Origin of the sequence: Aeromonas sp. 601039 (assembly GCF_049174415.1) — a bacterium.
Classification (GTDB): Bacteria; Pseudomonadota; Gammaproteobacteria; order Enterobacterales; family Aeromonadaceae; genus Aeromonas; species Aeromonas veronii_A.
Genome location: NZ_JAAKTL010000021.1, coordinates 1 through 57671 on the forward strand (window position 1 = coordinate 1; position 57671 = coordinate 57671).

At 59.1% G+C, this 57671-nt stretch carries 50 protein-coding genes and 1 pseudogene (1 of these 51 running past the window's edge); 24 read left to right on the forward strand and 27 right to left on the reverse strand.

Features of this window, described 5'->3' with window-relative positions; translation table 11 throughout:
• Positions 1-255: 255 nt before the first annotated feature.
• Together G5195_RS15950 and G5195_RS15955 are read right to left on the reverse strand one after the other, a co-directional pair.
• Complete coding sequence (locus tag G5195_RS15950) at positions 256-690, reverse strand: YcgN family cysteine cluster protein (protein WP_005361134.1); 435 nt, start codon at positions 688-690, stop codon at positions 256-258.
• 412 nt (positions 691-1102) lie between these two features.
• The gene (locus G5195_RS15955; protein WP_421223185.1) at positions 1103-1588 is read right to left on the reverse strand and encodes a cell division inhibitor; all 486 of its coding nucleotides are present in this window, start codon (positions 1586-1588) and stop codon (positions 1103-1105) included.
• 230 nt (positions 1589-1818) lie between these two features.
• Between G5195_RS15955 and G5195_RS15960 the strand changes: the two genes are divergently transcribed.
• Together G5195_RS15960 and G5195_RS15965 are read left to right on the forward strand one after the other, a co-directional pair.
• Positions 1819-2016 (forward strand): DUF4250 domain-containing protein, encoded by a 198-nt coding sequence (locus G5195_RS15960; RefSeq protein ID WP_005333612.1) that lies wholly within the window; start codon positions 1819-1821, stop codon positions 2014-2016.
• Between the two features lie 375 nt (positions 2017-2391).
• Complete coding sequence (locus G5195_RS15965) at positions 2392-4866, forward strand: glycogen/starch/alpha-glucan phosphorylase (RefSeq protein WP_421223187.1); 2475 nt, start codon at positions 2392-2394, stop codon at positions 4864-4866.
• A gap of 366 nt (positions 4867-5232) precedes the next feature.
• Here G5195_RS15965 and G5195_RS15970 read toward each other — a convergent pair whose 3' ends face one another.
• Together G5195_RS15970 and trxC are read right to left on the reverse strand one after the other, a co-directional pair.
• The gene (locus G5195_RS15970) at positions 5233-6618 is read right to left on the reverse strand and encodes an SLC13 family permease (protein ID WP_266134832.1); all 1386 of its coding nucleotides are present in this window, start codon (positions 6616-6618) and stop codon (positions 5233-5235) included.
• A 161-nt stretch (positions 6619-6779) separates the two neighbouring features.
• Positions 6780-7214 (reverse strand): thioredoxin TrxC, encoded by a 435-nt coding sequence (gene trxC, locus G5195_RS15975; protein WP_216978913.1) that lies wholly within the window; start codon positions 7212-7214, stop codon positions 6780-6782.
• Between the two features lie 167 nt (positions 7215-7381).
• On the opposite strand from trxC, the gene G5195_RS15980 reads away from it, so the two are divergent.
• The 4 genes from G5195_RS15980 (at position 7382) to G5195_RS15995 (ending at position 14478) form a co-directional block, all read left to right on the forward strand.
• Positions 7382-10186 (forward strand): response regulator, encoded by a 2805-nt coding sequence (locus tag G5195_RS15980; protein ID WP_421236300.1) that lies wholly within the window; start codon positions 7382-7384, stop codon positions 10184-10186.
• 166 nt (positions 10187-10352) lie between these two features.
• Positions 10353-12089 (forward strand): ABC transporter transmembrane domain-containing protein, encoded by a 1737-nt coding sequence (locus G5195_RS15985; RefSeq protein ID WP_266134834.1) that lies wholly within the window; start codon positions 10353-10355, stop codon positions 12087-12089.
• On the forward strand, positions 12086-13837 hold the full coding sequence (locus G5195_RS15990) for an ABC transporter transmembrane domain-containing protein (RefSeq protein ID WP_421223191.1): 1752 nt from the start codon (positions 12086-12088) through the stop codon (positions 13835-13837). Before G5195_RS15985 ends, G5195_RS15990 begins: the two co-directional genes overlap by 4 nt.
• 167 nt (positions 13838-14004) lie before the next feature.
• On the forward strand, positions 14005-14478 hold the full coding sequence (locus G5195_RS15995) for a DUF4442 domain-containing protein (protein ID WP_019446113.1): 474 nt from the start codon (positions 14005-14007) through the stop codon (positions 14476-14478).
• Positions 14479-14511: 33 nt separating this feature from the next.
• Here G5195_RS15995 and ybcJ read toward each other — a convergent pair whose 3' ends face one another.
• Positions 14512-14745 (reverse strand): ribosome-associated protein YbcJ, encoded by a 234-nt coding sequence (gene ybcJ / locus G5195_RS16000; protein WP_005361116.1) that lies wholly within the window; start codon positions 14743-14745, stop codon positions 14512-14514.
• 260 nt (positions 14746-15005) lie between these two features.
• On the opposite strand from ybcJ, the gene G5195_RS16005 reads away from it, so the two are divergent.
• From G5195_RS16005 to pdxY, 3 genes are all read left to right on the forward strand, one after another.
• Positions 15006-15569, forward strand: a complete 564-nt coding sequence (locus G5195_RS16005) for a VC2662 family protein (RefSeq protein ID WP_005352548.1) — start codon at positions 15006-15008, stop codon at positions 15567-15569.
• A gap of 84 nt (positions 15570-15653) precedes the next feature.
• Positions 15654-16430, forward strand: coding sequence for a DUF429 domain-containing protein (locus G5195_RS16010; protein WP_421212087.1), 777 nt, complete (start codon positions 15654-15656; stop codon positions 16428-16430).
• Between the two features lie 168 nt (positions 16431-16598).
• Complete coding sequence (pdxY, locus tag G5195_RS16015) at positions 16599-17462, forward strand: pyridoxal kinase PdxY (protein ID WP_040066333.1); 864 nt, start codon at positions 16599-16601, stop codon at positions 17460-17462.
• 107 nt (positions 17463-17569) lie between these two features.
• Here pdxY and G5195_RS16020 read toward each other — a convergent pair whose 3' ends face one another.
• The 3 genes and pseudogenes from G5195_RS16020 to G5195_RS16030 all read right to left on the reverse strand — a co-directional run bounded on the left by G5195_RS16020 (position 17570) and on the right by G5195_RS16030 (position 19976).
• Entirely contained in the window at positions 17570-18688 is a 1119-nt protein-coding gene (locus tag G5195_RS16020; RefSeq protein WP_263083876.1) for a glycerol dehydrogenase, read from the reverse strand.
• A 298-nt stretch (positions 18689-18986) separates the two neighbouring features.
• Positions 18987-19493: pseudogene (locus tag G5195_RS16025) on the reverse strand (GNAT family N-acetyltransferase).
• Positions 19494-19583: 90 nt separating this feature from the next.
• Positions 19584-19976, reverse strand: a complete 393-nt coding sequence (locus tag G5195_RS16030) for an NUDIX hydrolase (RefSeq protein WP_139459282.1) — start codon at positions 19974-19976, stop codon at positions 19584-19586.
• Positions 19977-20314: 338 nt separating this feature from the next.
• Here G5195_RS16030 and G5195_RS16035 point away from each other — a divergent pair, with 338 nt between their 5' ends.
• Both G5195_RS16035 and G5195_RS16040 read left to right on the forward strand, forming a co-directional pair.
• Positions 20315-21160: a DUF5718 family protein gene (locus G5195_RS16035; protein ID WP_421223196.1), complete on the forward strand. Its 846-nt coding sequence runs from the start codon at positions 20315-20317 to the stop codon at positions 21158-21160.
• 58 nt (positions 21161-21218) lie between these two features.
• Positions 21219-21659, forward strand: a complete 441-nt coding sequence (locus G5195_RS16040) for an acetyltransferase (protein ID WP_421223197.1) — start codon at positions 21219-21221, stop codon at positions 21657-21659.
• A gap of 62 nt (positions 21660-21721) precedes the next feature.
• Here the strand turns inward: G5195_RS16040 and G5195_RS16045 are convergent, their stop codons facing one another.
• The 3 genes from G5195_RS16045 to G5195_RS16055 form a co-directional block, all read right to left on the reverse strand.
• On the reverse strand, positions 21722-22039 hold the full coding sequence (locus tag G5195_RS16045; RefSeq protein WP_421223199.1) for a DUF4377 domain-containing protein: 318 nt from the start codon (positions 22037-22039) through the stop codon (positions 21722-21724).
• Between the two features lie 92 nt (positions 22040-22131).
• Positions 22132-23418 carry a citrate synthase gene (locus G5195_RS16050; RefSeq protein WP_421207145.1) on the reverse strand — a complete coding sequence of 429 codons (1287 nt, stop codon included), beginning with the start codon at positions 23416-23418 and terminating at the stop codon, positions 22132-22134.
• Positions 23419-23607: 189 nt separating this feature from the next.
• Positions 23608-23796, reverse strand: coding sequence for a hypothetical protein (locus tag G5195_RS16055; RefSeq protein WP_421223201.1), 189 nt, complete (start codon positions 23794-23796; stop codon positions 23608-23610).
• A gap of 64 nt (positions 23797-23860) precedes the next feature.
• On the opposite strand from G5195_RS16055, the gene sdhC reads away from it, so the two are divergent.
• From sdhC to G5195_RS16100, 9 genes are all read left to right on the forward strand, one after another.
• Positions 23861-24238, forward strand: a complete 378-nt coding sequence (gene sdhC / locus G5195_RS16060; protein WP_005333571.1) for a succinate dehydrogenase cytochrome b556 subunit — start codon at positions 23861-23863, stop codon at positions 24236-24238.
• Complete coding sequence (sdhD, locus tag G5195_RS16065) at positions 24232-24576, forward strand: succinate dehydrogenase, hydrophobic membrane anchor protein (RefSeq protein WP_005333558.1); 345 nt, start codon at positions 24232-24234, stop codon at positions 24574-24576. Before sdhC ends, sdhD begins: the two co-directional genes overlap by 7 nt.
• A 1-nt stretch (position 24577) precedes the next feature.
• On the forward strand, positions 24578-26344 hold the full coding sequence (gene sdhA / locus G5195_RS16070; RefSeq protein WP_040066317.1) for a succinate dehydrogenase flavoprotein subunit: 1767 nt from the start codon (positions 24578-24580) through the stop codon (positions 26342-26344).
• 16 nt (positions 26345-26360) lie between these two features.
• A complete protein-coding gene (locus G5195_RS16075) occupies positions 26361-27077 on the forward strand; it encodes a succinate dehydrogenase iron-sulfur subunit (RefSeq protein ID WP_421223204.1) in 717 nt (238 codons plus the stop codon).
• Between the two features lie 115 nt (positions 27078-27192).
• The gene (gene sucA, locus G5195_RS16080) at positions 27193-30003 is read left to right on the forward strand and encodes a 2-oxoglutarate dehydrogenase E1 component (RefSeq protein WP_421236301.1); all 2811 of its coding nucleotides are present in this window, start codon (positions 27193-27195) and stop codon (positions 30001-30003) included.
• Positions 30004-30036: 33 nt separating this feature from the next.
• Positions 30037-31224, forward strand: coding sequence for a 2-oxoglutarate dehydrogenase complex dihydrolipoyllysine-residue succinyltransferase (gene odhB / locus G5195_RS16085; RefSeq protein WP_033116131.1), 1188 nt, complete (start codon positions 30037-30039; stop codon positions 31222-31224).
• A gap of 104 nt (positions 31225-31328) precedes the next feature.
• Entirely contained in the window at positions 31329-32495 is a 1167-nt protein-coding gene (gene sucC / locus G5195_RS16090) for an ADP-forming succinate--CoA ligase subunit beta (protein WP_005346090.1), read from the forward strand.
• Complete coding sequence (gene sucD / locus G5195_RS16095) at positions 32495-33367, forward strand: succinate--CoA ligase subunit alpha (protein ID WP_005346088.1); 873 nt, start codon at positions 32495-32497, stop codon at positions 33365-33367. The genes sucC and sucD overlap by 1 nt, the downstream gene beginning before the upstream one ends.
• Positions 33368-33481: 114 nt before the next feature.
• Positions 33482-34701, forward strand: a protein-coding gene (locus G5195_RS16100; RefSeq protein ID WP_216978836.1) for an IS3 family transposase whose coding sequence is annotated in 2 segments (ribosomal slippage) — positions 33482-33830 and positions 33830-34701 — 1221 coding nt in all. Because the reading frame shifts where the segments join, the coding sequence is not laid out codon by codon here.
• 86 nt (positions 34702-34787) lie between these two features.
• On the opposite strand, the gene G5195_RS16105 is transcribed toward G5195_RS16100, so the two are convergent.
• Together G5195_RS16105 and G5195_RS16110 are read right to left on the reverse strand one after the other, a co-directional pair.
• Positions 34788-35432 carry a hypothetical protein gene (locus G5195_RS16105; protein WP_421236302.1) on the reverse strand — a complete coding sequence of 215 codons (645 nt, stop codon included), beginning with the start codon at positions 35430-35432 and terminating at the stop codon, positions 34788-34790.
• Between the two features lie 721 nt (positions 35433-36153).
• Positions 36154-38085 carry an amidohydrolase gene (locus tag G5195_RS16110; RefSeq protein WP_421236303.1) on the reverse strand — a complete coding sequence of 644 codons (1932 nt, stop codon included), beginning with the start codon at positions 38083-38085 and terminating at the stop codon, positions 36154-36156.
• A gap of 196 nt (positions 38086-38281) precedes the next feature.
• Between G5195_RS16110 and G5195_RS16115 the strand changes: the two genes are divergently transcribed.
• A complete protein-coding gene (locus G5195_RS16115; protein ID WP_421236304.1) occupies positions 38282-38980 on the forward strand; it encodes a TetR/AcrR family transcriptional regulator in 699 nt (232 codons plus the stop codon).
• Between the two features lie 83 nt (positions 38981-39063).
• Here the strand turns inward: G5195_RS16115 and G5195_RS16120 are convergent, their stop codons facing one another.
• The 5 genes from G5195_RS16120 to phnR form a co-directional block, all read right to left on the reverse strand.
• Positions 39064-40470: an FAD-dependent oxidoreductase gene (locus tag G5195_RS16120; RefSeq protein ID WP_421236305.1), complete on the reverse strand. Its 1407-nt coding sequence runs from the start codon at positions 40468-40470 to the stop codon at positions 39064-39066.
• 18 nt (positions 40471-40488) lie between these two features.
• Entirely contained in the window at positions 40489-42225 is a 1737-nt protein-coding gene (locus G5195_RS16125; protein WP_421236306.1) for a putative 2-aminoethylphosphonate ABC transporter permease subunit, read from the reverse strand.
• The gene (locus G5195_RS16130) at positions 42222-43316 is read right to left on the reverse strand and encodes a putative 2-aminoethylphosphonate ABC transporter ATP-binding protein (RefSeq protein ID WP_421236307.1); all 1095 of its coding nucleotides are present in this window, start codon (positions 43314-43316) and stop codon (positions 42222-42224) included. The genes G5195_RS16125 and G5195_RS16130 overlap by 4 nt, the downstream gene beginning before the upstream one ends.
• Before the next feature lie 272 nt (positions 43317-43588).
• Entirely contained in the window at positions 43589-44608 is a 1020-nt protein-coding gene (locus tag G5195_RS16135) for a putative 2-aminoethylphosphonate ABC transporter substrate-binding protein (protein ID WP_005352506.1), read from the reverse strand.
• A gap of 120 nt (positions 44609-44728) precedes the next feature.
• Positions 44729-45436 carry a phosphonate utilization transcriptional regulator PhnR gene (gene phnR / locus G5195_RS16140; protein ID WP_047438836.1) on the reverse strand — a complete coding sequence of 236 codons (708 nt, stop codon included), beginning with the start codon at positions 45434-45436 and terminating at the stop codon, positions 44729-44731.
• Positions 45437-45701: 265 nt separating this feature from the next.
• On the opposite strand from phnR, the gene phnW reads away from it, so the two are divergent.
• The 3 genes from phnW to phnX are packed head-to-tail and all read left to right on the forward strand — an operon-like array spanning position 45702 to position 49097.
• Positions 45702-46841 carry a 2-aminoethylphosphonate--pyruvate transaminase gene (gene phnW / locus G5195_RS16145; protein WP_421236308.1) on the forward strand — a complete coding sequence of 380 codons (1140 nt, stop codon included), beginning with the start codon at positions 45702-45704 and terminating at the stop codon, positions 46839-46841.
• Positions 46841-48265, forward strand: a complete 1425-nt coding sequence (locus G5195_RS16150) for an aspartate aminotransferase family protein (RefSeq protein ID WP_421209291.1) — start codon at positions 46841-46843, stop codon at positions 48263-48265. The genes phnW and G5195_RS16150 overlap by 1 nt, the downstream gene beginning before the upstream one ends.
• Positions 48258-49097 (forward strand): phosphonoacetaldehyde hydrolase, encoded by an 840-nt coding sequence (gene phnX / locus G5195_RS16155; protein WP_421223215.1) that lies wholly within the window; start codon positions 48258-48260, stop codon positions 49095-49097. The genes G5195_RS16150 and phnX overlap by 8 nt, the downstream gene beginning before the upstream one ends.
• Before the next feature lie 98 nt (positions 49098-49195).
• Here phnX and G5195_RS16160 read toward each other — a convergent pair whose 3' ends face one another.
• The 9 genes from G5195_RS16160 to nrfA all read right to left on the reverse strand — a co-directional run.
• Positions 49196-49648 (reverse strand): NUDIX pyrophosphatase, encoded by a 453-nt coding sequence (locus G5195_RS16160; protein WP_368171360.1) that lies wholly within the window; start codon positions 49646-49648, stop codon positions 49196-49198.
• Between the two features lie 54 nt (positions 49649-49702).
• On the reverse strand, positions 49703-50332 hold the full coding sequence (locus tag G5195_RS16165) for a DUF2268 domain-containing putative Zn-dependent protease (RefSeq protein WP_139493857.1): 630 nt from the start codon (positions 50330-50332) through the stop codon (positions 49703-49705).
• A gap of 91 nt (positions 50333-50423) precedes the next feature.
• On the reverse strand, positions 50424-51629 hold the full coding sequence (gene nrfF, locus G5195_RS16170; RefSeq protein WP_421223217.1) for a heme lyase NrfEFG subunit NrfF: 1206 nt from the start codon (positions 51627-51629) through the stop codon (positions 50424-50426).
• A complete protein-coding gene (locus G5195_RS16175; protein ID WP_236322411.1) occupies positions 51626-52216 on the reverse strand; it encodes a DsbE family thiol:disulfide interchange protein in 591 nt (196 codons plus the stop codon). The genes nrfF and G5195_RS16175 overlap by 4 nt, the downstream gene beginning before the upstream one ends.
• Entirely contained in the window at positions 52213-54162 is a 1950-nt protein-coding gene (gene nrfE, locus G5195_RS16180; protein WP_421236313.1) for a heme lyase NrfEFG subunit NrfE, read from the reverse strand. The genes G5195_RS16175 and nrfE overlap by 4 nt, the downstream gene beginning before the upstream one ends.
• Positions 54163-54311: 149 nt before the next feature.
• Positions 54312-55265 carry a cytochrome c nitrite reductase subunit NrfD gene (nrfD, locus tag G5195_RS16185; RefSeq protein WP_421236309.1) on the reverse strand — a complete coding sequence of 318 codons (954 nt, stop codon included), beginning with the start codon at positions 55263-55265 and terminating at the stop codon, positions 54312-54314.
• An 87-nt stretch (positions 55266-55352) separates the two neighbouring features.
• Positions 55353-56045 carry a cytochrome c nitrite reductase Fe-S protein gene (gene nrfC, locus G5195_RS16190; RefSeq protein WP_421236310.1) on the reverse strand — a complete coding sequence of 231 codons (693 nt, stop codon included), beginning with the start codon at positions 56043-56045 and terminating at the stop codon, positions 55353-55355.
• The gene (nrfB, locus tag G5195_RS16195; RefSeq protein ID WP_236767988.1) at positions 56042-56641 is read right to left on the reverse strand and encodes a cytochrome c nitrite reductase pentaheme subunit; all 600 of its coding nucleotides are present in this window, start codon (positions 56639-56641) and stop codon (positions 56042-56044) included. Before nrfB ends, nrfC begins: the two co-directional genes overlap by 4 nt.
• A gap of 53 nt (positions 56642-56694) precedes the next feature.
• A protein-coding gene (nrfA, locus tag G5195_RS16200; RefSeq protein WP_421236311.1) for an ammonia-forming nitrite reductase cytochrome c552 subunit crosses the window boundary here: on the reverse strand, positions 56695-57671 show its 3' portion. It continues 469 nt past the right edge of the window; the window shows 977 of its 1446 coding nt (coding positions 470-1446); its start codon lies off the right edge, out of view; it ends in the stop codon at positions 56695-56697.

Below are 57671 nucleotides of genomic sequence, written 5' to 3' on the forward strand. Positions count from 1 at the left end.
TCTGCCTCTGCCTCTGCCTCTGCCTCTGCCTCTGCCTCTGCCTCTGCCTCTGCCTCTGCCTCTGCCTCTGCCTCTGCTTCTGCTTCTGCCTCTGCTTCTGCCTCTGCCTCTGCCTCTATCTCTCTCAATGCGCAGCTTGGAGGTGGTCTGGTTTAGCCAGCCAGATATGTGTGAAGCTACAAACCCTGCTTGCAGAAACAACAAGGGCTGCACATTGTGCAGCCCTTGTCTCTGGAGAATAGCGGGTTGAGCGTGTCAGCTGGCCCAGGTGATGATGTGATCGATCCATTCACCCGCCTGATCCTCGTGAATGACTTTGCCACGGACGGATTGACCAGCCTGATGCATCGCGGAACGACTGCCGGTCAGCAGAGGATGCCATTCTGGAAGAGCGTCACCTTCAGACAGCAGGCGATATGCGCAGGTTGAGGGGAGCCAGTCATATTCGGTGATCTTGTCATGGGTGATCTGCAGACAGTCAGGCTCTTTTTTGAAACGATTGGCGTAATCAGAGCACTGACAGGTCTTGGTGTTAAGCAAATTGCAGGCGACATTGGTGAAAACCAGTTCGTCGGTATCTTCATCGATCAGCTTGTTGAGGCAGCATTTTCCGCAACCATCGCAGAGGGATTCCCATTCGGATTCAGTCATCTGCTGCAGACTCTTGGTCTGCCAAAAGGGGGCTTGCATCATACCGCTCACTTATTACACCTGATAAAACGCGTGGTTATACCCCTTGTTACCCGGTATTTCAAGGAGAGGGTCACTCCGGTGGGCAAATTGTCGTGATCAGCTCAAATGAATGCAATGACTTTCAGCCTCATCATATTGCTCAAACGGGTTCGCTGGTGGGCAGGAAGTCCCGCAGGTTTGAATACTTGGGCTGCATGATTGTCCAGTTCAGGTTTTATTTTCTGCTTCTTTATCCGTTACATCTTTTGATGTTTGTCTGCTTGCAGCAAGCAGGGTCAAATGATCTCCGATGCCTACCGTCAGGCTGTTGCAAGCTTGTCTTTCAAATAAAGCAGCTGGTCACATATTGTTTGCGCCCTTCTGTCACAGCGACCCGCGGGAGAGCCTGCGTAGGCGTTCGTTTTTTGTCTTAATGATTGAGATAGATATCTTGCTCTGAATAAGCCAGCAGAGGTGTGCCGAGGTTAGTCCGTTTCGCGCCAAAGAAGCGGGTGAGTACGCCAGATTGCTGTCCCAGTTGCTGCAGCTTGACGTGATCCAGCTCGATCTGCTCGGGTAGCCAGGTAAATACGGCGGCGCAGTGACCATTGCCCAGACTGCGCTCCAGGGTTTGCTGCCAGTTCTTGATTTTGGGGCTATGTACCACCAGCACTCTCTTGGGATCGATACCTCGCTCTTCCAGACGGCTGACTGTGGGGCGTCCCGGCGGGGCGATCAACAAGATCCAGCCGGTATGAGCCTCCCCAAGCTTGGTCAGCTCGCTCAGAAACTGATCATCAGACTGGATAGTCACACCATAATGAGCCAACTCCGCTTTGCAGGCGGTTCTGGTTGGCCAGGGCTTGCTCATGACACGATTCATCGCAAAGGGCAGTGAGTGCAGGGGCTGGTTCATATATGGGGTTCCTGTATGAATATCCAAGCTGTATGCGTATACAGTAGTTCTATCCTGTGGCAGTGACAAGGTGTTTTTGCTGAAAAATGTGATGGTGTTGGCATGTGTCGTTAGTAAGGTTATGTTTTTAAACACTATTTAATATAAAGCTGGTTGGGTGTTTTTCGTACTATGGACAAACCTTGCGTAACCGCCCATGGTTATACAGGTCATTTACAGGAGGTGCCGCCATGGATATCAGTACCTTGCAACGTCTTGATGCCAACATCTTGCTGGGCATCATCAATGAGAAGCTAAGGCTTGAGTGTGACGGGTTGGAGGAGCTGCTGGCCTATTACGATATGAGTGAAGAGCAGTTGGCAGGACGTCTGGATCAGATTGGGTACCATTACGATCCATTGAGCAATCAGTTCAAAGCACATCTTTAAGGATGCAATGATTGCTTCATATTTATACGGTAATTTTTCAGGCACATTGAAACCGGTTTCAATGTGCCGTCTTGCTGCCTATTTTCAGGGATTTTCAAGGCTTGGCAATCTCTGAAAACCTATTCATGCCAGAATATTTTTATTTTTTCATTAAGCTTATGATAATAAAGGGAATGTTTGTTTTTGTGCGATCAATTTAAGGAAAGGGTTTTCAAGCTTTTCAGGCTGTTTTTATCGGTTAAAGTGTGACTTGCGTTAACTTTTAATTCTGCCGCTTTAGTTAGTATTCTCACGCCGGTACATATTTTGAGATAACAACAGCGCCGGTCCCGCAAGCGGGATAACAATTTTATTTGTAACGAAGGAATATGGTTTATGGCTACCAAGAAGAAGACAGACCAGGATCTCCAACTGGATAAAGATCAGCTCAAGGCGAGTATCGTGCGTCACCTGCGTTCTACCTTGGGAACAAGCGAACAGAAAGCCTCTCCCGAAGCGTGGTGGAAAGCCACTGCGGCGGCCGTCAATGAACAGGTGTACGAGCGCCTGACCCGCACTCAGCAGACTCATTTCAAGAAAGATACTCGTGCGATTCACTACCTCTCTGCTGAATTCCTGATGGGAAGATTGACCTCCAACAACCTGCACAACCTCTCCCTCTACAAGACTTGCGAAGAGGCGCTGGGCGAACTCGGCCTGGAACTGACCGACCTGTGCGAACAAGAGCCGGATATGGCACTTGGCAACGGCGGCCTGGGTCGTCTGGCTGCCTGCTTTATCGACTCGCTGGCCACCCTGAACTATCCGGCGGTTGGTTACGGTATCCACTACGAACACGGTCTGTTCCGTCAGGAAATTCAGGATGGTCGCCAGATTGAGCGCCCAGACTCCTGGCGTGAATATGGCAACCCCTGGGAGATCTGCCGTCCCGAGTCGGTGCAAGAAGTGCCGCTCTATGGCTACGTCGAGACCGTGTTTGGTGACAATGGCGGCCTGAAGAAGGTGTGGCACGCCGGTCGCAAGATTAAAGGGGTGCCTTGGGATATTCCGGTGGTCGGTTTTGGCGGTCACACCGTCAACATCCTGCGTTTGTGGGAATCCCGCGCCTCCGAGTTTTTCGACTGGGACGTATTCAACGCCGGTGGTTACATCGACTCCCAGGCTGAGAAAGCCCAGGCCGAGACCATATCCAAGGTACTCTATCCGAACGATGAGACCGATGCCGGTAAAGAGCTGCGTCTGATCCAGCAGTACTTCTTCTGTGCTTGCTCCATCAAGGACATCATGCGCCGCTACAAGCGGGTGCATGGCGCCGACTTCAGCAACTTTGCCGCGCAAATTGCCATTCAGCTCAACGATACTCACCCGACTGTCGCCATCCCGGAACTGATGCGGGTACTGGTTGACGAGGAAGATCTGAACTGGGATGCCGCTTGGGCCATCTGCTATCAGGTCTTCTCTTATACCAACCACACTCTGCTGCCGGAAGCGCTGGAGAAGTGGTCGGTCAGCCTGTTCGAGAAAGTACTGCCTCGCCATCTGGAGGTGATTTACGAGATCAACGCCCGCTTCCTGAACGAGTTGGTGGAGCCCAAGTGGCCGGGCAACGACGCCATCAAGGCCAAGCTCTCCATCATCGAAGAGGGGGCCGTGCGCAAGGTTCGCATGGGCAACCTGTGCGTGATCGGTTCGTCCAAGGTGAACGGTGTGGCCGAGATCCACTCCAAGCTGGTGAAGGAAGATCTCTTCCCCGAGTATGCCGAGCTGTGGCCGGAAAAAATGTGCAACGTGACCAACGGGGTAACCCCGCGTCGCTGGCTGCTGGCCTGCAACCCGGAGCTGGCGGGTCTCTACAACGAAGTGGTGGGCAAGGAGTGGCCGCTGCAACTGGACAAACTGCGTGGCGTGGTGAAATTTGCCGACGACAAGGCGTTCCAGCAGCAGTTCATGACCATCAAACGTCATAACAAAGAGAAGCTGGTCAAGGTCATCAAAGACGAAACCGGTATCGATGTCAGTGCCGAGGCGATCTTTGACGTTCAGATCAAGCGTCTGCACGAGTACAAGCGCCAGCAACTGAACCTTATTCACATCATGGCACTCTATCGTCGTCTGCTGGCCAACCCGGACTATGACATGCATCCGCGTGTGTTTATCTTCGGCTCCAAAGCGGCGCCCGGTTACAAGCTGGCCAAAGACATCATCTATGCCATCAACAAGCTGGCGGATCGGGTCAACAACGATGCTCGTATCCAGGGCAAGCTGAAAGTGGTGTTCATGCCGAACTACCGCGTGAGTCTGGCCGAGAAGTTGATCCCGGCGGCAGATGTCTCCGAGCAGATCTCTACTGCTGGTTACGAAGCATCCGGTACCGGCAACATGAAGATGGCACTCAACGGTGCAATCACCATCGGGACGCTGGATGGAGCCAACATCGAGATCGCCGAAGAGGCGGGGGCCGAAAACTGTGCCATCTTCGGTCTGAACGTGGACGAAGTGAAGTCGCTGAAGGCGCGCGGTTATAATCCGTACGACTTCTACTATTCCAACTCCGAGCTCAAGGCCGTGCTGGACTGGTTTGATACCGACTACTTCACGCCGGGTCGTCCGGGTGAGCTGGCCTCCATCAAGCGCTCTTTGCTGGAAGGGGGAGACCCTTACCTGACCTTGGCGGACTTCCAGTCCTACTCGGATGCACACAAGCTGATCGATACCTGGTATCGGGATCCGGCACTGTGGGCGAAGAAGGCTATCATCAACTCGGCCACCATGGGTAAGTTCAACTCAGACCGTTCCATCCAGGACTATGTGGATCGTATCTGGAAGCTGAAACCCTGCAACATCGGTTGATCACCTCTTAATATGAGAACCCCGCTATGCGGGGTTTTTTTATAGCTGCTTGGATTCGTAAATATTTGTACACCATTTGCAAAAAGCTTGATCATCTGTGATAGATGTACAGGGCATCACATATTATTTTAATGTCGTTATTACCAGCCTTTCCCGGGAACACCTCATCTCATGGCACCCGTATCGCTCATAAGTCTGAAGTCATCATCATGTGTACTCTCGCTGCTGTCGCATGGCACAAGCTGACGATGGTCAGGGATGTGACAGATGGCCGTTGGGGTGCAGGAAAAGAGAAAGCCCCGATGATACGGGGCTTTGTTGGAACCTGGTGTTGATTGAGGAGCCCGGCGAGCGAGCCACCAGCCATCAATGCAGTATGTCGCCCATAAAATAGGCAAGCAGGGTCAAAATGACGGTGAAGACCAGGTTCAGCACCAGGCCGGCCCGCATCATTTCACGCTGCTGGATATGGCCGCTGGCGAAGACAATGGCGTTGGGCGGGGTAGCCACTGGCAGCATGAAAGCGCAGGAGGCACCGACAGCGATCAGCACGGATACGACAATGGGAGAGACTCCCAGTGCCTCTGCGACTCCGGCAAACAGTGGAACCAGCAGAGCGGCGGTAGCGGTGTTGGATACCAGCTCGGTCAGGAACACCACGAAGGTGGCAAGACAGAGCAGGATGACGAAGATCGGCATGGTGGCCAGACCGTTGGATAGGTGCTCCGCCAGGAAGGCGTTGGCCCCGGTCTGCTTAAGGATGGCGCTCAGGGTCAAGCCGCCACCAAACAGCATCAGTACTCCCCAGTCGGTGTTCTGGTTGATGTCATCCCAGCTGGCCACCCGGCTGACGGCGATGGCGATGATGGCTCCCATGGCGATCAGTGTATCAAATTGAGGTATTCCTCCCAGCGCCTGGGCAATAGGCTGGGAGCCAATCCACAACAGCACTGTGGTCAGAAATATCAGCATGGTCACCTTGCGTTGGCCGGTCCACTCTATGGTCACTCGCTCTGTGCTGACCTGATGTGAGAGGTTGGGGCGGGTTACCAGATAGAGCAGCCCGATGCCTACTGGCATGAAGATGAGGACAACAGGAATGCCAAATTTCAGCCAGTCAGTGAAGCCCAGCCCCATCTGGGCGGCCGCAATGGCATTGGGCGGGCTGCCTACCAGGGTGCCGATGCCGCCAATACTGGCGCTGTAGGCAACACCAAGCAATACGAAGACCAGTGTGCGGCGCTCCTTGTGAATGTCGAGACCTTTGAGCATGCCAAGGGCCAGCGGCATCATCATGGCGGCGGTAGCGGTATTGCTGATCCACATGGAGAGTGCCGCAGTAATACTGAAGAGTACGATGGCAGCCCAGCCGAGGTGTCCCTTGGCGAGCTGCATCACCTTACCGGCAATCTGGGTGTCTAGCCCCTGTTTGGATAGCGCTGCCGCCAGGGCAAAACCGCCAAAGAAGAGGAACAACACCGGGTTTGCGAAGTCGGTCAACGACTTGCTCATATCAAACACCCCGAGCAGGGTGGCAAGTACCGGGATGGAGATCGCGGTGATAGTGATGTTGACCGCTTCGGTCAGCCAGAGAATAGCTATAAAGACCAGAATGCCCAGCCCCTTGTTGACCATAGGATCAAAAGGGAGCCAAGCGAGCATGATGCATAGCAGGAGCAGATCCATGATCACGATCCCGGTCTTGATATCCAGCCAACGAGATGGAGTAGCGGGTACAGCCGATGTGTGCATATCGTTCTCTCGGTTAATTTATGGTTGTTTTTGTGTTGCCGAGATTACATCCATTCACTTGTTTGAAACAGGCTCACATATTGAAAATCAGTCTCTACTCACACACTCATTGATAAAAATGAGGAAATAAATACATAAATAAAACATTGCTGAAACATAAGTTAAACATCCATGAACTGTTCCAGCCACTGCTTGAACATGTTCTTGGGCAGGGATCCATTTATCTGGTTCACCACTTTACCCTGTTTGAAGACCATCAGGGTGGGGATGCTGCGAATGGCGTAACGGGCGGCAATGGTGCTCTGCTGCTCGGTATCGACTTTGACAAAGCGCATCCGTGGTTCGAGTTCATGGGCAACATCATGAAATACTGGAGCAAACTGCTGGCAAGGGCCGCACCAGCTGGCCCAAAAATCGACAACGACCGGAATATCGGAGTTGATCAGGGTATCGAAGTTATCCGCCTTCCCGAGGCAAGGGGTTTGGCTGAACAGGGACGCCTTGCAGTGCCCACATTTGGCGGAGTGGGTTACATGGGTGGAGGGCAGGCGGTTTCTTGTAAAGCAGTGGCTACAATAAGTAGTGATAAATGACATAATAGTCTCCTTGAAGATCGGTTCTGGTGGCTGTGATGAAAATAGTGCCAGAGTTAAAATAGTGAAATAACGTTAACACAGCGCTCGGCTGGGGTGGACACTTCCACTCCGAGCTCTGCTCAAGCCGGACAATTCAGCGGCCATTATAAGTAGAGAGTCAAAACGGGATGAATAAAGGATCACGGAAGAGCCCTGTGGTACTGCTGCTTGTTGCTGCCTTGTTGCTCGGCTTCTCGGTTCTTTGCTGGCAACTGCTTAGTCAACAGCAGCGTGCATACAGCCTGAATCAGGCAGCGGAGGCAGTGCTGAACCGGATCAACACCGACAGTGTTTACCTGCTTGGTCGTGAGAGTGCCAATGATAGCAATGTTCAGCAACGGCTCGTCCAGTTATCCGGTATCCTCGATAGCTTTGTTCACAGGGTTCGTAGTGATGCTGAGGTTGAGCAAACGCCTCTTTCACAGAGGTTGCTGCAGGATTTGGATCTCTACCAGATGGAGCTGGCCAGACTGTACAGCATGGAAAAGGCGGTGGAATATATCGTGCAACCCTTTCAGCATCAGCTTGAGAAGGTACGCGTTATCACGCCGGCAGAGAGCCTCTTGCATCGTGATCTCAATGAGTTGGCCCAACTCAGCCATTTTTTGCAACACAGCGCCGATAACCAGTATCAGCAACAGCTGAGCTTGTTGCAGCGTGCTCTTGCTTCCCATTACGGCTCGCAACCCGAGGTGATCACCTTGGTTAACCTGAGCAAGGATTTGAGTCGTCAGGTGATGGCTTATCATACCCTGCGCCATCGTCTCATCGATATGCAGGTGAGCGATAACCTGGTGCGCTGGAAGATGGATAAGCTGGAGCGGGCTTCATCATTGCTTAACCGCTTCTATTTAATGGTGCTTGGCGGTGCCTTGATCAGTTTTGTGCTGGTGGCCTATACCCTATGGCGTCGTAATCAGAAGTTGAGCGAGTTGTCCCGTCAGACGGCCTTGCTGGCACAGGCCAAAAGCGATTTTCTGGCCAATATGAGCCACGAGATCCGCACCCCCATGAATGCCATCATCGGTTTCAGCTCACTGGCACTGCAGACAGAGCTGGATCAGCAACAACGGGACTATCTGGGCAAGATAAAGTCTTCATCAGATACCTTGCTGCTGCTTATCAACGACATTCTCGATCTGACCAAGGTGGAGTCCGGCAAGCTGACGTTGGAGGAGATCGACTTCGATCTCAGCGAGCAGCTCGACTCGCTGGCGGGCATGTTTGCCGATCTGGCGGAGCGCAAACATGTGGAGGTGATCATTCGCAAATCGCCGGAGGTGCCTGTCTTCTTGCGTGGGGATCCTCTGCGGCTGGGGCAGGTTCTGGTCAATCTGGTGAACAATGCCATCAAATTCACCGAACGTGGTGAGGTCGAAGTCTCCATCGATCTGGCCAACTCCCATCCAATGCGGATCCGCTTCAGTGTGCGCGATACCGGCATCGGCATTGCCGAAGAGAAGCAGACCCAACTGTTTCAGGCGTTTACCCAGCTGGAGGCGGGCAATACCCGCAAATATGGCGGCTCGGGTCTTGGGCTCAATATTTCCCAGCGGCTGGTGGAGCTGATGGGGGGGCGGATCACCGTAGAGAGCAAGCCTGGCGTCGGCTCTCTGTTCAAGTTCGATATCCCGATGGCGCAGGCGGTCTACGGTGTGGCTGGACGGAAAGTTTTCTTCGAAAACCAGCCGCTGGTGATGGTGATGGATGACAACGAACTGGTGCTGGATCTGGCTCGGGACATCCTGACTCGGGCGGGTGTGCGAGTGCTGCCGGTCAACTCCCTTTCCCGTGCCCGTCAATTATTGCGTGAAGAGGGGCCCAATCTGCGGTTGGCAATCCTCGACTGGCGCATGGGGCAGGAGGATGGACTCGATCTGGCGCTGGAGATGTATCAGCACAGCCAGTGGCGGCGGATACCCATCCTGATGATTAGCGCCTGGGCCAGAGAGGGGCTGCACGCCCGGATGGACAGCATGGGGCTGACCCATTTTCTGCCCAAGCCGATGACCGAGAATGCCCTGCTGGCCAAGGTGGACGAGTTGCTCAACGGCAGCTCTTATGAACTCAATCTGCGCAAGGCAGAGGCTCAGGGGGATCAGCAGCACTTCAAATCCCTGTTGCAGGGTACCCGAGTGCTGTTGGCCGAAGACAACCGGGTCAATCAGCAGCTCATCATCGAATATCTACGTCGGGTCGATGCGGTAGTGTGCGTGGTTAACAATGGTCGCGAGGCGGTGGAGCGGGTTGCCGAGCAGCCTTTTGACGTGATCCTGATGGACCTGCAGATGCCGGTGCTGGACGGACTCGATGCCACCCGCCAGATCCGCAAAATGGTCGACAAGCACGATGTGCCCATCATAGCCCTCACTGCCAGCGCCATGCATGGAGACAAGGAGCGCTGCCTGGGGGTGGGGATGAATGGTTACGTCACCAAGCCGGTGAGCAAGCTGGATCTTTACAACAACCTGCTGCAGTGGGTGAAGCCGCAAGGGGTGGAGCAGGCGGGGATCATGGAGGTGAAACCGCCGGATATGATGGGGATCCTCGATCTGCAGGATGCCCTCAAGCGGCTGGAGCAGGACAAGGAGGCATTGCAGATCCTGTTCAAGCTGTTTATGTCGGAGCACAAGGACGATCTGTGGGAGATCCGCTCCGCCCTGCGCCGTCAGCAGCCCGAGGTGGCCAGCAAGCTGCTGCACACCCTCAAGGGGGTGTCTGCCAATATCTCGGCGGCCCGTCTGCAATTGGTGGCTGGCGAGCTGGAGTGGCGCCTGCGGCAAAACGAGGTGCTGAGCGAGGCGGATCTGGAGCAGTTGCAACAGGTCTTCAGCCAGACCCGGGAAGAGGTGTCACACTTCCTGTTGACCGGTGAGCAGCATGAAAATTCGTATAATCCCTATTCATCAGGGGATGATCGCATGTCACAGTGAATTAAATAGTAATTATTCTCAACCATCCCGGTTCGGGATATGATGAGCTTTCGTTCAAATCGCCTCCAGCCGGAGGCGATTGTTTTCATTGTTCTATTTCTGCGTGGCTTCTCTGATGGCCGCTCTTGGGCGCTGTCACGGGCAGAGAGCGCTAAAGGTTGGTGGTGTGAGCGTATTTCTACGATTGAGCTGGTTTTTCAAGGAGCAGTGGCCCCGTTATCTGGCTGCCATCTCCCTGCTGCTGATGGTGGCCCTGTTGACCGTTATTCCGCCCAAAGTGGTGGGCTGGGTGGTGGATGGCATCACCAAGGGCGGTCTCGACAATGGTACCCTGATGCGCTATCTGGCGGGGCTGTTTGGTCTGGGTGTGCTGATTTATCTGCTGCGCTACGTCTGGCGGGTGATGCTGTTTGGTGCCTCTTACCGTCTGGCCTATGTGTTGCGCAATCGCCTTTTCAGCCATTTCACCCGGATGAGCCCCGATTTTTATCAGCGCCACCGTACTGGCGATTTGATGGCCCATGCCACCAATGACATTCAGGCTGTGGAGATGACCGCTGGCGAAGGGGTGCTAACCCTGGTGGACTCCATCATGGTCGGGGTATTGGTGCTCTCCATCATGTGCAGCCAGTACTCTTGGCAGTTGACGCTGGTCTCCTTGCTGCCGCTGCCGGTGATGGCCTATTTCATGAACCGCTTCGGCACCCAGATCTACACCCAGTTCAAGGCGGCGCAAGGGGCCTTCTCCAGGCTCAACAACAAGACCCAGGAGGCCCTTTCCGGCGTGCGGGTGTTGAAATCCTATGCGGTTGAATCGCTGGAAGATGAAGGCTTTGCCGAGCTGACCAAACAGGCGGGGGAGCGCAATATGGCGGTGGCCCGCATCGATGCCAAGTTCGATCCGGTCATCTATCTCTGTATCGGTTGCTCCTACTTCCTCGCGGTGGCGGGGGGCAGTGTGCTGGTGCTGCGCGATGAGCTGACTCTGGGTGAGCTCACCAGCTTCACCATGTACCTCGGCCAGCTGATCTGGCCGATGTTTGCCATCGCCTGGCTGTTCAACATCATCGAGCGGGGCAGCGCCGCCTACTCCCGTATCGAAAGCCTGCTGGGGGAGCGCAGCGATATCGAAGAGCCCGCCCAGCCGGCCGCGTTTACCTCTGCCTTTCCTTTGCAGATCAAAGGGGTGAGCTATCAAGTTGAGCAGCGCACCCTGCTTGCGGATATCGACGTTACCCTCAAGCAAGGGGGGATGCTCGGGGTGGTGGGGCGCACCGGGGCAGGCAAGAGCTCCCTGCTCAAGCTGTTGATGCGCCTTGCCAATCCGACTCACGGTTCGATTGTCATGGGTGGCGTTCCGATTGACCAGCTGCCGCTCGCCACACTGCGCAGCCAGTTTGCCTATGTGCCGCAGGAGCCATTCCTGTTTTCCACCACTATCGCCGCCAATATCGCCCTGGGCAAACCCGATGCGAGCCGCGAGGAGGTCGAACGGGTGGCGCGCATTGCCTGTGTCCACGATGATATCGTGCGTTTCCCCAAGGGCTATGAGACCGAGGTGGGGGAGAAAGGGGTGACCCTCTCCGGCGGCCAGAAACAGCGGCTGGCCATTGCCCGCGCCCTGCTGCTGGATGCGCCCATTCTGGTGCTCGATGATGCGCTCTCGGCGGTGGATGCCCACACCGAGCAGCAAATTCTGCACGCTCTCAAAGCCCATCGTCGCACCCTGATCCTGGTCAGCCATCGCATGACAGCGGTGGAGCAGGCCGACGAGATCCTGGTGCTGGAGCAGGGGGCCGTTAGCGAACGGGGTCATCACGGTGCCCTGATGGCGCACAATGGCTGGTATGCAGATATGGTGCGTTATCAGCGTCTCGAAGAAGCGGTGGAGGAGAGCCTGTGAATCCGACCATTAAACGACTGCTCGCTTACTGCGCCCAGTATCCTCGCTGGCTTATTCAGGCGGGGATCTGTTTGCTGCTTGCCACCGGCGCCGAAGTGGCCGGGCCGCTGCTGATCAAGCTCTTTATCGATGACTATCTGGCGCCTCGCAATATCGTGCTGCCCACCATAGCCCTGATTGCAGCGGGCTATCTGGGTTTGCAGGTGCTGTCGGCGGCGGGTTTCTATTTGCAATCCTTGCGCTTCAATCGCATCGCTCAGGCGGTGGTGCAAACCCTGCGCGAGCAGGTATTTGCTACCGCCATCCGTTTGCCGGCCCGCTACTTTGACAAGCATCGCTCCGGCTCGCTGATTTCCCGCATCACCAACGACACCGAGGCGATCATGAACCTCTATGTGCAGGTGATCGGCTTGCTGGTGCAAAAGGTGGTGCTGTTGTGCGGCATCCTCATCTCGATGGCGCTGCTGGATCTGCGGCTGATGCTGGTCTGCTCCCTGTTGCTGCCCGCAGTGGGTGGGGTGATGTGGCTCTACCAGAAACTGAGCGTGCCAGTGGTGCGAGCGACCCGCAGTCTGCTCTCCGACATCAACAGCCGCCTCAACGAGTCGCTGCAGGGGATGCCGGTTATTCAGGCGATGGTGCAGGAGCGCCACTTTGCCAACGCCTTTGCCGAGGTGAACCAGCAACACTGGTCGGCACGGATCAAGAGCCTCAAGATCAACGGCATTTTGCTGCGTCCGCTCATCGATCTCTTCTACATGATGGTGCTGATCGGCCTGTTGGCGCTGTTCGCCCACGAGGGGGGGAGCCACGCCGGTGCCATTCAGGTGGGTGTGCTCTACGCCTTTATCAGCTATCTGGGGCGGATGATCGAGCCGCTCATCGAGATGACCAACCAGCTTAACCAGCTGCAGCAGGCGATGGTGGCGGGGGAGCGGGTCTTTGCCCTGCTCGATGAAACCCGCGAAAGCACCGAGGGCGAGATGATCCCGCTGGAAGGGCGGGTCAGTTTCGAGCGGGTGAGCTTCTCCTACGATGGTGAGCAGCAGGTGCTGCGGGAGGTCAGTTTTGCCGCAAAACCGGGCCAGATGCTGGCGCTGGTGGGCCATACCGGCAGCGGAAAGTCCACCATCATCAGCTTGCTGATGGGCTTCTATCCGCTGGATCAGGGGCAGATCTGCTTCGATGATCACGCACTGGATACCCTGTCGCTGGCGGCGGTGCGCCGCAGCATCGGGCTGGTGCAGCAAGATCCCTTTATCTTCGTCGGCACTCTGGCGGAGAACCTGCGTCTCGGTCGCGCCGGAATAGACGAAGCGCGGCTCTGGCAGGCGTTGAGCGAGGTGCAGCTGGCCGACTTTGTGCGCAGCCTGCCACAGGGGATCAACACCCTGATGGAGGAGGGGGGCAAGAACCTCTCCGCCGGTCAGCGGCAACTGCTCTCCTTTGCCCGCGCGCTGGTGGGGGATCCGCGTATCCTCATTCTGGATGAAGCGACGGCCAGCGTGGACTCCCAGACCGAGTTGGCGCTGTCGCAGGCGATCTCTGCTGCCCGTCGTGGCCGCACCACCATCGCCATCGCCCACCGCCTCTCGACCATCGTCGATGCGGACGAGATCCTGCTGCTCTCCCGCGGTCAGGTGAGCGAGCGGGGTACCCATGGTGAGTTGATGGCCCTCGGCGGTCACTATGCCCAGCTGTTCGAGATGCAGAGTCAGGGGGCCTGGCTCGAAGAGAAGCGCGCCTGATCGGCACATTTGCTGTAACAGCGACATGAGCGAAAAGAGGGAACCGGTGCGGTTCCCTCTGTTTTTTTGGGTTGGGCAAAAGGTCGTAACCGTGATCCCTGTGCTTGTCGAATGGCGCAGATGCAGGCAACATATTGTTTACATTAACTCATCGGATCAGTTCGCATATGGATTTGCAACGCTTCAAAGCCAATCTGGCGCTCCGGCTGTTTGCCTGGCGCTATATTCCCGTCATCGGGTTTTGTGCCCCGATCATCGAAGAGATGAACGCCAAGGCGCTGCGCATTCGCATTCCCCTTGGATGGCGTACCCGCAACCACCTGGGCAGCATGTATTTTGGCGCGCTGGCGACCGGCGCCGATCTGGTAGGTGGTCTGCTGGTGATGGAGAAGGGGCGGCAGCGGCGCAAGAAGGTGCACTTTGCCTTCAAGGATGTGCAGGGGGAGTTTTTGAAACGACCGGAGGGGGATGTGCAGTTCGACTGCGCAGCGGGGGAGGAGATTGACGCCATGATCGACGAGTCGCTGGCAAGCGGTCAGCGCATCAATCGCCCCATCCAAGTGGTGGCCACCTGTCCGTCATTGAACGGGGATGAGGCGATGGCGCGTTTTGTGCTGACCCTGTCGATCAAGGCCAGCTAGCGGGTTGCCGGAGAGTGGCTCCCCGAAACGGGTTTAGCCAATCTCCGGGCTGACGCCCTCTTTCACCACGACCTTCATGCCGTTGAAGTTGACCACCTGTTCGGCCACGATCTTGCAGCGCTTGCGGGTCTCCACCTGACCGTCCACCTCGACCAGCCCTTCGGCAACGAGGGCTTTGGCGGCGCCGCCACAATCGGCCCACCCCTGATGTTTGATAAGGTCACACAAGGCAACGAAGGGGTGACCTTCGAGCAGAAACGTCTCCATGGGAAATCCTCTAGATGGATGAATGCCGGATACAGCAGGGCAACTATTTTAGGCAGTTCGCTCAGGCAAAGAAAGGAAGAGGGGCCACTCGCTGCGAAAAAGTGGCCGATTGTCCTTAAGGTGACGCTTTCGCAAGTACTGAAGGATAGGTGAGAGGGCCACCCGTGACGTATCGTGACGCACCTCGTCCCTGCTGGTGTGCCCACACTCGCCCCTGACTGTTAGGATCGGGCCACTCTCAATGGCCCAAGGAACTTTCCATGACACTCTCCCGCCTGCTGCTGGCATGCAGCGCCCTGACTCTGTGCGGTGTCGCGCAGGCCAGTACTCCGGTGCAGGTCTCGCTGCCAGGGGTCAATTTGCCCGCGTCCCATCAGGTGGAAGGGGCGCGCGCCTCGCTGCTCTACGGCCGGACCGGTCAGGTGAAGGGCATTGATCTGCCGATCTTCGCCCTCTCAGATGTGGATCAGTTCAGCGGCCTGCAGCTCGGGGTATTCTTGGGTGCTGGTCGGGTGCGTCACCAGTTTGGCGGGGTCGCTATCAACGCCATCAACTGGCACGAAGGGCAGGATACCGGCGTCAATCTGGGGCTGGTCAACCTGACCAACAATGTACAGGGGCTCAACTGGGGGGCGGTCAATATCGCCAAGGGCAATGCGCTGGCCAACGTCGGCTTCGTCAACTATGCCGAGCGTACCACCTTCCAGATTGGCTTTATCAATGCGACCAAGCACCTCGATGGCTTGCAGATCGGGCTGGCCAACTATGCCGCCAACGGCGTTTTCCCCATTTTGCCGCTGGTGAACTTCCAGAAATCGTTCTGACCAAGGCAGTTCGCTTTGCGTTAAAGACATCTGCTGATTACCCTGTGCCTCTTGCAACTTGTGACAGGCGAACAGAGGTAATTGATGACGGCAGGGCAAATGAGTGCAATCGGGATCGGCTGGGATGTGCGTGGCTGGCAGGGCAGTGCCCAGGCGGTGGCCGTGGTGGGCTGGCAGGCCGACTCCAACCGCCTGCACTGGTTCGGGGTGTCGCCGCTGTTTCGTCTGAGCTCGCGGGTGGCGCCGGATCTGGCCGCTCTGCTGCGTCCCGCCCTGCAAAACGAGCTGACCCTGATGCAGGTAGAAGCCTGCCCGCAACTGGCGCTCGGTATCGATGCGCCGCTCGCTTTTCCCCGCGCCTTGCGGGATCTGCTCAACGGCCAGCCACACAGCTGCGCCGTGCCCGAGCGTGAGATAGACAACCCCTACGCCTATCGCGACTGCGAGCGCTGGCTGTATCAGCAGTACGGCAAGAAGCCCCTCTCGGCCACCTTCGACCGGCTTGGCAACAATGCCACCCTGGCGCTCTCCATGCTGCCGCGACTCTCGGATCTGCAACTGGTGCCGACCGTTGCCCCGAAGGCCAGTCGCGCCGTGCTGGAGGTCTATCCGGCATTGGCCAAAGTGGGCGGCAAGGCATCCCCGGCACGGCCCGAGCTGGCGGCGCTGCTGCCTGCGGATGTGCAGGTCGGCACCGATCGCTACGATGCGGCGCTCTGCGCCCTGATGGCGCTGCAGTATGCCGCTGGTGGCAAGGTGACGGTATTGCCTGAGCTGGTTCAGCCCCCCAGCGACATGCCTTGTGATGAGGGATGGGTCTATCACTTTGCCCCTCATGCTGTTGAACGCAACGGGATGTGACGGACGCGGCGCATCATGGCTCCGCTCACCTTGTCGACGTGGGCCAAATGGCGTAAAAAACCTATCTTTAGTCAGGAAATTGCCTGTTCATCCCGCGCCAAGGTGGCGCATCGTTATCTTCATCCGATATATTGCCCACCTTGCTGATCCTTTGCTGTGGTATTCCCGATGAAATCCGTTCTCTCTATTCAGTCCCACGTGGTCTTTGGTTGTGCCGGCAACAGCGCGGCCGTCTTTCCCATGCGTCGCCTCGGCATGGATGTATGGCCCATCAACACGGTGCAGTTTTCCAACCACACCCAATATGCCCAGGGGTGGCAGGGAATGGCGATGCCGGCGGGCCATATCAGTGCACTGGTGAACGGATTGGGCAATATCGAGGTGTTGAGCCAGTGTGATGCCGTGCTGAGCGGTTACCTTGGCTCCGCCGAACAGGGAGACGAGATCCTGACTGTGGTCAACGCCGTCAAGGCGGCCAACCCCGATGCCATCTACTTCTGCGACCCTGTGATGGGTCATCCGGAGAAGGGGTGTATCGTCGCTCCCGGCGTTACCCGTTTCCTGACCGAGCAGGCGTTGCCGGTGGCCGACATGATGGCCCCCAACCTGCTGGAGCTGGAGACCCTCTGTGATACCCATCTGGCAGATCTGGATCAGACCCGCGCGGCTGCCCATCAGCTGCTGGCCCGCGGCGTCAAGCTGGTGCTGGTCAAGCATCTCGGTCGTGCGGCGCAGGATTCCAGCCGCTTCGAGATGCTGCTGGCCACCCCGCAAGGGGATTACTTGATTGCCCGTCCGCTTTATGACTTTGCCCGCCAGCCGGTGGGGGTTGGCGATCTTATCAGCGCCCTGATGCTGGCGAATTTGCTTGCCGGTCACGATGCGGTCAGCGCGTTCGAGCGCACCAACGCCTCGGTGGATGCGGTGCTGCAGGAGACCTGGCGCCAGCAGGCTTACGAGCTGCAACTCATCGCCGCGCAAGATGCCTTCGCCCTGCCAGAGGTTGAAGTGCGAGCGGTGAAACTCCCCTGAGTCAACGCGGACTTTCGTCTATCCCGACAAGGGGGTGGGATGCAGATGAAAAAGGCTTGCCAATGGGCAAGCCTTTTTACTGTTTGCCTATTTAGTGCGGCAAGCAATCAGGCGCGGGGATGGCGGAGGCGATAACGCTCAGCCATAGCATTAGCTGCCACCATGGCGGCGTAGACATCCTGTTCACTCACAGTCATTGGCATGTTGCCCATGGTATCGAGAGGATCGCAAGCCAACTGTGCCACCTTGCGCCACTCGTTTTCATCAAAGTGGGTGAGCCCCAGCTCTTGCAGTGTCATGGGCAGACCTGCACAGTCGATGATGCGAAACACCTCATCAAGTTCGTGTTGCGGGGCGCGCTCAAGCACGAGTTGGGTCAGCAGGCCGAAGACCACCTTCTCGCCATGCTGGGCGCGATGGAGCTCCACTATCAGTGACATGCCGTTGTTGACGGCATGAGCGGCGGCCAGTCCACCGGCTTCTGCGCCTACCCCGCTGAGGTAGATGGTGGCCTCGATAACCTGCTCAAGCGCCGGGGTCGAGACATGGTGGCGTATCGCATCCATGGCCAGCTCGATGTTCTCACCAAGCAGCTCGTAACAGAGCTTTGCCAGACCAAGGCCAGTGCGTGAAGGGCGCTTGCCGACCAGATTGAGCCCGTCCGCCCGATAGCAGGCGCGCGCCTCGAAATAGGTGGCCAGGGCATCGCCAACGCCTGCGGAAAAGAAGCGGGGAGGGGCGGCGGCAATGATGGCCGTGTCAGCCAGCACCACGTCCGGATTTTGCGGCAGGAACAGATAGCGTTCAAATTCACCCGCCTGGTTGTAGATCACCGCCAGCGCCGTACAGGGGGCATCCGTGGAGGCAATCGTCGGGAACAGCACAACCGGACGGCGCAGATAGAAGGCCACGGCCTTGGCGACATCCAGCGTCTTGCCGCCGCCGATCCCGACAATCACGTTCGCACCATATTGCTCTGCAAGGTGGGTCAGGCGGTGGATCTCCTGTTCGGTGCATTCGTAGCGAAACTTGTCGACCACTCCCCTGAGGCCTGCCTGCAAGAGCCCTGCCAAAGCTTCTTCCCGTACCCGCTCCAGAATGAACTCATCGCTGATGAGCAACGCATAGTCACCAAAATCTTTAACGTGCTCATGGAGTTGCGGGAGAAGGTGTTGACCGATGATGAACTTTTTGGGGGAGGTAACTGTACGGGGCAAAGTGGGCATCCATTATTCCTTAAGGCAGTGAATAACATAAAATTGATTATCAAATGGGTCTCTTACGATACGCCTGATGAGGCAATAGATGAAGAAGAAAAGGGGGGCGTTTTAATCATTAATTAATCTTTCTATTTGTTTGGCTGTATTTTGGGGCGAGCAATTGGCGGTGTTGAGGCATACAGGAGCACTGGCCGTATCGTGGCAATCCGTCGCAAGCCATATTGCTGCAACAAACAGTCACGCGGGCAACAAGCAAGGTCGCTTGGTGCGGCCCTGCTGTATGTGGATAAGAGATAGGGGATGGTCAGAGCGGTTTATAGAAGATGACGGTCGCAGCAAGAGTGCCATCTGCGTTGCGCGCAAAGATCGGGATCTGGCACGCCTCCAGATAGCCGAGTTGACGATAGAGGTGGGAGGCCACATCACCGGCGCGAGTATCGAGCACCAGCAGCGAACGGCCCGCGGCATGGGCACCTTGTTCCATTGCCTGCATCAGCGCATGACCGACACCTTTGCCTCTCGCCGTTTGCAGTACCATCAGTTTTTCCACCTCGGCCCGGTGGCGACCGTTGGCCTTGCCACAGAGCGCGAGCTGAACCGCTCTCACGAGCTGTTGTTGCTCAAGGGCCAGCCACAGCTTTCGGTGACCTGCCACAAGATCCGCTTCAACTCCTTGTCAGTAGCGGGTAGATTCCTCCGTGGTCAGCGGCGGTAAAAATCCGACCGAGGCGCCGCTATCGACACAATCTTGCAGCAGGGTGATGAGCGCACTTTGGTAGGTCGCTGCGCTATTAACTTCCACAATGTCCATCTGACATCCTTGTCGTTGCGTTGCTATGTGGCTGATTGCCACCGTTGGTTCATATGAGGTGGGACGTATGCTCGCCGCGAGTACGGCTTGTCAGCGGATCAACCCTTGCTCAACCAACCAGGCAAAAAGCAGACGAGAGACGGGGGAGAGCTCATCGAGATGAGAGCTGTCGAGCCAGCGCAGCTCGGCAATTTCGGCCGAGGCGATTGGGGTGCCGCTCGCTTCGCCGGTGTAGCAGCGCAGTCGCACCTCGACTCCCGCCGGTTTGCCATCGGCCTGGGCGCTGAACTCGCAGGCAAAGCGCAGGGTATCGGGCTGCAGGGTGACAGCCAGCTCCTCCTCAATCTCGCGGATCAGCGCCGCCTCGTCGCTCTCGCCCGGTTCCCGCTTGCCGCCCGGGATGTAATAGATGCCCTTGCCGTGGGAGCGGGCGCAGAGCAGTTGCTGATCTTTAAAGGTGAGCCAGGCGAGTTTGTCGATCATCCGTTTTCTCTCCAATGGGGTTGCCGTGATGAGCAGTGGCGCATTCAAGCGCACAGTTGTTTTGCATGCCGGCAGCCTAACAAAGATGAAGTTGAGTCCCAAGGAGAAAGAGGGGAGATGCCGGAAACGCACTGTTTCCAGCGCGGTGACCGCGTAGCGGAATGAGTGCGCAATGGCTGGTTCACCACAGCCTTCTCGTCCCTAAAAAAGCGCACTGGCGCACATCACCACAGGGCCGGACTGGGCGAAGGCGGGGTCCTTGTGGTTTAATCTTGCCACTTTAGCGGTAGTAGGCGACGAGCCTGCTACCTTGCGTTGGCAAGATGCAGGTGAGCAAGATGCAGATAGCAGCAGAGAGCAAGTTTATCGGACTCGGGGTCGCGGGCAATTTCGCCGGTCATCTGGAGCAGGCGGGCGAAGCGTCGGACTTCGTAGCGGTCGTGGTGCGCGATACCACGGCGCCCAAGGCGCTGTTCCCCTTCTTCGTGCCTGGCCATCCGGGTCAGCTTGGGGTATTCCCGTTGAGCGACAAGGCGATCTTCCTGCCGGAAGCGGCGGTCAGTGGTGACGAGAAGGTGCAGATCGAGCCGGAAGTAGCCCTCTGGTGCGAGCTGGAGTATGCCGGCAAGCAGGTGGTGGCGATCCATCCCCGCGCCTTTGGTGCCTATAACGATTGTTCCATCCGCCGTCCCAACGCCAAGAAGATCAGCGAGAAGAAGAACTGGGGCGAAGAGAGCAAGGGGTTGGCGGCCAACCTGCTGCCGCTTTCCGGTTTTACCGCCGGTTGCGAGCTCGATGACTATCGCATCGCCTGCTATCTGGAGCGGGACGGTGAGCTGTACGCCTACGGGGTAGATAGCGCCGCCATCGACTACAGCTACTTCCACGGCAAGCTGCTCGACTGGGCCATCGACAAGTTCAATCATCAGCAGGATGAGGGGCCGGCGGAGCACATTCAGGGGCTGCTGGCGCAGGCGGGACATCCTCCCCATGCGCTCATCAGTATCGGCGCCACCCGTTATACCCCGTTTGGCGAGACCCACTTCCTCAAGCCTGGCGACACCTCCTGTGTGGTGGTCTATCCGGGCAGCCGCTACAGCGAAGCGGATATCCGCGAGGCGATCCGTACCCGCAGCTTTGGTGCCGATGCGTCGGTGCTGCTGCAAGCGGTGCAGGCGCGCTAATCAGATTGGCCTGCGGGGAGGCCACAGCCATCCTGCGGGCTGCAACAAAGAGTCATTGATGAAGATTGATACTGTAACGCGGGCCGATTATCCGGCCCTGATCGAGCTGTGGGAGGCCTCGGTGCGGGCGACCCACCACTTTCTGCAGGAGGCCGAGATCCTCGCGCTTAAACCGCTTATTCTGGAGCACTACCTCGATGCGGTGACACTGCACTGTGCCCGTACAGAAGAGGGGAACGTTGCGGGTTTTAGCGGAGTGCACGAGGGCAAGCTGGAGATGCTGTTTGTGGCTCCCGAGGCGCGCGGTAGTGGCGTGGGGCGTTTGCTGGTGGCGCATGCCATCGAACAGGGCGGCGCGACGCTGGTTGACGTCAACGAGCAGAATGAGCAGGCGGTGGGCTTCTACCACAAGATGGGGTTCGCCGTGACGGGCCGCTCGCCGCTGGATGGCCAGGGTAAACCCTATCCCTTGCTCCATATGGCGTTGTTGCCGCGATAGTCACTCAAGTGTGATAACAAACGGGGGATGGCCTGCGCCATCCCCCGTTTTTGATCCTGCCGTTACTTGCTGGCGACCTTGCTGACCACCTTGATTAGCTGGTAGCGCAAGGAAGGGGCATCCGCTGGCACGTTGGTGAGCTGCTCCTTGCTGACAGTGAGCTGGTAGCGATAGCCAGGCTCGAACTGGAAACCTTCAATATTCTGGTAGAACAGCGTCCAGGGCTGCTGCTCATCACTGCGAACCTGCATGCACTGCATCGGCCCGACCCCTACACAATCGACCAGCTGGCTGTTGATGTAGAGGGTCTCACCCTGTGGTGCCGTGGTGCCCTGACAGGCGGTGAGCAGCAAGGCTGCGCTGATAAACAGTGGTTTCATAATGGACTCCTTAACGCGAAAGGGGGCATTAGAGCGGCAAACAAAAAGGCGGTCAATGACCGCCTTTGTAACAAACCATATCAGCGCAGTGGTTAGCGCTGCTCGAGTGGAGTGAACTCGCGCAGCGGGTGGCCCACGTAGAGCTGGCGCGGGCGGCCGATCTTGCTATCCGGATCGGAGTGGAACTCGTTCCAGTGGGCAATCCAGCCGATGGTACGGGAGATGGCGAAGATCACGGTGAACATGTTCATCGGGATACCGATCGCCTTCATGATGATACCGGAGTAGAAGTCCACGTTCGGGTAGAGTTTCTTCTCGATGAAGTAGGGGTCGGAGAGCGCGATGCGCTCCAGCTCCATGGCCACGTCCAGCAGCGGATCCTTGATCTGCAGCTCGGTCAGTACTTCGTGGCAGGTTTCGCGCATCACGGTGGCACGAGGGTCATGGTTCTTGTAGACACGGTGACCGAAGCCCATCAGACGGAACGGATCGTTCTTGTCCTTGGCCTTGGCGATGTACTCGGGGATGCGATCCACCGAGCCTACTTCCTCCAGCATGCGCAGGCAGGCTTCGTTGGCACCACCATGGGCCGGACCCCACAGGGAGGCGATACCTGCGGCGATACAGGCAAACGGGTTGGCACCGGAGGAGCCAGCCAGACGGACGGTTGAGGTAGAGGCATTCTGCTCGTGATCCGCATGGAGGGTGAAGATGCGGTCCATGGCGCGTTCGACCACCGGATTGACCTTGTACTCCTCGGTCGGTACCGCAAACATCATATGCAGGAAGTTGCCTGCATAGGAGAGGGCGTTGCGCGGATGCATGAACGGCTGGCCGATGGAGTACTTGTAACACATGGCCGCCAGGGTCGGCATCTTGGAGATGAGGCGGAAGGCGCAGATCTCGCGGTGCTGTTCGTTGTTGATGTCCAGGGCGTCGTGATAGAAGGCAGAGAGTGCGCCCACCACACCACACATGATGGCCATGGGGTGGGAGTCACGACGGAAGCCGCGGAAGAAGAAGGCAATCTGCTCGTGCACCATGGTATGGCGGGTCACGGTACGCTGGAAATCGGCAAACTGTGCCTTGGTGGGCGCCTCGCCGTACAGCAGGATATAGCAGACTTCGAGGTAGTTGGACTCTTTGGCCAACTGGGCGATGGGGTAGCCACGGTGCAGCAAGACACCCTGATCCCCGTCAATGTAGGTGATGGCAGATTTGCAAGAACCGGTCGCCATAAAGCCCGGGTCAAAGGTGAAATACCCTTGCCCACCCAGCTTTCTAACATCGACAACATCCGGTCCAACGGTTCCAGAGAGGATCGGCAGTTCAACCGGATCTTTCCCGGGCAGGTGTAGGGTGGCTATCTTATCAGCCATAGCACGTCTCCTTTGCTCTTTATAATTTGGTTCCAGTCCTACTCTATTACGACTTTTATGACGCTGGCAAAGGTTGTTACCCATACCGAGGTGGCTGGAGCGCCCTATTTGAAACAGAGTTCCCTATCAATGTCAATTTTGCTGGGGCGGCATTAAAGGCATTAATGGAATGTTAAATTAAATATGCGATCAAGTTTGCGGTTTTGTGTTTTCTTTGTAGCTGTTTGATTGTCTTCGGTTAAGGCCGCCGATATACTGCGCCACGTGGGTCATGGCTGCGGGTGTTTGAAACGCTTTGGCAAAGCCTGATGTGAAACCGAAAACTCGCGTTTTGGCTTTTTCAGAGTGTTTTGGTAACAAAAAACCAACAATCACCATTCCGTGCCCTCAAGTGTGAGTTAAAACAATAACTAACGTGCTCAATGGAGCTGAGTGGGCAAGCGTGAAAAACAAACAGAGACCGGTCAACCTCGACCTACAGACGATCAGCTTTCCTGTCACTGCCATTGCATCCATCCTGCACCGTGTTTCAGGGGTCATTACCTTTGTTGCACTGGGCATCTTGCTGTGGATGCTTGGTACTTCACTCGCCTCTCCCGAAGGGTTTGAAACCGTGGTTGCCATCATGGACAACTTCCTGGTCAAACTCGTGCTGTGGGGGATCCTGACTGCGCTGGCATACCACATTGTGGGTGGCTTGCGTCATCTGGTCATGGATATGGGCTATTGGGAAGAGCTGGAATCCGGCAATCAGAGCGCCCGCGTGGCCTTCGTGATCACCGCGATCCTGGCTGTATTGGCGGGAGTGCTTGTATGGTAACCAATTCTGCAACCTTCGGGCGCAGCGGCGTTCATGATTACATCCTGATCCGCGCCACCGCCCTCATCATGACCTGTTATGTCCTCTATCTGGTGGGCTTTGTCGCGTTCAACGACATCACCTACGAGGTGTGGGCAGGCTTCTTCGCCAAAACATTCACCAAAGTATTCACCCTGTTGACCCTGCTCTGCGTACTGATCCACGCCTGGATTGGTCTGTGGCAGGTGCTGACTGACTATATCAAGCCGGTAGGGCTGCGCGGGGCGCTGCAATTTGCCCTGGTCGTGGTGCTGTTTGTCTATCTGATGACGGGTTTCGTCGTGCTGTGGGGTGTGTAAGGTGACTATTCCAACTCGTGAATTTGATGCGGTGGTGATTGGTGCCGGTGGTGCCGGTATGCGCGCCGCGCTGCAGATTGCCCAGTCCGGCAAGAGCTGCGCTCTGTTGTCCAAGGTCTTCCCGACCCGTTCTCACACTGTCTCCGCCCAGGGCGGCATCACGGTTGCGCTGGGCAATGCCCACGATGACAACTGGCAGTGGCATATGTATGACACGGTAAAAGGTTCCGATTACATCGGTGATCAGGAAGCCATCGAATACATGTGCAAAACCGGTCCCGAGGCTATCTATGAGCTGGAGAACATGGGCTTGCCCTTCTCCCGTTTCGACAACGGATCTGTCTACCAGCGTCCGTTTGGTGGTCAGTCCAAGAATTTCGGTGGCGAGCAGGCTGCCCGTACTGCGGCTGCGGCCGACCGTACCGGTCACGCCCTGCTGCACACCCTCTACCAACAGAACGTCAAGAACAAGACCACTGTCTTCTCCGAGTGGTATGCGCTGGATCTGGTGAAGAACCAGGATGGCCATGTGGTGGGTTGTACCGCCATCGATATGGAGAGCGGTGAAGTGGTCTACTTCAAGGCCAAGGCCACCGTGCTGGCCACTGGCGGTGCCGGTCGTATCTACCAGTCCACCACCAACGCCCACATCAACACCGGTGACGGCGTCGGCATGGCGCTGCGTGCCGGGGTCGGCGTGCAGGACATGGAGATGTGGCAGTTCCACCCGACCGGCATCGCCGGGGCAGGGGTACTGGTAACCGAAGGCTGCCGTGGTGAAGGTGGCTATCTGCTCAATAAAGATGGCGAGCGCTTCATGGAGCGTTATGCGCCGAACGCCAAGGACTTGGCCGGTCGCGACGTGGTGGCCCGCTCCATCATGATAGAGATCCGCGAAGGGCGTGGCTGCGATGGTCCCTGGGGTCCACACATCAAGCTCAAGCTGGATCACCTCGGCAAAGAGGTGCTGGAATCCCGTCTGCCGGGGATCTGCGAGCTCTCTCGCACCTTCGCCCACGTGGATCCGGTCAAAGAGCCGATCCCGATCATTCCGACCTGCCACTACATGATGGGCGGCGTGCCGACCAACGTGAATGGCCAGTGCCTGACTCAGGACAAGAATGGCAACGATGTACCGGTGGTCGGTCTGTTTGCGGTGGGCGAGATTGCCTGCGTCTCCGTACACGGTGCCAACCGTCTGGGTGGCAACTCCCTGCTGGATCTGGTGGTGTTTGGCCGCGCTGCCGGCATGCATCTGGTCAACACCCTGGGCGAGATGGATCACGGCCGCGATGCTTCCGAGTCGGATCTGGATGCCGCACTGGCCCGCTTCAACCGCTGGGAAAATTGCCGTGACGGGGAAGACCCGGTGCAGATCCGCAAAGACCTGCAGCGCTGCATGCAGAATAACTTCTCGGTGTTCCGCGAAGGTGCTGCGATGGCAGAAGGGTTGGCCGAGCTCAAGGTTATCCGCGAGCGCCTCAAGTCAGCCCGTCTGGATGACACCTCCAAAGAGTTCAACACCCAGCGCATCGAGTGCCTGGAGCTGGACAACCTGATGGAGACGGCGTTTGCCACGGCGGTTGCCGCCAACTTCCGTACCGAGAGTCGCGGTGCTCACTGCCGCTTCGACTTCCCGGATCGCGACGATGAGAACTGGCTGTGCCACAGCCTCTATCATCCGGACACCGAGTCCATGACCCGTCGCGCTGTCAACATGTCACCCAAGACCCGTGAGGCGTTCCCGCCCAAGGTCCGGACTTACTGATTGCGGAGCCAGCCCTATGAACGTCACATTCTCTGTCTACAGATACAATCCGGATGTTGATTACGTCCCCCATATGAAGGAATATCGTCTTGATATTCCTGAAGGTTCCGACATGATGGTGCTCGACGCACTGATCCAGTTGAAAGAGCTGGATCCCACGCTCGCCTTCCGCCGCTCTTGCCGCGAAGGGGTCTGTGGATCAGACGGTCTCAACATGAATGGCAAGAACGGTCTTGCCTGTATCACCCCGCTCTCCGACCTGCTGAAGAAGGGCAATAACGTCGTTATCCGCCCCTTGCCCGGCCTGCCGGTGATCCGGGATCTGGTGATCGACATGACCCAGTTCTACACCCAGTGGGAGAAGGTCAAACCCTTCCTCATCAATGATGACAAGTTGCCGCCGGTGCGTGAGCACCTGCAATCCCCCGAAGAGCGCGCCAAGCTTGACGGCCTGTACGAGTGCATTCTCTGTGCCTGCTGCTCCACTTCGTGCCCCTCCTTCTGGTGGAATCCCGACAAGTTCATCGGTCCGGCCGGGCTGCTCGCCGCCTACCGCTGGCTGGCTGACAGCCGCGACACCGCGACCACCGAACGACTGGGGAATCTGGACGACGCCTTCAGCGTGTTCCGCTGCCATGGCATCATGAACTGCGTGAACGTCTGTCCGAAAGGCTTGAACCCGACCAAGGCGATTGGCCAGATCAAGTCGATGTTGCTCAATCGGGCTGTTTAGTATCAGGGCCGGCCAGGTGCTGGCCCGACCTCTGGATAGCCATCCCACCCGTGGCAGGATGGCTATTTGACCCCTACAAGCTGCGCAGCAGTAACAAGAAGTACAAGGGATAGAAATGCATAACGGCGTGATGAAGGCCTGGTTGGAGTCATCTCACCTGGCTGGTGCGAATGCAAGCTATATTGAGGATTTGTATGAATCCTTCCTGGAAAATCCTGACTCCGTGTCCGACGAGTGGCGCAGCCTGTTTAGCGAGCTGCCCCAGGTCAATGGCCATGCGGTTGAACAACCCCACTCCCAGGTCCGCGATTATTTCCGTCGTCTGGCCAAGGATCCCTCTCGCTACAGTGCCCCCGTCTCCGATCCGCAAGTGGATGCCAAGCAGGTGCGGGTATTGCAGCTGATCAACGCCTTCCGTTTCCGCGGCCATCAAAACGCCAATCTGGATCCGCTCGGCCTGTGGGCGCGTGAAACCGTTGCCGAACTGGACCCTGCGTATCACAACCTGCAAGGCGCGGACATGGAGGCCACCTTCAACGTGGGCTCCTACGCCATCGGTCGCGAGACCATGGTGCTCTCCGATCTCTATGCCTCGCTGAAGAAAACCTACTGCGGCAGCATAGGCGCCGACTACATGCACCTCACCTCCACCGAGGAGAAGCGCTGGCTGCAAGACAGGCTCGAATCCATCGAAGGGAAGGGGACCTATACCCTCGAAGAGAAGACCCGCTTCCTCGAGAGCCTGACCGCTGCCGAAGGGCTGGAAAAATATCTGGGCGCCAAGTTCCCGGGGGCCAAGCGTTTCTCCCTGGAAGGGGGCGATGCCATGGTGCCCATGCTCAAAGAATTGATCCGTCGCGCCGGTGAGCAGGGCTGCAAAGAGGCCGTCATCGGCATGGCCCACCGCGGTCGCCTCAACGTGCTGATCAACGTGCTGGGCAAGCGCGCTCAGGATCTGTTCGACGAGTTTGCCGGCAAGCATGGCGAATCCTGGGGTACCGGTGATGTGAAGTACCACATGGGCTTCTCCTCCGACTTCGCGACCCCGGGTGGCAACGTCCATCTGGCGCTGGCGTTCAACCCCTCTCACCTCGAAATCGTCAACCCTGTGGTCATCGGCTCGGTCCGTGCCCGGATGGATCGTCGCGGTGACAAGGATGGTTCCAGCGTGCTGCCCATCACCATTCACGGTGACTCGGCCATGGCCGGTCAGGGCGTGGTGGCCGAGACCTTCAACATGTCCCAGACCCGTGCCTATGGCGTCGGCGGGACGGTGCGCATCGTCATCAACAACCAGGTTGGTTTCACCACCTCCTATATCCGTGACCTGCGCTCCACCGAATATTGCACCGACATCGCCAAGGCGGTGCAGGCGCCGGTGCTGCACGTCAACGGGGATGATCCGGAAGCCGTGGTGCTGGTGACCCAGATTGCGCTGGATTACCGCAACACCTTCAAACGCGACGTGGTGATCGAGCTGGTCTGCTACCGTCGTCACGGTCACAACGAAGCGGATGAGCCGAGCGCGACCCAGCCCTTGATGTACCAGAAGATCAAGCAGCACCCGACCCCGCGCAAGATCTACGCCGATCAGCTGGTGGCCGAGGGGAGCATTGCCCAGGAGCAGGCGACGACGCTGGTCAACGAGTATCGCGAAGCGCTGGATCGCGGCGAGCGGGTGAGCAAGGAGTGGCGGCCGATGGAGCTGCATTCCGTCGACTGGACCCCCTATCTTGGCCACGACTGGAACATGGCCTATGACAGCACAGTGCCGATGGATCACCTCAAAGCCCTCGGCGAGCGGGTGAGCCAGTATCCGGCAACCCATGTGCTGCAGCGTCAGGTCGAGAAGATTTACGAAGACCGCCGTCTGATGGCTGCCGGCGAGAAGCTGGTGGATTGGGGCTTTGCCGAGACCCTGGCCTACGCCACTCTGGTGGACAAGGGTTCCCGCATCCGCTTTACCGGTGAAGACTCCGGCCGTGGCACCTTCTTCCACCGCCACGCCGTGCTGCACAACCAGACCGATGCCAGCACCTACACCCCGCTGTGCAACCTGCACGACGAGCAGGGTCCGTTCGAGATTTACGACTCGGTACTGACCGAGAACGCGGTACTTGCCTTTGAATATGGCTACGCCAGTGCCGAGCCGGCCGGCCTCACCATCTGGGAAGCCCAGTTCGGTGACTTCGCCAACTGTGCTCAGGTGGTGGTGGATCAGTTCCTCTCCTCCGGCGAACAGAAGTGGGGCCGGATGTGCGGCCTGACCATGTTGCTACCGCACGGTTACGAGGGGCAGGGGCCGGAGCACTCCTCCGCCCGTCTGGAGCGTTATCTGCAGATGTGCGCCCAGCACAACATGCAGGTGTGCGTCCCCTCAACCCCGGCTCAGGTATTCCACATGCTGCGCCGTCAGGTAGTGCGCCCGATGCGCCGTCCGCTCATCGTGATGACGCCCAAATCCCTGCTGCGCCATCCGCTGGCGGTGAGCAAGCTCGAAGATCTGGCGGAAGGCACCTTCCAGAACGCCATTGGCGAGATCGACGCGCTGGATCCGAAAGCGGTCAAGCGGGTGGTCTTCTGCTCCGGCAAGGTTTACTACGACCTGCTCGAAGCCCGTCGCAAGGCGGAGCAGAAGGATGTGGCGATCGTGCGGATCGAACAGCTCTACCCCTTCCCGGAAGAGGAAGTGCGCGCCATTCTGGCCGATTACAGCCACGTCACCGATTTTGTCTGGTGTCAGGAAGAGCCGCAAAACCAGGGCGCCTGGTACTGCACCCGTCACAACTACGATGAGGTGCTGCCGACCGGAGCCACCCTGCGTTATGCCGGTCGTCCGGCGTCCGCCTCACCGGCGGTTGGTTACATGTCCGTCCACGCCAAGCAGCAGAAAGCTTTGGTGGAAGATGCCCTTACTCTGGCCTAAGCCCTGAACAAGAAGTAACAAGGAACTGATTAGATGACTATCGAGATCAAGGTACCGGACCTGCCGGAATCAGTGGCGGATGCCACCATTGCCACCTGGCACAAGAAGCCGGGTGATCTGGTTGCCCGTGATGAAGTGCTGGTCGACATCGAGACCGACAAGGTGGTGCTGGAAGTGCCGGCACCGCAAGCTGGCGTGTTGGGCGACATTCTGCAGGCAGAGGGGGCAACCGTCCTCTCCCGCCAGCTGATCGCCACCATCAAGGCGGCTGCCGTGGCTGGTGAAGAGACCAAAGAGAAGCCGGCCGAAGCGGTTGCCGATGATGGCGCCGATGGCCTGAGCCCCTCCGTGCGCCGTCTCATTGGCGAGCACGACATCGATGTGGCCAAGCTGACCGGCACTGGCAAGGGCGGTCGCATCACCAAGGATGATGTGGAAGCCTACATCAAGGCGCTGAGCAAGCCTGCCGCAGCCGCTCCGGTTGCTGCTGCGCCGGTCGCACCGGTTGCCGCGCTGGCCGGTCGCAGCGAGAAGCGGGTGCCGATGACCCGTCTGCGCAAGCGCATCGCCGAGCGTCTGCTGGAAGCGAAAAACACCACCGCCATGCTGACCACCTTCAACGAGGTCAACATGAAGCCCATCATGGATCTGCGCAAGCAGTACGGCGAGATCTTCGAGAAGAAGCACGGCATCAAGCTCGGCTTCATGTCCTTCTACGTGAAGGCGGTAGTGGAGTCCCTCAAGCGCTATCCGGAAGTGAACGCTGGGCTGGATGGTGACGACATCGTCTACCACAACTACTTCGACGTCAGCATCGCCGTCTCCACCCCCCGTGGTCTGGTGACCCCGGTACTGCGCGACTGCGACAACATGAGCCTGGCCGACATCGAGAAGGCCATCAAGGATCTGGCCGGCAAGGGCCGCGACGGCAAACTGACCGTGGATGAGCTGACTGGCGGCAACTTCACCATCACCAACGGTGGTGTGTTCGGCTCCCTGATGTCCACCCCGATCATCAACCCGCCCCAGAGCGCCATTCTGGGCATGCACAAGATCCAGGATCGCCCGATGGCCGTTGACGGCAAGGTCGAGATCCTGCCGATGATGTACCTGGCCCTCTCCTACGATCACCGTCTCATCGACGGGCGCGAATCGGTAGGCTTCCTGGTCTCCGTCAAGGAGCTGCTGGAAGATCCGACCCGCCTGCTGCTGGACGTCTGAGCAACCAACTGAAAGATAACGAGGGGCCCCCGAGGCCCCCACTCACAGGGGATTGAGAAACACGAGCCCCGGACGGAAATACCTACAACACGGATAGAGCATCTATGAATCTGCATGAATATCAGGCAAAACAGCTGTTTGCCGAGTATGGCCTGCCGGTCTCCGAAGGTTATGCCTGTGCTACCCCGCAGGAAGCGGCCGAAGCGGCCGACAAGATTGGCGGCAATACCTGGGTCGTCAAATGCCAGGTACACGCCGGTGGCCGCGGTAAAGCGGGCGGCGTGAAAGTGGCCAAGAGCAAGGATGAGATCCGTGCTTTTGCCCAGAACTGGCTGGGCAAGAATCTGGTGACCTACCAGACTGACGCCAACGGCCAGCCGGTCACCAAGATCCTGGTTGAATCCTGCACCGACATCGCCAAAGAGCTCTACCTGGGCGCCGTGGTTGACCGTGGCTCCCGTCGCGTGGTCTTCATGGCCTCGACCGAAGGTGGCGTGGACATCGAGAAGATCGCCCACGAAACCCCCCATCTGATCCACAAGGCCACCCTGGACCCGCTGGTTGGCCCGCAGCCCTATCAGGCGCGCGAGCTGGCCTTCAAACTGGGTCTGGTCGGCGATCAGATCAAACAGTTCACCAAGATCTTCATGGGTCTGGGCCAGATGTTCCTCGACTGCGACTTCGCGCTGCTGGAGATCAACCCGCTGGTGATCACCGCGCAGGGCAACCTGCACTGCCTGGATGGCAAGATCAACATCGACGCCAACGCGCTGTACCGCCAGCCCAAGCTGCGCGAGATGCACGACCCGTCACAGGATGACCCCCGCGAAGCGCACGCTGCCCAGTGGGAGCTCAACTATGTGGCCCTCGATGGCAACATCGGCTGCATGGTCAACGGCGCGGGTCTGGCCATGGGCACCATGGATATCGTCAACCTGCACGGCGGCAAGCCGGCCAACTTCCTTGACGTCGGCGGCGGTGCCACCAAGGAGCGCGTAACCGAGGCGTTCAAGATCATCCTCTCCGACAGCAACGTCAAAGCGGTGCTGGTCAACATCTTCGGCGGCATCGTGCGCTGCGACATGATCGCGGAAGGCATCATCGGTGCGGTCAAGGAAGTGGGGGTCAAGGTGCCCGTCGTGGTCCGTCTGGAAGGCAACAACGCCGAGCTGGGTGGTATCAAGCTGGCCGAGAGCGGCCTCAACATCATTGCGGCCAAGAGTCTGACCGATGCCGCGCAGCAAGTCGTCAAAGCAGCGGAGGCCAACTGATGAGCGTACTGATCAACAAGGACACCCGAGTCATCTGCCAGGGCTTTACCGGCGGTCAGGGTACTTTCCACTCCGAGCAGGCGCTCTCCTACGGCACCCAGCTGGTCGGCGGCGTCTCCCCGGGCAAGGGCGGCACCACCCATCTGGGCCTGCCGGTGTTCAACACCGTCCGTGACGCGGTCGAAGCGACCGGCGCCACCGCCACCGTCATCTATGTTCCGGCACCGTTCTGCAAGGACGCGATCCTGGAAGCGATCGACGCGGGTATCAAGCTGATTGTCACCATCACCGAAGGCATCCCGACGCTGGATATGCTGGACGTCAAAGTGAAGCTGCAAGAGACCGGCGTGCGGATGATCGGCCCCAACTGCCCGGGCGTTATCACTCCGGGTGAGTGCAAGATCGGCATCATGCCGGGCCACATTCACAAGCCGGGCAAGGTGGGCATCGTCTCCCGCTCCGGCACCCTGACCTACGAAGCGGTCAAGCAGACCACTGACGAGGGCTTTGGCCAGTCCACCTGCGTCGGTATTGGTGGCGACCCCATCCCGGGCTCCAACTTTATCGACATTCTGGAGATGTTCCAGAACGACCCGCAGACCGAAGCGATCGTGATGATCGGCGAGATCGGCGGCAACGCCGAAGAAGACGCGGCCGCCTATATCAAGGCCCACGTCACCAAGCCGGTGGTCTCCTATATCGCCGGTGTGACCGCGCCTCCCGGCAAGCGGATGGGCCACGCTGGTGCCATCATCTCCGGTGGCAAGGGTACCGCCGCCGAGAAGTTTGCCGCGCTGGAAGATGCTGGCGTGAAAACCGTCCGCTCCCTGGCCGATATCGGCAAGGCTCTGCGCGAAGTGACCGGCTGGTAATTCCTTATCGCCCGTTATCTCTAATAAAAAGCCGCCCGATGGGCGGCTTTTTTATTCATGTTGTCCCGTCCTGAATATGGTTTACACCTTTCCTCCCAATAAATGGAGAACCCGATGGGACAAGGTGTGAAACGGACACAGCGCGATTACTCGCTGACTTTTAAACTGGCGCTGGTCGAGCAGATTGAAAAAGGCGAGCTCACCTACAAACAGGCTCAGGTGCGTTATGGCATTCAGGGCCGCTCCACCGTTCTGGTATGGTTGCGTAAACATGGTCGGCAAGATTGGAGCCAGGGGGCTTCTGTTCGTGCCGGCAGGAGCATCACCATGCCAGACCCCGACAACCAGACGCCCGAGCAGCGCATCAAGGAACTCGAGCAACAGCTGGCGCTGATGAGTCAGAAGGCCCAGTTCTTTGAGGCCGTCGTCGATGTACTGAAGAATGACTACGGCGTCTCCATCGTAAAAAAGCGACCCGGCAAGTCCTCTCGCAGCGGCAAGTCGAGAGGCTGACCATTGTCAGGGCTTGCCTGTTTCTGGGGATAAGCCGGCAGGCTTACTACAAGCGCAATCGGGTCGCCGACGAGCGCCATGCACAGGGCTTGCAGGTGGTGCGCTTCGTGCGTCAGGTTCGACTGCGACAACCTCGGGTGGGCACTCGCAAGCTGCATTATCTGCTGCAGGGTCAGGATGATGGCGGGCTCAAGGTCGGGCGGGACAGGCTGTTTCGGATATTGGCCGAGCACCGCCTGCTGGTGCAGCTTAAGCGGGCGTATCACAAGACCACCCACAGTTTTCACCGTTTCTACCGTCATCCCAACTTGCTCAAAGCGGGACCAGAGCAGGTTACGCCGGTGGCCCCGGAGCAGGTCTGGGTCGCTGATATCACCTATCTGCCAGCCAGGAGCGGGCCGCTGTACCTGAGCCTGGTGACGGATGCCTACTCACGCAAGATAGTGGGCCATCACGTGCACGAAGGGATGCACGCGGAGTCGGTGGCGATGGCGTTCAAGAAAGCGCTGAAGCAACGGTGTGGCAGCGGGGAGCTAATCCATCACTCAGACCGTGGCGTGCAGTATTGCTCGGGACTGTATCAGTCATTACATGAACGGTACGGGGTGAAATGCTCGATGACGGATGGGTATGACTGTTATCAGAATGCGTTGGCGGAGCGGGTGAACGGGATTTTGAAAGGAGAGTTATTGTTGCAAAGCCCGCAGGATTTGGCGCAAGCGCGGGAGATGGTGCGTGAAGCAGTAGATATTTACAACGCGGAGCGGCCGCATCATGCGTTGAAATACAGAACCCCCGATGCGGTACATAGGGGGTTCTGAGTAGGGAAATGCTAGTTGAAAATGTGTAAACCTATTTCAGGACTAGACATGTCTAATTGTCTCAAAAATTTTAGCTCATCTGAGTATTAAAATCTTTGTTCAGCAACATCGGCCATTATTCTATCTACCTCTTCACTTTCACAGTCAGTTGCTACCATCCAAAGATAAATACCATAGGCTCTTATCATCCGATAGTAATCGACAGCTTCCTTCATTGTTGGTAGAGCAGTACCTGCATCATCATGAGTTAATTCATTTCGTCTATCAACCAATTTGGTTATTTTATCTATGTCGTCATCATCGATCTTGTCGTTCCATTCAGTTAGTTTTTTCTTATTGTATGGGCCATTGAAAGATACAAGGAAATCTTTAAATATCTCAAATAGTTCAATGATAGCAAGTTTTGCAATTACAGGCTCAGCCCTAGATACGCCGTTAGGAATACTTTTGAATGGTGCTTTAATGCCACCGTTTTTATTTCTAGTTGGTTTGTCACCAAGAATCATGGCAGATAGAACAGACATTTCATTACTTGTTTTAAAACAGTAGGGGTGAGTTCTTATAATTTCTTTTTCATTTGCAGGGGCTGATAGATATGGCCCATCTTTCCACGCCAAATTATCGTCTCCACAGCAATTCTGATCTAACATTTTCTCTGCTGATCTTGCCAAGTCAAACACCCAAGCGCTATCCAATGCTGCTTCATTTATTTTCTTTAGAAAAGCTTTCATTTTATTTTCCTAGCGAGTGAAGTAAGATGTCTGCTATATGTTGTTGGTGTTTTACGAATCATTTAAACAGGCGGTTGATAAGTGTCAAAATAGATGCTCATCGTTACACTCAAAGAAGATAGTATGCCACAGGACCTACATGAATTTTATAGTAACAGATCAATGTTTTAAACTTGATGAAAGTCAGTAATTGAGAATAACGATGTGTATTCTAACCTTTTGGGAAAAGTATTTTCTACGACGATTTTTTGGTGAACATCGTTAGATTACGATTCTTGTTGGAGAATAACTCCGTTGTATCAATGCCGACCCAGTTCGTAGGTTCGAATAGCGAAGCGTATTCGGACGATCGGGGGATTGGTATGCCACGGCCTTTACCTACAGGCAGAATCCAACAGGCCAAGATTGTTACGCTGTTGCAACCAACTTGGCTGATGCTGTTTCGCTGGTGAATCAATCCTGCCGCCGATTGGGAAAGCCAGCTGGCTGGGCTGGTTGCCAATGCGCCGCCGATTTGTGGCAAAGTACCAAGCCAAACGCGGGCTAACTCTCGTTGATTGGCCCTTGCACTGCGTTGCTCGCTATCAGCTCCGGCTATCACGCCGCATCATAAAAATGCCGACCAAAAGGTCGGCATTTTGCTTTTAAAAGGCGCTGTGCTTGCGGCATTCGCTCAGATCGCCGCTGACCAGATGCTCATGCTCGCCATATCACCTGAACCCTATTGGCTAAAAACCGTCTGCCCGCGAAAGACGGTGCGGGTGACTTTGGTATCGGCGATCTGCTCCGGCTTGCCGGCGGCGACCAGCTGGTAGAGATCCCGATCCAGCACGATAAAGTCGGCCGATTTGCCCGTTTCGATGGAGCCGCTGATGGCCTGCTGGCGCACCGCGCGCGCGCCATTGATGGTGTAGGCCGCCAGCATTTCGTCCAGGGTAATGCGCTGGCTGGCGCGATAGTCATCGCCGCTTTGGGGAGCCTTGATGATCCCGGTCGCCATATTTTCGAAGGGGCGGGGATCCCGGCTGTCGACCGGGGCATCGCTGCCAGCGACCAGTATGGCGCCCGCCTTGCGTGAACTCTCGACTGGGTAGAGGGCGTCGTGCAGATAACCGAGGGGATCGTAGAGGGCATCGCTCAGGGATTGGCCCACCCGGGTCGGCTGAATAAAGGAGGCGACCAGCATGTCGTAGGCCAGTTGGGGGGAGGTCCAGGCATAGGTGAAGGTGAGGTAGAGCCCAAGCTCGCCGAGCCGTTTTTGATCATCGGGATGGACCACCTGCAGGTGGGCCAGGGTGTGAGGAATGCCGCTATCACCGTTGCTGGCGCGGGCGGCGGTGAGGGCATCCAGCGCCGTGCGGGTGGTGCGATCACCGATGCTGTGCATATGGATGCTGAAGCCTGCCTTGTCCAGCGCCCCTATATAGCGGGTGAGGTCGGCCTCCCGGTAGTTGACGATCCCGTTGCTGCCGGACTCCTCGCTGTCGGCTGTGATGGTCACTTCATCGGTAGCCGGGTCTCTGGCCAGATGGGGGGTGTGGTAGTTTGCCAGCATGCCGGCATTGGGCAGGAAGGGGGGGGTTGTGAAGGGATCCCCTTCCAGCACACCGTCGAGGAAGATCTTGACTGCATCGGCCTTGATCAGCGGGTTGTTGGCAAAGGATTCTCTCACTTGGCTGGCCTTGGCAAGATGCCCCTCTATATCGAGTTTGCCCTGATAATCATCATCGCTAAAGCAGGTGGCGGCCGTGACACGCATATGCAGCAGATCCCGTGACTGCATGGTGAGTAGTCGCTGGCGGATAAAGTCGGTGGCGCAGGCATCCTGAATGCTGGTGATACCGCGAGAGGCCATCAGCTCGGCAATGGCGGGCAGGATCTGGTCGTATTGGCTGGCTGCCTGCTCATCGCTGGCGCTCAGCAGGCCGCTATCGGGCACCGGAATGGCGCTGCGGGCCGTGTCACGCACCACTCCGCTGGTCAGGTCGACATAGGGGATAAAGGGCTCGAAGGCCCCGCCGGGGGCCAGCGTAGTTCCATTGAAGCCGATTGTGTTGCCATCGTTATCTTGCGCCATGGCAAGGGCGCGGGAGTTGTAGGCACTGGCATGGCCATCGACCCCGGCCAGCACCACCGGATTGTCGGGGGCGGCGGCATCGAGGGCCGCCAGCAGGGTGGCATGGCTGGCGGTTGCCGTATTGCCCTCATAGGGGGACCACTGATTGACCACCAGCCACTCCCCCGGCTTGGCCGCATAGCGGGGCAGGCATGTGCTGATCTTGGCGGCCAGCTGATCCAGAGTGACGGGTTTGCCATCTAGATCGCACATGTCCAGTGCTACCGTACCGAGCAAGTGGATATGGTTGTCGTGCAGGCCGGGCAGCACCATACGCCCTTGCAGGTCCACCACTCGGGTGGTGGGGCGCTTGAGCGCTTCGGCCCCCTCCCGGTTGCCCACATAGATAAACTGGCCGTCGCGGATCATCATGGCCTCGGCCACCTGACGTTGCCCATCCTGGGTGTGGATCTTGCCATTGAGATAGAGGGTCGTTGCCCCATTCGTATCATTGGTGTCACTTCGGCAGCCACCGAGCAGGCCTGCGGCCAACAGGAGGGTGATGCCAAATCGGGTTGAGGTCTGTTTGCTATCCATTGCACTGCTCTCCTTGGGGTAAATGCAGTAATTACTGCAGATCTGAGCAGATATGTTTATTGCAGCTATTCTGAAAAAATCCAGTAATTACTGCATTTATTTAACTTTTTGTTTACTTTGTCTCATGGATGTCAATGAGCCACTACCGGTCGTGACCCGGGCAAAGAGGGGACCCCAGTGGTTCGAAGGAGAGAAGATGTCAGAACAACGAGTGCCTGCCGCCCTGCATATGCGGCGTCAGCCACGGCAGCAGCGCAGTCAGGAGGTGGCGAGCCGTATTGAACAGGCAACGCTGATGTTGCTGCAGGAGCGAGGTTTTGCCGCTCTCAACACCAATGCCATTGCTGATCGGGCCGGAGTCGGGATCAAATCGCTCTACCACCTCTATCCCAACAAGGAGGCGATCATTTGCCGTCTCGCTATGGGGTGGCTGGCGGCGGTTTGCGAGGCGCAACAACAGCTCCGTATCGAGGCAACGAGTTGGCCGCAGGCGTTGGCACTGCTGGATCTGGCGCTTGAAGAGCTGGATCGCCGCTTTGTCGGCTATGGTGCCTTGTGGCACGCCATGGATCTTATCCCCGAACTGCACGTGTTCGAGCAGGAGCACGAGCGGCGCCAGATTGACTTCTGGTCATCCCTGCTGCGCGACTTTGGCTGCCGCTGGCCGGAGGCCGAGCTCACGAGTCTGGTGCGCTACTTCTATCGCACCGCTGATGTGACCAAGCAGTGCACCCGTGGTGATGGGGAGGCGGGCCAGAGGATGTGGTTGCTGCATCGTCGCTGGAGCGAGCAGCTGATCGCCGCCGCTATTGCCGAGTCCGACCCGGCACGGGTGTGGCAGGCAAGGCCAGCCCTGCTTATGGGCACGGAAGTACAGGCAAAGGCGGCGCCATAACAGGCGCCGCAAGGTGTGCGGGTCGGCGCTTTGCTTGTTGTAGCCAGACGTGGCTGAACCGTGCAAGAGCGAAGTCAGCGCGATTATTTATCCGCCTTGCCCGCCGCATCGGCAAGTTTGGCCAGCTGTTTGTCATACCAGGCTACCGGTCGGTTCTCATCTTCCGCCCGCTCTTTGCGTCGGATGGCATTGCGTACCGCCATGGCGCCCAGCCAGCGAAACGGCTCGGGCGGAAAATAGCCGCGCGGGCCGCTTACCAGCGCGCAGTCACGCCACGGCTTGTCCGTTTCACGCACCTCGCCTCTCACCAGGGCCGCCAGGATCTGGCCGCCGATCCAGCTCTGGGCCACCCCGTTGCCGGAATAGCCGAGGCCATAGACGATATTGGGCTGTCCTCGCCAGTGGCCAAAGAAGGGAAGGCCATCCACCGAGCGGTCGGAGGCGCCGCACCAGCTGGCAGCGATGGGCACCTCTGCAAGGGCCGGAAAGAAGCGGCGCAGGGTGCGGGTGAGGGGGGCAAGATAACGGCTCGGGGCATCGAACTCGGCCAAATGGCGGTTGGCAAAGGCGAAGGTGTTGCCCCCCTTGCCGAGCATCAGCCGCCCTTGCGGAGTTGAGCGGTAGTAATGCACAAAGGTGCGGCCATCCACCACGCTGCGGCCGTGCTCAAGCTGCTGGGCGGCAAGGGCATCCGGCGCGGGGTCGGTTATCACCATATCGGAGGAGACCAGCACGATGCTGCGGCGAAACTCGCGAAAGTGCTGCACCATGGCGCTGTTGAGGGCAAGCACCACCTTGCGGGCACACACCTCGCCCTGCGGCGTTTGCACCCGTACAGGCTGGCCCGCGTCGAGGCGCTGCATCGGGGAACCCTCATAAACCTCGATCCCCAATTCCCGCGCCACCCGCAGCAGGCCGCGCACCAGCAGTGCCGGTTGCACCGAACCCGCGTGGGGGCTGTAGAGCCCCTCCAGATGGACGTGGGAGCCGCTCTGGCTCGCCAGTTCACTCTCTTCAATCACTTGCCACTGGTTAAGGCCGGCCTGCTTCAGCGCCTGCAATACCGGCTCCATCAGGCCGCGCTGGGCCTCGCTGGTGGCGGTGTAGCAAGTGCCCTCGACCCTCAGCTGTGCCTCTATGTTGTGCGTTTCGCAGAAGCGGGCGATCTCGTGTACCGCCTGCTCGGATTTTTGCACCAGCCAGGCGGCCTGCTGTTCGCCAAACAGGCGCCTTAACGTCAAATACTTCGCCGACCAATTGAGCAAACAGCCGCCGTTGCGCCCGGAGGCGCCGCTGCCGCAGCGATCTTTCTCCAGCACCAGGATGCGCAAGTGCGGCTCGGCTGTTTTAAGGGCGATGGCGCTCCACAGCCCGGTAAAGCCGCCACCGACGATGCAGACATCGGCCTCGTGGTGGCCGATGAGGGGCGTGGGTGGCGCGGGTTGTTCGGCGGCCAGCGCTTCGGCCAGCCAGAAGGGGAGAGTGGACATCATGACTCCTCAACAAGGTTATGGGTGGCGCCAGCGCTGGGTGCGATCCAGCAGGGCGCGGCTCAAAAAGAGCTGGAGCAGCTTGACGGTGGCGGCGGCCAGCAGGATCAGGGTGGCCATGGCAGCGGCCGCGGCGGTATCGCCGGAATCCTCCATATTCAGCACGGCGATGGAGGCGAGCACGCTGTCGCTCGAGTAGAGGAAGATCACCGCCGAGGTGGTGGTCATGGCGTTGACGAACAGATAGATAAAGATTTCCAAGAGCGCTGGCAGGGAGGCGGGCAGGGTGACGTGCCAGAACGCCTTCCAGAGCGGAATGCGCAATGAGATGGCCACCAGCTCCAGCTCTTTGGGCAGTTGCTTGAGGCTGGTCAGCGCAGTCATATGACCCACGGTGTAGTAGTGGATGACGCAGGAGAGCACCATCAGCGGCAGAGTGCCATAGAGGCCGCCAAAGAGCGGATTGCCGTTGAAAAAGAAGATGTAACCCAGCCCCAGCACCATGCCGGGCACCGCCAGCGACAGCATGGCAAGCAGATGCAACAACTGGCGTAGCCATGCAAAGTGGCGCCCCTTCTCCTGCGCCCAGGCCAGCACCATCACCAGCACTGTGCCCACAAGGGCGGTAAAAAGACCCAACTGCAAGGTATTGGTAAAGGGCTGCCAGCCGTAGACGCTGTTGCTGTCAAAGGCGTAGTGATCCAGCGTCAGCCCGAGGTTATAGGGCCAGAACTGCACCAGGGAGCCATAAACCGCCATCCCGACCAGCGCCAGAAACAGCAGGGCCCAGAGGGTGCACCAGCCGAGCGCCAGCAGATCCCGTAGCCGATGGGGTTTGGGCTGATAGGGCACCGCCTTGGTGCTGCTCTGCTCCTGCATCTTGCTGCGTACCCTGTGCTCCAGGGCAAAGCTCAAGAGTGCCGGCAGCAACAGGGTGACGCTGGCAACCGCACCGAGGGAGAAGTTCTGCATCCCGATCACTTGTCGGTAGATGTCGGTGGCCAGCACGCTGTATTGGCCGCCAATCACCTTGGCCACCCCGAAGTCGCAGATGGTGAGGGTGAACACCGCGATGGCGGCGCTCAAAAGACCGTAGCGAGCGGTGGGCAGGGTGACGGTGACAAAGGTGCGCCAGCCGCTGCTGCCGAGCACCCGGGAGGCTTCATAGAGGCGGGCATCGCTCTGACCGAGCGCCGTGATGAGGATCATCAGGGCGTGGGGAAAGCACCAGAAGCCAAGGCCAATGACGATACCGATGGGGCCGTAGATGCTCTCGCCGCCGAGCAGCCCCTTGGCGATCCCCTGATTGCCAAACCAGTAGACCAGACTGATGGCGGGCAGCAGGGAGGGCATCAAGAGCGGGATAAGGCCGATGAGGCGAAACAGCCCCTTGCCCGGCATGCAGGTGCGGGTGAGGGCATAGGCGTAGCCAAAGGCGATGGTCACCACCAGCGCGGTGATCAGCACCCCGAGCCAGAGGGTGTTGCCTATGGTGCGCCCCAGATGAGGGGAGTCGAAGTAGGCGCTGAAGTTGGCAAGGCCCACCCAGAGGCCGTTCTCATCCTGCAGGCTCTTTTGCAGCATGGTAAGCAGGGGCAGCAAGAGGCCCCCCACCAGCAGGGCGATGCCAAGCAAAAGCAGGATCAGCTGCAGCAGTTGATCCCGGCTCCAGCCGCGACAAAGCCGCTGCCAGCGAGAGTCTTGGCGGGCTGTCGCTGGCGGCAGCAGGGAGGAGGTCGCGAAGGGGGCAGTCATGGTCGATCTCCTTCAAACAGCTGCATCGCTTCGGCGGGCCAGTGCAGCGAGCAACGCATGCCGCTGCGCCAGCCACCCTGTTCGTGGCGGGGCAGCTCGTGGGTCGGGCGCTCCACCAGGATCTGCTGCGGGCCCAGATAGGTGTCGGCGGTGCAGATAAGGCGCTGGGCGGCGCCAAGAAACTCCACCTGATCGATGGTTGCTTCAACGCCATGTTGGCCAAGACAGGGCTCGCTCGGCGCACCCAGGGTGATCGCCTCGGGGCGGATCGCCACCTGCAATTTGCTGCCGGCCACCGCCCGGTTGGTGAGTTGCAGCGGCTGCTCGTTGAGGCGCACCTGGCTGGGGCCGAGCACCAGAGTGTCGAGGAAGTTCATGGTGCCGACAAAGCTTGCCACGAAACGGCTGGCAGGCTGGTGGTAGATCTCCTGCGGGGTGCCCACCTGTACGATGCGGCCGCCCTCCATCACCACGATGCGATCGGCCATGGTCAGCGCTTCTTCCTGATCGTGGGTCACCATGATGGTAGTGATGCCAAGGCGCTGCTGCAGGGCGCGGATCTCGCTGCGAAGATGAGTGCGCACCAGCGCATCCAGCGCGCTGAGCGGTTCGTCCAGCAGCAACAGACCGGGGGAGAGGGCGAGCGCCCGGGCCAGCGCTACGCGTTGCTGCTGGCCGCCAGAGATCTGGCTCGGGTATTTGTGGGACTGGGCAGTGAGATCCACCAGCCCCAGCCAGTGATCGACTCGCTCCTTGATAAGATCCCGCGCCAGCCCCTGATTCTCAAGGCCAAAGGCGATGTTCTGGGCCACCGTCAGGTTGGGGAAGAGAGCATAGGACTGAAACACGATGCCAAAATCGCGCTCCTGGGGCGGCAGGCGGGAGATATTGCGTCCCCCTTGCCAGATCTCGCCGCTGTCCGGCAGATCCAAGCCGGCGATGGCTCTGAGCAGGGTGGTCTTGCCGCAGCCGGAGGGGCCGAGAAAGCAGATAAACTCCCCTGGCTCAATGGTCAGAGAGATCCCTTTAAGGGCCTGAAAAGCACCGAACTGCTTGTTGAGATGTTGAATGTCCAGATAGGGCTGGGTCATGGTTCGACTCGCTACTGATTTGGTATATACCAGTTTGCGGGTGAAGTGTGACGGTCAGGTGATCGGGGGATGACAGCTTGATGACAGTCAAATGACATCGGGTCGCCAGCAAGTAGTTGGGCACTGTGCGAATGGACTAAGCATCGCTAATTGAAGGCAATACAAACTTGGGAAGTTAAAACCAAAAAGCGAAGGCCAACAGCTGTTGGCCTTCGACTGGCAGTTTATTGGCGGTGGTGTGTCTGGCGTGAACAAACCGCCGCCCTTCACGCTTACTGTTTGGCTTCGGTCTTGCCGTCGAAGCTGGCGCTCCACTGGGCCAGGATGGCGTTGCGCTCGCGGGCTGCCCAGCTAAAGTCGTTGTCGATCATCTGGCCTTTGATATCCGCCGGATAGCCCGCTCTCGGTTGGGCTACATCGGGAATGGCGACCACGGCGAACGACTTGTTGTAGAGGGCGTTGGCCTGTTCGGTGGCGGCAAAGTCGAGCAGCTGTTTGGCGGCTTCCAGCTTGGGAGTGCCCTTGATGATGGCGGCGGCTTCCATATCCCAGCCCGAACCCTCTTTCGGGAACACCACCTCGATGGGGGCACCCTTGGCCTTGAGGCTGGTAGCCGGGAAGTCGAAGGAGATACCGATCACCGTCTCGCCGCTGGCGGCCAGCTTGCAGGGGGCTGAGCCCGAGTGGGTGTAACGGTCGATATTCTGATGCAGGCCGTTCATGAATTGCCAGCCCTGCTGCTCGCCCATGGTCTGCAGCCAGCCCGCAACGCTCAGGTAACCGGTACCGGAGGAGCTGGGGTTGGGCATGATCACCTTGCCCTTGTAGATGGGCTTGGTGAGGTCGGCCCAGCTGGTGGGGGCCGGGATCCCCTGTTTTTCTGCCTCTACCTTGTTGAAGCAGATGGCGCTGAAGAAGGCGTCCAGACCGATCCAGTGCGGCTCGGCCTTGCTGTCGCGAAAGCGGCTGTCGAGCTTATCCAGTCCTTTCGGTGCATAGGCATTGAGCATCTGCTGCTGATCGAGCTGCATCAGGCTGGTGGCGGCCAGTCCCCATACCACATCCGCTTTGGGCTGGGCCTTTTCTGCCAGCAAGCGGGCGGTGACCACGCCGGTGGAGTCACGCACCCACTTGATGTTGATGTCCGGATGCTGGCGCTCGAACGCGGTTTTCAGCTCGTTGAGCTGCTCCGGTTCGAAGGCGGTGTAGACGGTGAGATCGGTCGCGGCCAGTGCCGGGGCGGTCATGGCAGCCAGCACGGCGGCAGCCAGCAGATGGGTTCCCTGTTTCATCCTCTTCTCCAGTTAAATTGGTTTGGTATAAACCAGATTGGTCGAGAGAGAGGCTAGGGGATCTTTATGACGTGACCGTGACAGCCCCGTGACGTTTTGCCGTTCCTGATTTATCCGTGACTAATCCTGGGTATCCACCTCGATCTCCAGACTGTCGTGACGCCAGTACTCCAGATCGAAGTCGAGTACCCGGCCGTGCTGATCGAAGTTGAGTCGCTCGAGGCGCAGGGCGGGTAGACCGGCGGTGGCCCCCAGCGCCTTGGCCACCTCGTCCGGCAGGGCGGTGGGGAAGAAACGTACCTGCATGCGGGCGTAGTGGAGATCGTAATGGGCCTGGTAGATCTCGGTCAGACTGCCGTTGAGATCCAGCTCCAGCAGGCCGGGTACCCGCTCAGGCAGGCAGTGGTTCTCGCAGTAGCAGATGGCGCGCCCGTTGGCGTAGCGCAGCCGTTTTAGCAGAAACAGGCTGTCGAACGGCTTGAGCTGCAGCTGCGCCATCAACGCGGGCGGTACTGCCTGGCGGCTTTTCTCCAGCAGCTCGGTGTGCGGTTCTCCCCCTTGCTCCCGCACTATCTGGTGAAAGTTGGAGGTGCGTCTGGGGTTCAAGCGAAAGCGCGGCGGGGTGACGAACCAGCCGCGGCGATCCTCCCGATAGATAAGGCCGTTCGCCTCCAGCTGCACCAGCGCCTCGCGGATGGTGACTCTTGTTGTGCCATAGAGTTCCCCCAGCAGCCGCTCGGAGGGGAGCTTGTCGTTGGGGGCCAGCCCTCCCGCCAAGATCTGGTTGGCGAGGGCATCCTTGATTTGCAGATATTGCGGTTTGCTCATGAAAATCCCTGGTTTTGCAATAAGTTGTGCAATGAGTTGGGCAATTGGCTGGGCACAGGACAGGTCATCTGCCCGGTCGTTTCACGGCAACATCAACATGCGTTGGTAGATACCAGAATCGCCCCTGTTGTTCAGGCTTCCTAGATTATCGCGATCCCTGCGCTGAAAATGAATTTTTTGTTGCACGTAGCGCCACCCCTTTGACCTTGGCGGGGGAGTTACCCACAATGCGCTCATTCTGGTATATACCAATAGGAGCGAAATCATGACCCATATTCCTGCGGCCCCCGCCGCCGTCGATTACCTGCTGCTGACCCCGGGCCCCCTCTCGACCACCGCCACGGTGCGCGCCGCCATGCTGCAAGACAGCTGCACCTGGGATGCGGACTACAACCTCGGTGTGGTGGAGCCCATCCGCCGCGAGCTGGTGCGCCTCGCCACCGGCCCTGAATATGAAAGTGACTACAGCGCCGTCTTGCTGCAGGGCAGTGGCAGCTATGTGGTGGAGAGCGTGCTGGGCTCGGCGATAGGCATCGATGAGTGTCTGCTGATCATCAACAACGGCGCCTACGGCGCCCGCATGGGGGAGATGGCCCGCTGCCTTGGCCTGCGTCACCATGAGCTGGACTGCGGCGAGACCACCCGCCCGGAGCCCGCCGCCATCGAGGCGATGCTGGCGCGCCACCCCGAGATCACCCATCTGGCCATGGTGCACTGCGAGACCACCACCGGCATGCTCAATCCGCTCGATGAGGTGGCTGAGCTCTGCCAGCGCCGCGGCATCCGCCTGATCGTCGATGCCATGAGCAGCTTTGGCGGTATCCCCATCGACATGGGACGCCTTAGCATCGAGTTTCTTATCAGCTCGGCCAACAAGTGCATTCAGGGGGTGCCGGGTTTTGGCTTTGTCATCGCTCGCCGCGCCGCGTTGGCGGCCTGTGCCGGGCGCGCCCGCTCAGTCTCCCTCGACCTGCATGCCCAGTGGCAGACCATGGAGCAGCAGGGGGGCAAGTGGCGCTTTACCTCGCCCACCCATACCGTGCTTGCCTTTGCCCAGGCCCTGCGCGAACTGGACGAAGAGGGGGGCATCGCCGCCCGTCATCAGCGTTACAGTGAAAATCAGCGCACGCTGGTGGCGGGGATGGCTGCCCTCGGCTTTGCGCCGCTGCTGCCAGAAAAATGGCAATCCCCCATCATCACCGCCTTCTACTCTCCGACCCACCCTGACTACCGCTTCGCCGACTTCTACCAGCGGCTCAAGGCGCAGGGCTTTGTCATCTATCCGGGCAAGGTCTCGCAAGCCGACTGCTTCCGTATCGGCAATATCGGTGATGTGACCCCAGAGCGGGTGCGCGATCTGCTCGCCGCCATGGCCAGCGCCTGCTACTGGCAGGGGGACGCGTGATGACCAGCATGGCGCCTCACGGTTGCGATCAGCACGACCATAAGCTGCACGGCAGCGGCCGCGCCGACAGCGAAGGGGATATCAACCTCGGCGAGGGGCGCTCACGCTGGTGGGCAGGTCAGAGCGAGGCGGTGCAGGCGGGATTGGCGGAGGATAGCCGCTACTTTCTCCATCAGGCCCTCTCCACCCCCTGTCTCGATCTGCTTGAGCGCACGCAGGGGAGCTGGCTGACCAGCGTATCGGGCAAGCGTTACCTCGATTTTCACGGCAACAGCGTCCATCAGCTGGGCCACGGTCACCCCAGGGTGGTGGCCGCGGTGCAGCAGCAACTCGCCGATCTGCCGTTCGCGCCCCGCCGCTACACCCATCAGGTTGCCATCGACTGCGCCCGCACCCTGGCTGAACTGGCCCCCGGCGATCTCAACCGGGTACTGTTCGCCCCCGGCGGCAGCGAGGTGGTGGGGATTGCCCTGAAGCTCGCCCGTTTCATCACCGGCAACAGCAAGGTGGTGTCCCTCTGGGATGCCTTTCACGGCGCCTCTCTCGATGCCATCTCGGTCGGCGGCGAGGCCTGTTTTCGCGCCGGTATGGGCCCATTGATGGCCGGAGTGGAGCGCATCCCGCCCCCCACCCGTTATCGCGGCGTCTGGTATCGCGGGGAGGGGGATGACCTGCACTACGCCGATTATCTGGAGTACGTCATCGAGAAGGAGGGAGGGATCGGCGCCTTTATCGCCGAACCTATCCGCAACACCGATGTGCAGGTGCCCTCGAAGGCCTACTGGCAGCGGGTGCGGGAGATCTGCGATCGCCACAAGGTGTTGCTGATCGTCGACGAGATCCCCAATGCCCTGGGCCGCACCGGCCACTGGTTCAGCTTTGAAGAGTTCGGCATCGAGCCTGACATCATTTGTCTGGGCAAGGGGCTGGGGGGCGGGGTGGTACCGTTTGCGGCGCTCATCACCCGCGACCGTTTCAATCAGGCCGCAGCTATTTCGCTCGGTCACTACACCCACGAGAAGAGCCCTATCGGCTGCGCGGCGGCCCTCGCGACCATCGCTACCATCCGCGAAGAGGGGTTGCTGGCAAAAGCGCAGGAGGATGGCCGTTTTATGGCGGCCGAGCTCGGCAAGTTGGCCGAACGTCACCCGCTGATCGGGCAGGTGCGCGGTATCGGCCTCCTGTGGGCGCTCGATCTGGTGGTCGATCACCAGAGTCGCACCCGCAATAGCCAGGCCGCCGAGCGGCTGCTCTACCGCTGTCTGGAGCTGGGGCTCAGCTTCAAGGTCTCCCAAGGGAACGTCATCCAGCTCTCGCCACCGCTCAATATCGCCCGCGCCGATCTGGTGCGCGCCATTTCCATTCTCGATCGCGCATTGGGCGAGATCGCACTTTCACCGAAACAGGAACACCACCATGACTGACTTGCAGACTGCCATCCACCCGACCACCGACGTGGAGGCGCTGATCCTCGACTGGGCCGGTACCGTCGTCGACTTCGGCTCCTTCGCCCCCACCTCCATCTTCGTCGAGGCCTTAGCCCGCGCCTATGACTTTCCCGTGACCCTGGACGAAGCACGCCAGCCCATGGGCCTTGGCAAGTGGGATCATATCGCCGCGCTGGGCCGTCTGCCCTCGGTGGATGCGCGTTGGCAGGCCCGCTTCGGCCATCCTATGAGCCACGCCGAGGTGGACCACATTTATCACACCTTTATGCCGCTGCAGATTGCCGCCGTGACCCGCTTTGCCGCCCCCATCCCCGGTGTGCTGCCGGTGCTGGACGCTCTGCGGGTGCAGGGGATGAAAATCGGCTCCTGCTCCGGTTATCCCCGTCCGGTGATGGAGGCGCTGGTGCCAGCGGCGGCCGATCACGGCTACCGCCCGGATCACTGGGTCGCCACCGACGATCTCAAGGCTGGTGGTCGCCCCGGCCCCTGGATGGCGCTGGCCAACGTAATTGAGCTGGGAATAAGCGCCGTGCATCGCTGCATCAAGGTGGATGACGCCGTGCCGGGTATCAGCGAAGGGCTTAACGCGGGCATGTGGACGGTGGGATTGTCGGTTTCCGGCAACGAATTTGGTGCCACCTGGGACGAGTTTGCCGCCATGAGCGATGCGGAGATCGCCGCCCGGCGCGCACCGGCCGAGGCCAAACTGCGGGCGGCGGGGGCGCACTATGTGATTGATACCCTGGCCGACATCGCCCCGGTTATCGCCGATATCAACCGCCGTCTGGCCGCTGGCGAGCGGCCGTAGGCCATCTGCTTGGTCTAACAAAAGCGTTTGGCTGGCTTTAGATGCAACACGCCCCCATCCGGGGGCGTGTTGCATTTACAGGGGGAAGCCGTGCGCGGTCAGCGGATATCGACCCGCATCAGGGGAGAGGGGGCGTTGTCGACAAAGTGGTGCCAGATATGGTCGTAGAGCGCCTTCTGGCCGGGGAAACTCACCAACGCCTTGGCCTCGGCCAGGGAACACCAGCGATAGTCTGTGTGCTCATCGTTGAGGGTCACCGCCTGATTAGCCGGGCAATAGACCACAAAGACCGGCACTACCTCTATCGTATTCAGGCTTGCCTCGTAAAACTGCTCCAGATACTGGCCGTTGTAGAGTTCGGTGACCCTGATCCCCGTCTCTTCGCCAAACTCCCGAATAATGGTCTGCCAGCCGGTTTCACCCGCCTCCACCGTGCCCGCCACATGGCACCAGAAGCCTCCCTTGACCCGCTTCATCACCAGCAATCTGGTTTCGCCATCGACAGTGGTAAGGGCAACGCCAGAGACGGCCTTGCAGCGAATGGGGATCATGATCTTCTCTCCGGATTTGGGCTCTGTGATAGCCACGAACAGTGTGAAGGCGTGTTAATTGAAATATGCCTCGGCGGGTAGGCCCATGACCTCTATTTCATTCAGGCCGCTTTTGGCCAGATAGTTGGCCACCAGATTGAACCCCACCCAGTAACCGGCATATTTGGGAAATGGCCGGTTATCACGGCAGTAGAAAAAGTCTAAAAAGTTGAACTGCTTGCTGGATAGATGGGGCGTCATCTCTGCCAGGAGCGATTTCCAGTCATGATGATGAGACTCCTTGAACAGCGAGGGGAGTGTGCCGCCATTGAACCTCTGCTCAAAGTAGCAGGCCAGCCCTTCAAAAATCAGGTTTTCGGCCAGTGTTTCTGCTTCCACCTTGTTCTTCTTTTGCACGATATGGTGGACTTCGTGGGCCAGCACGGCAGGCAATTCGGTGATGATCACCTCTTTGATATCAGGCCGTTCCAGATCAAGCTGGAGTTCTATCCGATACATGTTGATGGCCCAGCCACCGATACCAGAGTCGGGCGCATCCCCCTCGGCAAAAGGGCTGAAGGTGACATCCAGTTGGGAGAGATCGAACAAGGCAGTCAATTTGTGCGCCGTCTCGGCAAAGACATGCCTAATGGTGTCATCGAGCCCATCGAATTTGCCCGAGTCGTTTAACAGGGTGAGTTGCATCCAGACATCCTTGTCTATTGAAAGAGAGTGCTGAGCCACTTGCGTGGTCGCGGCGCCATATCACCACGATTACCCTCCTTCAATCAAGGGGTTACCCGCCCATTATGCTTGCCGTCTGGATCGCCTCGATCAGCGCGGCCCGGTTGATGCGGGGGCGCTCTTCATCGAGCAGTTGCTGCCACAGCGCAATGGCCTGGCTGTAGCGACCATGCAGGAAGTGATCGGAGGCGAGCAGCATCAGGGCGCTCACTTCCCCCGCGTCCTGCTTGAGGGCACTCTCCAGCAGGCGGGTTGCCTCGGGAGTCAGCAGCTGGCCCGCCTGATAGTAGAGCACGGTGGCTTGGGCGGCTTGAGTCGCCGCGCTGGCGCCCCCCTCCAGCAGAGCGAGACGTTGGTAGGCGAGCAGGGCGTTGTCATATTCACCCCGATAGAGATAGAGCTGGCCGAGCGCCGCCCAGCTGTCGAGATCGGCAGGATTGCGCTGAAGTTTCTGATGCAGACTCCCCAGCTCCTTGTCCTGCAGATCCCGCGGGCTCAACCCCGCCAGCGGATCGGGACGGGATGCATAATCCTGCCATGCCTGATAACGGCCGCTGCTGAGATAGACAGCGGCAACGGCTACGCATGCCATGATGCCAAGCAGCAACAAGGTCCGCCCGTGCCGGTTATTGCGGCTGCGATTGTCATGCTGGTTGGCCAGTTGCGCGCGCAGGGCCAGCTCAGCCGCCGGGATGGCGCTGGCCAGGCGGGCGGCGCTCAGCTCCATGTAGAGTGGCTGGTCTGGGGAGAGGCCCACTTGTTCTCCACGCATGATCAACAGATTCAATTCGCTGCGCGGATCGGCCGCGGGTTGATGGATTGACTCATCGATTGCCTTAACGACAGGGATGGGTTGCGCCTTTGTGCGTGTCAGGCGGCGAAACAGGATCAACAGCGCCAGCCCCAACAGCAGCAGGGGACCACCCCACAGCAGAGCCGTGCTGGCCTTGAAGGGGGGATCGTAGCGGACGAAATCACCGAAGCGCTCCGTCATGCGGGCGATAACCTGCTCATCAGATTGTCCCTCATCCACCCAGCGGTAGACCTCTAGCCGCAGATCCCGCGCGATGGGGGAGTTGGACTCCACCAGGTTCTGGTTCTGGCACTGGGGGCAGCGCAGGGCGCGGGCCACTTCCTGAGCGCGGGTCTGCAGCTCGGGGTGGCGAAACTGATAGGTATCGACCCCGCTGGAATATGCAGTTGCACTCAGCTGCATGCCGAGGGCCAGCAGGGCGCAAGCAAGAGAACGGCACATCATGGCTGTGTCTCCCGAGCTGATATTGCAATAGCTGGTGCAGTAGTGGCGGCCTTTATCTGTGCGTCCGTTCGCGCCTGGTCGAGCAGGGGGGCAAACTGACGTTGCCAGATCCCTTTGGTAAGCTCGCCGGTATGGCGGGCGAGCAGGGCACCATCGGTATCAAACAGATAGGTTTCCGGCGTGCCGTAGACGCCGAGCTCAAGGGCCAGTTTGCCGTCAGGGTCGGCCAGCACAGCGCGATAGGGGTTGCCCGCCTGGATAAGCCAGGCGCGGGCCGCATCCCCTTTGTCCCGGTAGTTGAGACCATAGAGGGGCACTGTGCCCGCGAGCTCGCTGAGCAACGGATGCTCGGCGCGGCAGTTGACGCACCAGCTGGCCCAGACGTTAAGCACAAAGGGCTCACCTTTGAGGCTGGCGGTCTGGATCCGACTCCCATCCAGCAGATTGTCGCTCTGCCACGCAGGCAGGGTACGTCCGAGCGTTGCCTCATCCTGGCTATAGGGATTGTTGCCAAGGCCGAGCCAGAGCAGGATGCCGAGGCTCAGGGTCAGCAGCAGTGGAAGAAAGAGGCGCAGGCGGGATCTCATAACGCCTCCTGTTCGAGCCGGGGATGGGAGGCGCTAACCGCAACGGGGCGACGGGCGAGCAGACGCAGGGTGCCGCCTGTCATCATCAACAGGCCACCGAACCAGATCCAGCGTACCAGCGGCTTGTAGTGCAGCCGCATGGCATAGGCATCTGGCCCCATCTTCTCACCCAGCACCACGTAGAGATCGCCGAGCATTCCCCACGCGATGCCCGGCTCGTTCATGTTCATGGTGCGAACGCTGTAGTGGCGCCGCTCCGGCGTCAGCCGCGCCACATCTTTACCATTCTTGTGCACGCTAAGCGTGATCCGCTCAGCGGTATAGTTGGGGCCGATCACCGGCTCGCGCCCCTCATAGCGAAACTCGAAGGCACCGAGCTGGTAGGGCTGGTTGGCACTTAGCACAGTGCCCCCCTCCTGACTGTGGTGGCTCACTTGCGCGATGCCAAGGGCGCACACCGCCACCCCGAGGTGGGTGAGCAAGCTGCCGAGCCGATTGAGGGTGAGCTCGCGCAGCGACGTCGGTTGCAAGAGCGGGAGCAGCAGGCTGGCCATCAGCCAGAGGCTCACCATATTGGCGAGGATGCCAATCCAGCTACCGGAAAACGATCCCTGTTCCAAATAGGCAAGGCTAAGCAGCCCGCCGCCAAGCAGGCCAAACAGCGGCGGCAACAGGGAGTTGAGCCGGGAAACTGCCGCAAGCTCCCGCCAGCGCAGGCGCGGCAGCTGGGTCATCAGCGCCATCAGGCAGAGGGCCAGCGGCACGAAGATGGAATTGAAATAGGGGGCGCCCACCGAGAGCGAGCCCAGATGGAGCGACTGGAACACCATGGGATAGAAGGTGCCGAGCAGCACGCTGGCGCAGGCCACGCAGAGCAGCAGGATGACGGTGCCGAGCAGCCCCTCTTTTGACAGCAAGCCAAAGCGGGCATAGGGGGCGCGAATGTCTGCGCGCAGGGCAAACAGGGTGAGGGCGCAGGTCAATAGCAAACCGAGCAGCAACAAGAGGGTGAGGCCGCGGCTGGGGTCCACCGCAAAGGCGTGCACCGAGGTGAGTACCCCGGAGCGCACCACGAAGGTGCCGAGCAGGCTCAAGGCGAAGGTGAAGATGGAGAGCAACAGCACGGCGTGACTATAGGTGCCGCGCTTCTCGCAGACAATCAGGGCGTGCAGCAGGGCAGTGCCCAGCAGCCAGGGCAAGAGGGAGGCGTTTTCTACCGGATCCCAGAACCACCAGCCGCCCCAGCCGAGCTCGTAGTAGGCCCACCAGGAGCCCAGCACGATGCCGGCGGTGAGAAACACCCAGGAGCCGAGCGCCCAGGGGCGGCTCCAGTGGGCCACGGCGCCATCCAGTCTGCCCGAATGGAGCGCCGCCATGGCGAAGGCGAAGTTGACCGCAAAGCCGACGTAACCGAGATAGAGCAGGGGCGGGTGGATGATAAGGCCGATATCCTGCAGCATGGGGTTGAGGTCGCGCCCCTCCAGCGGTCCCGGGAACTGGCGGTCAAACGGGCTGGAGAAGATCAGGGTATAGAGACCGAACAGCCCGACGATCAGCCCCATGATGGCCAGTACTCGAGCTGTGATCAGCGGATCGACCCGCTTGGAGCAAAGGGCCACCAGGGCGCCCCACAGCCCCAACGCAAAGACGAAAAAGAGCATGGAGCCTTCATGGCCCCCCCATACCGCCGCCAGCTTGAAGCCCAGCGGCAGGGCGCTGTTGGCGTGCTGGGCCACATAGCTGACGGTGAAATCATCCTGGGCAAAGCAGCTGGCGAGCAGCAGCAGGGCGGCCAACAGCAGGAGCGCGACCAAGAGGGCCAGCGGTTTTGCGCAGCCGAGCTGCGGGCGTGAGGCGAGCCGCAATCCCAGCCAGGGCAGCAGCCCTTGCAGCAGGGCGAGCCCGGTCGCCAGCAACAGTGAGAGATAGCCGAGCTCCGCCAGCACATAACCTCCAGTCAATCATTCGTCTATGTTATGCCGCAGCGTCTGTGCTGTACCGGCGCTGGGGGATAACATCCACATTCTTGGCAACAACCAATCGCAACAAATAAGCGCCAGTCACCCGAGGGCGGCTGGCGCTAGTGATCATACCGTTATACGACCGTCATCTGGCCGGCATAGAGCACGAAGTAGCGCAGCAGCAGGATCCCCACCAAGGTCAAGCTGCAGACCAGCACCAGATGGCCGTTTCGCTCCCGCAGGGGCGCCGGGGTCAGCAGGGCCAGCAGCTGGGGCAGTAGCATGCCGATCCCCACCACCCCGAGCCAGAACACCTGAGCCCAGAAGCCGCTGCCGATGGCGGCCCACATGGCCACCTCTTTCTGACCGCCACCGAAGTAGAGGCCGGTAAAGAAGCAGACCAGCAGCAACACCTCCATCACCAGCACCGGCCGCTCGAAGCGGTGAACAAAGCTCACCCCCTGGCTGTGATGGTTCTCCTTGAAGAGCGTCACCGCCAGCAAGATGGTGGAGGCGATACCTGAGCTGATGCCCGAGACCAGAAACAGCACCGGCAGTACCGGGTTGTTCAACAGCGGATAGGTCTTGAGGGCTGACAGCAGAAAGCCGGTGTAGGCCCCCAGCAGCACAGCGAGCAGCAGCAACAGCGGGGCCAGCAGCCGCTCGATGCGGGCAAGCCAGCCAATCAGCCCATCCACAAAAGCGAACTTCTCTTTCAGCAACCGGTGGCGCAGGGTTTCGATCTCGGCGCGAAACACCACCGCCAGCCAGGCGAACAGCACCGCCATATAGAGCTGAAACAGCATGACCCCCATCGACATCACTGAGTCGAACTGGTAGTGGAACATCAGCTTCCAGAAGGTCCAGGGGCGGGCCAGATGGAAGATAAGGATCAGCAGCCCCAATATCACGCTCGCTGGCGCCAGAATGGCGGTCGCCTTGATGATGCCGCTCTCGCTGCCTGCCCCCTTGCGGCGCAGCAGCACCGAGAGGGTGGTGGCTCCGGCGGAGATGCCGAGCAGGAACAGGTAGATGGCGATGGGCCAGTCCCAGACAAGTGAAGGGAAGTGAAATGCGTCATGCAACATGATCCATTCCTCCTTCTGTTGCTTCGGTAGATGGCGATCGGACAAATCCCCACACGAGGGAAGGTAAGTGAAATGCCGCTTGCATCGTCATGACGTTATCTCCCCTTTGGGCACGCGGTACATCTTGGGCGAGGTGCCGAGTGCCTGCTTGTAGCGATAGGTGGTTTCCTTCACCAGCCGTTTGGCGATGGGGCTGTCCGGGTCATCCAGATTGCCGAACACCAGCGCCTTGGTGGGGCAGGATTCCACGCACGCCGGCTCCTTGCCCGCCGCCAGGTTGGTCTTGCGGCAAAAGTCGCACTTGTCTGCCACTCGGGTGACCGGGTTGATAAAGCGCACCTGATAGGGGCAGGCAGCGAGGCAATACATGCAGCCGACGCAGAGATCCGCGTCGACATCGACGATGCCATCCTCCTTGCGGATATGGGAGGCGCCGGTGGGGCAGACATGCACGCAGGGGGCGTTGTCGCAGTGCTGGCACGATTTGCGAAAGAAGCGGTACTCGGCGTCGGGAAATTCACCGATGGGGCCTGAACGGATGATCTCGAGGCGCGAGACCCCTTTCGGCACTTTGTTGACCTCCCGGCAGGCGTCCATGCAGGCGGTGCAGCCGATGCAGGCCGTCTCATCGTAGATCATGCCATAGCGGATCCCGTCGATGGTCTGGCTGTGGGCGAGGGGGGTGGCAAGGGAGCGGGTGTTGGCACGAGCAGTCCCCGTCATCATGATAAGGGCCCCCGCGCCCATGCCCGCCATAAAGTCACGGCGAGAGCAGCTCATGATGCCTCCTTGCCGGTAGCCGGTTTGGACTGCTCCTGCCGGGCCTTGCTGGCCTCATGCTGCTTGCTGTGGCAGTCGACGCAGAGCTTGATGCGGGATTTTTCCGGGATCCCCACCATGGGCTCCTTGGCCGGATGCAACTGGTGGCAGCTGGTGCAGGTGAGCTTGGTGGCGTGCACGTCGTGGGCCCAGAGCGCCTCGCGAAGCACTTTGGGCTCGTGGCAACTCATGCAGACTCCATTCTGCTCGCTGATGGGATAAAGCTTGATGCTCTCTTTATCCTTAAGGCTGTGGCTAAAGCGCATAACATCTTTGACCCCTTCCCTGTGCTGAGGGGAGGGCTGGCCGTGGCAGTTGGTGCAGGTGACAGGTGCCAGGTTGTTGGGATTGGTCGCCTGACCATGCTTGCCGTGCATTCCCTCGCTCTGCTCCTTGTGACAGTCGGTGCAGGCCTTGTCGGGATTGCGTAAAAATTCCACCTCATGTGTAGCTGGAACAGGGGCTGCTGCCGGCTCGGCCGCCTGACCCTGCAGGCTGGTGAGCAGCATGGCTGCCATCAGCATCAGTCGTAAAAAATCCATCGTTAAATCACCCATAGGAAGCCTCCATCCGCTGCGGGCCCGACTTGGCGCCGGGCCTGCAGGCGCCGTTACTGTGCCAGCCGTCCGGCCGCTTTGGCCTCGGCATCCCAGGCGGGGACCGTGGTCTTGAGAAACTGGGCCTTGTCGCTGTTGAACTGCTTCATATCCATGCCAAGGGCCGCTTGCGCTTTCTCCTTGGTGGAGATGTCGGGGATGGCGATTTCGTGGCTGATCCCCTTGCTGGCCAACAGGCGTGCCAGCTTGGTGCGGGCGTCAGCGGCTTTATCCAGCGCGCTGCCAAGTACCTTGAGGGCCACTTCGGGGGCGTGCATCTGCACCCCGTGGGAGGCGATGGCGTAGTCCCAGCGCCACTGGGCGTGACGGATGTCCTGCAGAATATCCTTCATCTCTGCCTCGGTGGCGCCGGCATCCCAGGCCGCCTTGGCTTCAAAGTGGGCGTGTACCAGCTGCTTCTCGACCTTCAGCTTGGTTTCGATCACCGCCTCTTTGCGCTGCTTGACAATCCCCTGCAGCATCTCCTTGCTCTGGGTGTGGCAGTTGCGGCAGGTCTGCTCGAAGCGATCAAAGGGGTTCCCCACTTTGTGATCCGTGTAGACCTTGCCCTGCTCGTTCTGCACCTTGGGCATGTGGCAGTCGACACAGGCGACGTTGTTCTGGCCGTGAATGCCGGCGCGCCAGGTTTCGTACTCGGGATGCTGGGCTTTCAGCATGGGGGTTTTGGAGAGGGCATGAGTCCAGTCGGCAAAGCCGATATCATCGTAATAGGCCTCCATCTGCTCAACCGTGGTGCCCTTGTCCCAGGGGAATTTGACCGCCTTGGTGGGGCCGCTGAAGTAGTATTCCACGTGGCACTGGCCGCACACCTGGGACTGCTGATCAAAGCGCCCCTGCTCCTTGAACGGCTTGCCGATGGCGGTCATGGCCCGCTCGGCATAGGGACGGGAGAGGTGCAGGGCAGGTTTGCCCTCCTTGAACTCCTTCGAGGCAGTGTCGTGGCAGTCGGCGCAGCCGATGGTGTTGACTA

What these genes read in the sequence shown, in the direction of transcription:
- G5195_RS15950 (WP_005361134.1), bottom strand. Translation starts at nt 690, where the DNA reads ATGCAAGCCCCCTTTTGGCAGACCAAGAGTCTGCAGCAGATGACTGAA.
- G5195_RS15955 (WP_421223185.1), bottom strand. Translation starts at nt 1,588, where the DNA reads ATGAACCAGCCCCTGCACTCACTGCCCTTTGCGATGAATCGTGTCATG.
- G5195_RS15960 (WP_005333612.1), top strand. Translation starts at nt 1,819, where the DNA reads ATGGATATCAGTACCTTGCAACGTCTTGATGCCAACATCTTGCTGGGC.
- G5195_RS15965 (WP_421223187.1), top strand. Translation starts at nt 2,392, where the DNA reads ATGGCTACCAAGAAGAAGACAGACCAGGATCTCCAACTGGATAAAGAT.
- G5195_RS15970 (WP_266134832.1), bottom strand. Translation starts at nt 6,618, where the DNA reads ATGCACACATCGGCTGTACCCGCTACTCCATCTCGTTGGCTGGATATC.
- trxC (WP_216978913.1), bottom strand. Translation starts at nt 7,214, where the DNA reads ATGTCATTTATCACTACTTATTGTAGCCACTGCTTTACAAGAAACCGC.
- G5195_RS15980 (WP_421236300.1), top strand. Translation starts at nt 7,382, where the DNA reads ATGAATAAAGGATCACGGAAGAGCCCTGTGGTACTGCTGCTTGTTGCT.
- G5195_RS15995 (WP_019446113.1), top strand. Translation starts at nt 14,005, where the DNA reads ATGGATTTGCAACGCTTCAAAGCCAATCTGGCGCTCCGGCTGTTTGCC.
- ybcJ (WP_005361116.1), bottom strand. Translation starts at nt 14,745, where the DNA reads ATGGAGACGTTTCTGCTCGAAGGTCACCCCTTCGTTGCCTTGTGTGAC.
- G5195_RS16005 (WP_005352548.1), top strand. Translation starts at nt 15,006, where the DNA reads ATGACACTCTCCCGCCTGCTGCTGGCATGCAGCGCCCTGACTCTGTGC.
- G5195_RS16010 (WP_421212087.1), top strand. Translation starts at nt 15,654, where the DNA reads ATGACGGCAGGGCAAATGAGTGCAATCGGGATCGGCTGGGATGTGCGT.
- pdxY (WP_040066333.1), top strand. Translation starts at nt 16,599, where the DNA reads ATGAAATCCGTTCTCTCTATTCAGTCCCACGTGGTCTTTGGTTGTGCC.
- G5195_RS16020 (WP_263083876.1), bottom strand. Translation starts at nt 18,688, where the DNA reads ATGCCCACTTTGCCCCGTACAGTTACCTCCCCCAAAAAGTTCATCATC.
- G5195_RS16030 (WP_139459282.1), bottom strand. Translation starts at nt 19,976, where the DNA reads ATGATCGACAAACTCGCCTGGCTCACCTTTAAAGATCAGCAACTGCTC.
- G5195_RS16035 (WP_421223196.1), top strand. Translation starts at nt 20,315, where the DNA reads ATGCAGATAGCAGCAGAGAGCAAGTTTATCGGACTCGGGGTCGCGGGC.
- G5195_RS16040 (WP_421223197.1), top strand. Translation starts at nt 21,219, where the DNA reads ATGAAGATTGATACTGTAACGCGGGCCGATTATCCGGCCCTGATCGAG.
- G5195_RS16045 (WP_421223199.1), bottom strand. Translation starts at nt 22,039, where the DNA reads ATGAAACCACTGTTTATCAGCGCAGCCTTGCTGCTCACCGCCTGTCAG.
- G5195_RS16050 (WP_421207145.1), bottom strand. Translation starts at nt 23,418, where the DNA reads ATGGCTGATAAGATAGCCACCCTACACCTGCCCGGGAAAGATCCGGTT.
- G5195_RS16055 (WP_421223201.1), bottom strand. Translation starts at nt 23,796, where the DNA reads ATGGTGATTGTTGGTTTTTTGTTACCAAAACACTCTGAAAAAGCCAAA.
- sdhD (WP_005333558.1), top strand. Translation starts at nt 24,232, where the DNA reads ATGGTAACCAATTCTGCAACCTTCGGGCGCAGCGGCGTTCATGATTAC.
- G5195_RS16075 (WP_421223204.1), top strand. Translation starts at nt 26,361, where the DNA reads ATGAACGTCACATTCTCTGTCTACAGATACAATCCGGATGTTGATTAC.
- sucA (WP_421236301.1), top strand. Translation starts at nt 27,193, where the DNA reads ATGCATAACGGCGTGATGAAGGCCTGGTTGGAGTCATCTCACCTGGCT.
- odhB (WP_033116131.1), top strand. Translation starts at nt 30,037, where the DNA reads ATGACTATCGAGATCAAGGTACCGGACCTGCCGGAATCAGTGGCGGAT.
- sucC (WP_005346090.1), top strand. Translation starts at nt 31,329, where the DNA reads ATGAATCTGCATGAATATCAGGCAAAACAGCTGTTTGCCGAGTATGGC.
- sucD (WP_005346088.1), top strand. Translation starts at nt 32,495, where the DNA reads ATGAGCGTACTGATCAACAAGGACACCCGAGTCATCTGCCAGGGCTTT.
- G5195_RS16105 (WP_421236302.1), bottom strand. Translation starts at nt 35,432, where the DNA reads ATGAAAGCTTTTCTAAAGAAAATAAATGAAGCAGCATTGGATAGCGCT.
- G5195_RS16110 (WP_421236303.1), bottom strand. Translation starts at nt 38,085, where the DNA reads ATGGATAGCAAACAGACCTCAACCCGATTTGGCATCACCCTCCTGTTG.
- G5195_RS16115 (WP_421236304.1), top strand. Translation starts at nt 38,282, where the DNA reads ATGTCAGAACAACGAGTGCCTGCCGCCCTGCATATGCGGCGTCAGCCA.
- G5195_RS16120 (WP_421236305.1), bottom strand. Translation starts at nt 40,470, where the DNA reads ATGTCCACTCTCCCCTTCTGGCTGGCCGAAGCGCTGGCCGCCGAACAA.
- G5195_RS16125 (WP_421236306.1), bottom strand. Translation starts at nt 42,225, where the DNA reads ATGACTGCCCCCTTCGCGACCTCCTCCCTGCTGCCGCCAGCGACAGCC.
- G5195_RS16130 (WP_421236307.1), bottom strand. Translation starts at nt 43,316, where the DNA reads ATGACCCAGCCCTATCTGGACATTCAACATCTCAACAAGCAGTTCGGT.
- G5195_RS16135 (WP_005352506.1), bottom strand. Translation starts at nt 44,608, where the DNA reads ATGAAACAGGGAACCCATCTGCTGGCTGCCGCCGTGCTGGCTGCCATG.
- phnR (WP_047438836.1), bottom strand. Translation starts at nt 45,436, where the DNA reads ATGAGCAAACCGCAATATCTGCAAATCAAGGATGCCCTCGCCAACCAG.
- phnW (WP_421236308.1), top strand. Translation starts at nt 45,702, where the DNA reads ATGACCCATATTCCTGCGGCCCCCGCCGCCGTCGATTACCTGCTGCTG.
- G5195_RS16150 (WP_421209291.1), top strand. Translation starts at nt 46,841, where the DNA reads ATGACCAGCATGGCGCCTCACGGTTGCGATCAGCACGACCATAAGCTG.
- phnX (WP_421223215.1), top strand. Translation starts at nt 48,258, where the DNA reads ATGACTGACTTGCAGACTGCCATCCACCCGACCACCGACGTGGAGGCG.
- G5195_RS16160 (WP_368171360.1), bottom strand. Translation starts at nt 49,648, where the DNA reads ATGATCCCCATTCGCTGCAAGGCCGTCTCTGGCGTTGCCCTTACCACT.
- G5195_RS16165 (WP_139493857.1), bottom strand. Translation starts at nt 50,332, where the DNA reads ATGCAACTCACCCTGTTAAACGACTCGGGCAAATTCGATGGGCTCGAT.
- nrfF (WP_421223217.1), bottom strand. Translation starts at nt 51,629, where the DNA reads ATGATGTGCCGTTCTCTTGCTTGCGCCCTGCTGGCCCTCGGCATGCAG.
- G5195_RS16175 (WP_236322411.1), bottom strand. Translation starts at nt 52,216, where the DNA reads ATGAGATCCCGCCTGCGCCTCTTTCTTCCACTGCTGCTGACCCTGAGC.
- nrfD (WP_421236309.1), bottom strand. Translation starts at nt 55,265, where the DNA reads ATGTTGCATGACGCATTTCACTTCCCTTCACTTGTCTGGGACTGGCCC.
- nrfC (WP_421236310.1), bottom strand. Translation starts at nt 56,045, where the DNA reads ATGAGCTGCTCTCGCCGTGACTTTATGGCGGGCATGGGCGCGGGGGCC.
- nrfB (WP_236767988.1), bottom strand. Translation starts at nt 56,641, where the DNA reads ATGGGTGATTTAACGATGGATTTTTTACGACTGATGCTGATGGCAGCC.